Annotated in this window: 58 protein-coding genes and 1 riboswitch (2 of these 59 cut by a window edge); of the genes, 20 read left to right on the top strand and 38 right to left on the bottom strand. The window is 68.0% G+C overall.

All coding sequences use genetic code 11. The annotated features are described in order from the left end of the window. Nucleotides 1-2,254, top strand: the 3' portion of a protein-coding gene (locus tag ACFTSF_RS38630) for an FtsX-like permease family protein (protein WP_380160224.1). It extends 278 nt beyond the left edge of the window; only the last 2,254 of its 2,532 coding nucleotides appear in the window; the start codon falls outside the window, past its left edge; its stop codon occupies nucleotides 2,252-2,254. A gap of 15 nt (nucleotides 2,255-2,269) precedes the next feature. On the opposite strand, the gene ACFTSF_RS38625 is transcribed toward ACFTSF_RS38630, so the two are convergent. Further along, nucleotides 2,270-2,779: an SseB family protein gene (locus ACFTSF_RS38625; RefSeq protein ID WP_380160222.1), complete on the bottom strand. Its 510-nt coding sequence runs from the start codon at nucleotides 2,777-2,779 to the stop codon at nucleotides 2,270-2,272. Between the two features lie 88 nt (nucleotides 2,780-2,867). Here ACFTSF_RS38625 and ACFTSF_RS38620 point away from each other — a divergent pair, with 88 nt between their 5' ends. Both ACFTSF_RS38620 and ACFTSF_RS38615 read left to right on the top strand, forming a co-directional pair. Continuing rightward, on the top strand, nucleotides 2,868-3,356 hold the full coding sequence (locus ACFTSF_RS38620; RefSeq protein ID WP_380160220.1) for a hypothetical protein: 489 nt from the start codon (nucleotides 2,868-2,870) through the stop codon (nucleotides 3,354-3,356). After that, complete coding sequence (locus ACFTSF_RS38615) at nucleotides 3,343-3,993, top strand: uridine kinase (RefSeq protein WP_380160218.1); 651 nt, start codon at nucleotides 3,343-3,345, stop codon at nucleotides 3,991-3,993. Before ACFTSF_RS38620 ends, ACFTSF_RS38615 begins: the two co-directional genes overlap by 14 nt. Here the strand turns inward: ACFTSF_RS38615 and ACFTSF_RS38610 are convergent. The 4 genes from ACFTSF_RS38610 to ACFTSF_RS38595 are packed head-to-tail and all read right to left on the bottom strand — an operon-like array spanning nucleotide 3,972 to nucleotide 6,646. After that, complete coding sequence (locus ACFTSF_RS38610; RefSeq protein ID WP_380160217.1) at nucleotides 3,972-4,427, bottom strand: group II truncated hemoglobin; 456 nt, start codon at nucleotides 4,425-4,427, stop codon at nucleotides 3,972-3,974. The two genes, ACFTSF_RS38615 and ACFTSF_RS38610, sit on opposite strands and share 22 nt — an antisense overlap. Before the next feature lie 43 nt (nucleotides 4,428-4,470). Continuing rightward, a complete protein-coding gene (locus tag ACFTSF_RS38605; RefSeq protein ID WP_380160215.1) occupies nucleotides 4,471-5,067 on the bottom strand; it encodes a maleylpyruvate isomerase family mycothiol-dependent enzyme in 597 nt (198 codons plus the stop codon). Next, entirely contained in the window at nucleotides 5,064-6,296 is a 1,233-nt protein-coding gene (locus ACFTSF_RS38600; protein ID WP_380160214.1) for an RNA polymerase sigma factor, read from the bottom strand. Before ACFTSF_RS38600 ends, ACFTSF_RS38605 begins: the two co-directional genes overlap by 4 nt. After that, nucleotides 6,293-6,646, bottom strand: coding sequence for a YciI family protein (locus ACFTSF_RS38595; protein WP_380160212.1), 354 nt, complete (start codon nucleotides 6,644-6,646; stop codon nucleotides 6,293-6,295). Before ACFTSF_RS38595 ends, ACFTSF_RS38600 begins: the two co-directional genes overlap by 4 nt. A 187-nt stretch (nucleotides 6,647-6,833) precedes the next feature. On the opposite strand from ACFTSF_RS38595, the gene ACFTSF_RS38590 reads away from it, so the two are divergent. Then, on the top strand, nucleotides 6,834-7,721 hold the full coding sequence (locus tag ACFTSF_RS38590; protein ID WP_380160210.1) for an aldose 1-epimerase family protein: 888 nt from the start codon (nucleotides 6,834-6,836) through the stop codon (nucleotides 7,719-7,721). On the opposite strand, the gene ACFTSF_RS38585 is transcribed toward ACFTSF_RS38590, so the two are convergent. Genes ACFTSF_RS38585 through ACFTSF_RS38565 form a run of 5 tightly spaced genes read right to left on the bottom strand, consistent with a single transcriptional unit; the run spans nucleotide 7,699 to nucleotide 10,453 of the window. After that, nucleotides 7,699-8,163, bottom strand: a complete 465-nt coding sequence (locus tag ACFTSF_RS38585) for a PH domain-containing protein (protein ID WP_380160208.1) — start codon at nucleotides 8,161-8,163, stop codon at nucleotides 7,699-7,701. The genes ACFTSF_RS38590 and ACFTSF_RS38585 overlap by 23 nt on opposite strands. Before the next feature lies 1 nt (nucleotide 8,164). Further along, nucleotides 8,165-9,013 carry an ATP phosphoribosyltransferase gene (gene hisG, locus ACFTSF_RS38580; protein ID WP_344165939.1) on the bottom strand — a complete coding sequence of 283 codons (849 nt, stop codon included), beginning with the start codon at nucleotides 9,011-9,013 and terminating at the stop codon, nucleotides 8,165-8,167. A 48-nt stretch (nucleotides 9,014-9,061) separates the two neighbouring features. Further along, nucleotides 9,062-9,325, bottom strand: coding sequence for a phosphoribosyl-ATP diphosphatase (locus ACFTSF_RS38575; protein WP_344165941.1), 264 nt, complete (start codon nucleotides 9,323-9,325; stop codon nucleotides 9,062-9,064). 40 nt (nucleotides 9,326-9,365) lie between these two features. Then, nucleotides 9,366-9,821 carry an anthrone oxygenase family protein gene (locus ACFTSF_RS38570; RefSeq protein WP_380160206.1) on the bottom strand — a complete coding sequence of 152 codons (456 nt, stop codon included), beginning with the start codon at nucleotides 9,819-9,821 and terminating at the stop codon, nucleotides 9,366-9,368. Continuing rightward, the gene (locus ACFTSF_RS38565; RefSeq protein WP_380160204.1) at nucleotides 9,821-10,453 is read right to left on the bottom strand and encodes an NAD(P)-dependent oxidoreductase; all 633 of its coding nucleotides are present in this window, start codon (nucleotides 10,451-10,453) and stop codon (nucleotides 9,821-9,823) included. Before ACFTSF_RS38565 ends, ACFTSF_RS38570 begins: the two co-directional genes overlap by 1 nt. A gap of 66 nt (nucleotides 10,454-10,519) precedes the next feature. On the opposite strand from ACFTSF_RS38565, the gene ACFTSF_RS38560 reads away from it, so the two are divergent. Next, nucleotides 10,520-11,005, top strand: a complete 486-nt coding sequence (locus ACFTSF_RS38560; protein WP_380160202.1) for a MarR family transcriptional regulator — start codon at nucleotides 10,520-10,522, stop codon at nucleotides 11,003-11,005. Here the strand turns inward: ACFTSF_RS38560 and ACFTSF_RS38555 are convergent. After that, a complete protein-coding gene (locus ACFTSF_RS38555; RefSeq protein ID WP_380160200.1) occupies nucleotides 10,993-11,961 on the bottom strand; it encodes a helix-turn-helix transcriptional regulator in 969 nt (322 codons plus the stop codon). The two genes, ACFTSF_RS38560 and ACFTSF_RS38555, sit on opposite strands and share 13 nt — an antisense overlap. 63 nt (nucleotides 11,962-12,024) lie before the next feature. On the opposite strand from ACFTSF_RS38555, the gene ACFTSF_RS38550 reads away from it, so the two are divergent. Then, a complete protein-coding gene (locus tag ACFTSF_RS38550; RefSeq protein ID WP_380160198.1) occupies nucleotides 12,025-12,990 on the top strand; it encodes a hypothetical protein in 966 nt (321 codons plus the stop codon). Here ACFTSF_RS38550 and ACFTSF_RS38545 read toward each other — a convergent pair. Further along, a complete protein-coding gene (locus ACFTSF_RS38545; protein ID WP_380160196.1) occupies nucleotides 12,980-13,687 on the bottom strand; it encodes an SDR family NAD(P)-dependent oxidoreductase in 708 nt (235 codons plus the stop codon). The genes ACFTSF_RS38550 and ACFTSF_RS38545 overlap by 11 nt on opposite strands. Nucleotides 13,688-13,742: 55 nt before the next feature. On the opposite strand from ACFTSF_RS38545, the gene ACFTSF_RS38540 reads away from it, so the two are divergent. Continuing rightward, nucleotides 13,743-14,306 carry a MarR family winged helix-turn-helix transcriptional regulator gene (locus ACFTSF_RS38540; RefSeq protein WP_380160194.1) on the top strand — a complete coding sequence of 188 codons (564 nt, stop codon included), beginning with the start codon at nucleotides 13,743-13,745 and terminating at the stop codon, nucleotides 14,304-14,306. A gap of 80 nt (nucleotides 14,307-14,386) precedes the next feature. Here ACFTSF_RS38540 and ribH read toward each other — a convergent pair whose 3' ends face one another. The 7 genes from ribH to ACFTSF_RS38505 form a co-directional block, all read right to left on the bottom strand. After that, on the bottom strand, nucleotides 14,387-14,857 hold the full coding sequence (ribH, locus tag ACFTSF_RS38535) for a 6,7-dimethyl-8-ribityllumazine synthase (RefSeq protein ID WP_344165955.1): 471 nt from the start codon (nucleotides 14,855-14,857) through the stop codon (nucleotides 14,387-14,389). Then, entirely contained in the window at nucleotides 14,857-16,083 is a 1,227-nt protein-coding gene (locus ACFTSF_RS38530) for a bifunctional 3,4-dihydroxy-2-butanone-4-phosphate synthase/GTP cyclohydrolase II (RefSeq protein WP_380160191.1), read from the bottom strand. Before ACFTSF_RS38530 ends, ribH begins: the two co-directional genes overlap by 1 nt. Next, a complete protein-coding gene (gene pnuC / locus ACFTSF_RS38525; protein ID WP_380160189.1) occupies nucleotides 16,084-16,758 on the bottom strand; it encodes a nicotinamide riboside transporter PnuC in 675 nt (224 codons plus the stop codon). It lies immediately after the preceding gene. Then, complete coding sequence (locus ACFTSF_RS38520) at nucleotides 16,755-17,363, bottom strand: riboflavin synthase (protein WP_380160187.1); 609 nt, start codon at nucleotides 17,361-17,363, stop codon at nucleotides 16,755-16,757. Before ACFTSF_RS38520 ends, pnuC begins: the two co-directional genes overlap by 4 nt. Beyond that, nucleotides 17,364-18,359, bottom strand: coding sequence for a bifunctional diaminohydroxyphosphoribosylaminopyrimidine deaminase/5-amino-6-(5-phosphoribosylamino)uracil reductase RibD (gene ribD / locus ACFTSF_RS38515; RefSeq protein ID WP_380160286.1), 996 nt, complete (start codon nucleotides 18,357-18,359; stop codon nucleotides 17,364-17,366). It lies immediately after the preceding gene. Nucleotides 18,360-18,537: 178 nt separating this feature from the next. Continuing rightward, nucleotides 18,538-18,671, bottom strand: a riboswitch (FMN riboswitch). 85 nt (nucleotides 18,672-18,756) lie between these two features. Next, nucleotides 18,757-19,080, bottom strand: a complete 324-nt coding sequence (locus ACFTSF_RS38510) for a type II toxin-antitoxin system PemK/MazF family toxin (RefSeq protein WP_380160185.1) — start codon at nucleotides 19,078-19,080, stop codon at nucleotides 18,757-18,759. Next, entirely contained in the window at nucleotides 19,077-19,382 is a 306-nt protein-coding gene (locus tag ACFTSF_RS38505) for a hypothetical protein (RefSeq protein ID WP_380160183.1), read from the bottom strand. Before ACFTSF_RS38505 ends, ACFTSF_RS38510 begins: the two co-directional genes overlap by 4 nt. A 203-nt stretch (nucleotides 19,383-19,585) precedes the next feature. On the opposite strand from ACFTSF_RS38505, the gene ACFTSF_RS38500 reads away from it, so the two are divergent. From ACFTSF_RS38500 to ACFTSF_RS38480, 5 genes are all read left to right on the top strand, one after another. Continuing rightward, nucleotides 19,586-20,440, top strand: a complete 855-nt coding sequence (locus tag ACFTSF_RS38500; RefSeq protein ID WP_380160181.1) for an ABC transporter substrate-binding protein — start codon at nucleotides 19,586-19,588, stop codon at nucleotides 20,438-20,440. After that, on the top strand, nucleotides 20,440-21,192 hold the full coding sequence (locus ACFTSF_RS38495) for an amino acid ABC transporter permease (protein WP_344165967.1): 753 nt from the start codon (nucleotides 20,440-20,442) through the stop codon (nucleotides 21,190-21,192). The genes ACFTSF_RS38500 and ACFTSF_RS38495 overlap by 1 nt, the downstream gene beginning before the upstream one ends. Further along, nucleotides 21,176-21,919: an amino acid ABC transporter ATP-binding protein gene (locus ACFTSF_RS38490; protein ID WP_380160179.1), complete on the top strand. Its 744-nt coding sequence runs from the start codon at nucleotides 21,176-21,178 to the stop codon at nucleotides 21,917-21,919. Before ACFTSF_RS38495 ends, ACFTSF_RS38490 begins: the two co-directional genes overlap by 17 nt. A gap of 2 nt (nucleotides 21,920-21,921) precedes the next feature. Next, nucleotides 21,922-22,722, top strand: a complete 801-nt coding sequence (locus ACFTSF_RS38485; protein ID WP_380160177.1) for a class I SAM-dependent methyltransferase — start codon at nucleotides 21,922-21,924, stop codon at nucleotides 22,720-22,722. Between the two features lie 112 nt (nucleotides 22,723-22,834). Continuing rightward, nucleotides 22,835-23,560 (top strand): polysaccharide deacetylase family protein, encoded by a 726-nt coding sequence (locus ACFTSF_RS38480; protein ID WP_380160175.1) that lies wholly within the window; start codon nucleotides 22,835-22,837, stop codon nucleotides 23,558-23,560. Here ACFTSF_RS38480 and ACFTSF_RS38475 read toward each other — a convergent pair. Further along, nucleotides 23,557-24,348, bottom strand: coding sequence for an HAD-IIA family hydrolase (locus ACFTSF_RS38475; RefSeq protein WP_344165975.1), 792 nt, complete (start codon nucleotides 24,346-24,348; stop codon nucleotides 23,557-23,559). The genes ACFTSF_RS38480 and ACFTSF_RS38475 overlap by 4 nt on opposite strands. 42 nt (nucleotides 24,349-24,390) lie before the next feature. Here ACFTSF_RS38475 and ACFTSF_RS38470 point away from each other — a divergent pair, with 42 nt between their 5' ends. Then, on the top strand, nucleotides 24,391-25,605 hold the full coding sequence (locus ACFTSF_RS38470; protein WP_380160173.1) for an MFS transporter: 1,215 nt from the start codon (nucleotides 24,391-24,393) through the stop codon (nucleotides 25,603-25,605). Here ACFTSF_RS38470 and rpe read toward each other — a convergent pair. Then, nucleotides 25,573-26,235: a ribulose-phosphate 3-epimerase gene (rpe, locus tag ACFTSF_RS38465; RefSeq protein ID WP_380160172.1), complete on the bottom strand. Its 663-nt coding sequence runs from the start codon at nucleotides 26,233-26,235 to the stop codon at nucleotides 25,573-25,575. The two genes, ACFTSF_RS38470 and rpe, sit on opposite strands and share 33 nt — an antisense overlap. A gap of 73 nt (nucleotides 26,236-26,308) precedes the next feature. Here rpe and ACFTSF_RS38460 point away from each other — a divergent pair, with 73 nt between their 5' ends. Continuing rightward, nucleotides 26,309-26,998 carry a class I SAM-dependent methyltransferase gene (locus ACFTSF_RS38460; RefSeq protein WP_380160170.1) on the top strand — a complete coding sequence of 230 codons (690 nt, stop codon included), beginning with the start codon at nucleotides 26,309-26,311 and terminating at the stop codon, nucleotides 26,996-26,998. On the opposite strand, the gene ACFTSF_RS38455 is transcribed toward ACFTSF_RS38460, so the two are convergent. The 6 genes from ACFTSF_RS38455 to ACFTSF_RS38430 all read right to left on the bottom strand — a co-directional run bounded on the left by ACFTSF_RS38455 (nucleotide 26,986) and on the right by ACFTSF_RS38430 (nucleotide 32,645). Then, on the bottom strand, nucleotides 26,986-27,738 hold the full coding sequence (locus ACFTSF_RS38455; protein ID WP_380160168.1) for a cobalt-precorrin-6A reductase: 753 nt from the start codon (nucleotides 27,736-27,738) through the stop codon (nucleotides 26,986-26,988). The two genes, ACFTSF_RS38460 and ACFTSF_RS38455, sit on opposite strands and share 13 nt — an antisense overlap. After that, a complete protein-coding gene (gene cobM / locus ACFTSF_RS38450) occupies nucleotides 27,735-28,475 on the bottom strand; it encodes a precorrin-4 C(11)-methyltransferase (RefSeq protein ID WP_380160166.1) in 741 nt (246 codons plus the stop codon). Before cobM ends, ACFTSF_RS38455 begins: the two co-directional genes overlap by 4 nt. Beyond that, nucleotides 28,472-29,692 carry a precorrin-6y C5,15-methyltransferase (decarboxylating) subunit CbiE gene (gene cbiE, locus ACFTSF_RS38445; RefSeq protein WP_380160164.1) on the bottom strand — a complete coding sequence of 407 codons (1,221 nt, stop codon included), beginning with the start codon at nucleotides 29,690-29,692 and terminating at the stop codon, nucleotides 28,472-28,474. Before cbiE ends, cobM begins: the two co-directional genes overlap by 4 nt. Continuing rightward, complete coding sequence (locus ACFTSF_RS38440) at nucleotides 29,682-30,065, bottom strand: TIGR03618 family F420-dependent PPOX class oxidoreductase (RefSeq protein ID WP_380160162.1); 384 nt, start codon at nucleotides 30,063-30,065, stop codon at nucleotides 29,682-29,684. Before ACFTSF_RS38440 ends, cbiE begins: the two co-directional genes overlap by 11 nt. 85 nt (nucleotides 30,066-30,150) lie before the next feature. Then, entirely contained in the window at nucleotides 30,151-31,749 is a 1,599-nt protein-coding gene (locus ACFTSF_RS38435; RefSeq protein WP_380160161.1) for an ABC transporter permease, read from the bottom strand. Then, nucleotides 31,746-32,645 (bottom strand): ATP-binding cassette domain-containing protein, encoded by a 900-nt coding sequence (locus ACFTSF_RS38430; protein ID WP_380160159.1) that lies wholly within the window; start codon nucleotides 32,643-32,645, stop codon nucleotides 31,746-31,748. The genes ACFTSF_RS38435 and ACFTSF_RS38430 overlap by 4 nt, the downstream gene beginning before the upstream one ends. 73 nt (nucleotides 32,646-32,718) lie before the next feature. On the opposite strand from ACFTSF_RS38430, the gene ACFTSF_RS38425 reads away from it, so the two are divergent. Beyond that, nucleotides 32,719-33,240: a GbsR/MarR family transcriptional regulator gene (locus tag ACFTSF_RS38425; RefSeq protein ID WP_380160157.1), complete on the top strand. Its 522-nt coding sequence runs from the start codon at nucleotides 32,719-32,721 to the stop codon at nucleotides 33,238-33,240. Between the two features lie 42 nt (nucleotides 33,241-33,282). Here the strand turns inward: ACFTSF_RS38425 and ACFTSF_RS38420 are convergent, their stop codons facing one another. Next, nucleotides 33,283-35,151, bottom strand: a complete 1,869-nt coding sequence (locus ACFTSF_RS38420; protein ID WP_380160156.1) for an alpha/beta hydrolase — start codon at nucleotides 35,149-35,151, stop codon at nucleotides 33,283-33,285. A 118-nt stretch (nucleotides 35,152-35,269) separates the two neighbouring features. Beyond that, a complete protein-coding gene (locus tag ACFTSF_RS38415; RefSeq protein WP_380160155.1) occupies nucleotides 35,270-35,917 on the bottom strand; it encodes an NBR1-Ig-like domain-containing protein in 648 nt (215 codons plus the stop codon). A 159-nt stretch (nucleotides 35,918-36,076) separates the two neighbouring features. On the opposite strand from ACFTSF_RS38415, the gene ACFTSF_RS38410 reads away from it, so the two are divergent. Both ACFTSF_RS38410 and ACFTSF_RS38405 read left to right on the top strand, forming a co-directional pair. Continuing rightward, the gene (locus tag ACFTSF_RS38410; protein ID WP_380160153.1) at nucleotides 36,077-36,772 is read left to right on the top strand and encodes a CHAP domain-containing protein; all 696 of its coding nucleotides are present in this window, start codon (nucleotides 36,077-36,079) and stop codon (nucleotides 36,770-36,772) included. Between the two features lie 193 nt (nucleotides 36,773-36,965). Then, nucleotides 36,966-40,880: a glycosyl hydrolase family 18 protein gene (locus tag ACFTSF_RS38405; protein ID WP_380160151.1), complete on the top strand. Its 3,915-nt coding sequence runs from the start codon at nucleotides 36,966-36,968 to the stop codon at nucleotides 40,878-40,880. Here ACFTSF_RS38405 and ACFTSF_RS38400 read toward each other — a convergent pair. Next, nucleotides 40,873-41,592, bottom strand: a complete 720-nt coding sequence (locus tag ACFTSF_RS38400) for an alpha/beta fold hydrolase (protein ID WP_380160149.1) — start codon at nucleotides 41,590-41,592, stop codon at nucleotides 40,873-40,875. The genes ACFTSF_RS38405 and ACFTSF_RS38400 overlap by 8 nt on opposite strands. A 28-nt stretch (nucleotides 41,593-41,620) precedes the next feature. Further along, nucleotides 41,621-42,667, bottom strand: coding sequence for a LacI family DNA-binding transcriptional regulator (locus ACFTSF_RS38395; protein WP_380160147.1), 1,047 nt, complete (start codon nucleotides 42,665-42,667; stop codon nucleotides 41,621-41,623). 119 nt (nucleotides 42,668-42,786) lie between these two features. Here ACFTSF_RS38395 and ACFTSF_RS38390 point away from each other — a divergent pair, with 119 nt between their 5' ends. From ACFTSF_RS38390 to ACFTSF_RS38380, 3 genes are read left to right on the top strand one after another with little or no spacing between them, the layout of a single operon-like run. Then, a complete protein-coding gene (locus ACFTSF_RS38390) occupies nucleotides 42,787-43,728 on the top strand; it encodes a carbohydrate ABC transporter permease (RefSeq protein ID WP_380160145.1) in 942 nt (313 codons plus the stop codon). After that, a complete protein-coding gene (locus ACFTSF_RS38385; RefSeq protein WP_344166013.1) occupies nucleotides 43,709-44,578 on the top strand; it encodes a carbohydrate ABC transporter permease in 870 nt (289 codons plus the stop codon). The genes ACFTSF_RS38390 and ACFTSF_RS38385 overlap by 20 nt, the downstream gene beginning before the upstream one ends. A 10-nt stretch (nucleotides 44,579-44,588) precedes the next feature. Then, entirely contained in the window at nucleotides 44,589-45,878 is a 1,290-nt protein-coding gene (locus tag ACFTSF_RS38380) for a sugar ABC transporter substrate-binding protein (protein WP_344166015.1), read from the top strand. 858 nt (nucleotides 45,879-46,736) lie between these two features. Here the strand turns inward: ACFTSF_RS38380 and egtD are convergent. The 7 genes from egtD to ACFTSF_RS38345 all read right to left on the bottom strand — a co-directional run. Continuing rightward, entirely contained in the window at nucleotides 46,737-47,702 is a 966-nt protein-coding gene (gene egtD / locus ACFTSF_RS38375; RefSeq protein ID WP_380160142.1) for an L-histidine N(alpha)-methyltransferase, read from the bottom strand. Beyond that, entirely contained in the window at nucleotides 47,699-48,595 is an 897-nt protein-coding gene (locus ACFTSF_RS38370) for an ergothioneine biosynthesis protein EgtC (RefSeq protein ID WP_380160141.1), read from the bottom strand. Before ACFTSF_RS38370 ends, egtD begins: the two co-directional genes overlap by 4 nt. After that, entirely contained in the window at nucleotides 48,595-49,929 is a 1,335-nt protein-coding gene (gene egtB, locus ACFTSF_RS38365) for an ergothioneine biosynthesis protein EgtB (RefSeq protein WP_380160139.1), read from the bottom strand. Before egtB ends, ACFTSF_RS38370 begins: the two co-directional genes overlap by 1 nt. Then, the gene (locus ACFTSF_RS38360; RefSeq protein WP_380160137.1) at nucleotides 49,926-51,152 is read right to left on the bottom strand and encodes a glutamate-cysteine ligase family protein; all 1,227 of its coding nucleotides are present in this window, start codon (nucleotides 51,150-51,152) and stop codon (nucleotides 49,926-49,928) included. Before ACFTSF_RS38360 ends, egtB begins: the two co-directional genes overlap by 4 nt. Before the next feature lie 118 nt (nucleotides 51,153-51,270). Further along, a complete protein-coding gene (locus ACFTSF_RS38355; RefSeq protein ID WP_380160135.1) occupies nucleotides 51,271-52,191 on the bottom strand; it encodes a TIGR03619 family F420-dependent LLM class oxidoreductase in 921 nt (306 codons plus the stop codon). An 85-nt stretch (nucleotides 52,192-52,276) separates the two neighbouring features. Next, the gene (locus ACFTSF_RS38350) at nucleotides 52,277-52,903 is read right to left on the bottom strand and encodes a TetR/AcrR family transcriptional regulator (RefSeq protein WP_380160134.1); all 627 of its coding nucleotides are present in this window, start codon (nucleotides 52,901-52,903) and stop codon (nucleotides 52,277-52,279) included. Between the two features lie 13 nt (nucleotides 52,904-52,916). Beyond that, nucleotides 52,917-54,239: the 3' end of a glycoside hydrolase domain-containing protein gene (locus ACFTSF_RS38345; RefSeq protein ID WP_380160132.1), read on the bottom strand. 2,304 nt of this gene lie beyond the right edge of the window; 1,323 of the gene's 3,627 nt are visible here — the last part of the coding sequence; its start codon lies off the right edge, out of view; the stop codon is at nucleotides 52,917-52,919.

Here is a 54,239-nt window from a genome sequence, read left to right as displayed (position 1 = left end):
AGTCGCGAAGGTGATCGCGGACCGCTCCTTCCCCGCCGTGGTCACGCACGCAGGCACCGGATCCCGCGGTCCGGGCGGGTCGGGCGGGGAGGGAGGAGCGAATGGCGCAAGCGGGTCGGGCGGTGCGGATGGCGCTGCCGCGGGTGAGGTGTTGATTGGGCATGGGTGGACTTCTGCGGCGCTCACGCCGTACCGGCTGACTGCGGGTCGCGCGCCTCAGCCGGGACAGGTGGTGCTTGACGAGCGGCTGGCTGGATCCGCCGAGCCTGGCGACCGGGTGAGCGTAACTGTGCGCGGTACGCCGCGGGAGTACACGGTGGCTGGGGTTGCGGTGGCTGAGCGACAGGTCGACGTACCGTCGGTGTTTTTTGCGGACTCGGAGGCTGAGCAACTGTCGCCCGCGCCTGATGCGGTTGGGGTGTGGCCGGCGGTGGAGGGGCTCACACTTCCTGCGGGGGCGAAGGCTTACAGCGGTGACGATCGGGGGGTGGCGGAGTATCGGGGGATTGCTACGAGTTTGCCGTTGATCATCATGGCCGGCGTTTTCGGGGGGATGGTGGCGGTGGTGATGGCGCTGGTGGTTTCGGCGACTATCGGGTTGTCGGTTCGGCAGCGGCGGCGGGAGTTGGCGTTGTTGCGGGCTAGCGGGGCGACGCCTCGGCAGGGGGGGAAGATGGTGGTCGCCGAGACGATGGTGGTTGGCGTGCTCGGGCTGGTGATTGGGTTGCTGTGCGGGCGGTTCGCCGGGCGGTGGATCTTCGGGTTGCTGGCTGATGGCGGGATCGTGCCTTCGCAACTGCGGTTCGACCAGGGGCCGCTGCCGTTCGCGGGTGCCGCGCTGCTGACCTTCGTCGTACTGCGGGTCACTGTCGGACTCGCCGCCGGCAAGGCCGCGCAGATCCGTCCGATCCAGGCGCTCGCGGAGGCCGCCGTACCGGCTGTCGCGCTCGGCCGGGTGCGGATCCTGCTCGGCCTGATCTTCGCCGGGGTGACCGTGTCGATCGCGGTGTCCACCCTCTTCATGAGCCCCACGAACGCCGCAGCGATCGGCGGGCCGGCCGGTCTGACCGGATCGATCGCGGTGGCGATCCTCGCGCCGTTGGTGATCCAGCGCGCGCTGGTACCGCGGTTAGCTACTGCACTAGAGAAGCGCGGTACCAGCGGGGTCCTCGCGGTGATCAACCTCCGGGTCCGGGCCGTGCAGTTCGCGGCGATCCTGATCCCGATCACCATCGCCACGACCATTGCCCTCGGCAACATCTACGCCCAGACCACCCAGCAGAAGGCGGCCGTCGAGGCCGCGACTGGCAACCTCGCCGCGGATGTCGTCATCACCAGCTCGACCGGCGGCATCCCGGCTCCGCTGACCGAGTACGCCAAAACGTTGCCCGGCGTCACCGCGGTTTCCGAACTCGTCCGCAGCAAGGGCTGGATCGAAGCGCCGTACGACGACTCGCACACGAGCGACGCCTGGCCGCTGCTCGGTCTGAGCGGGCCCGTGTACGAGGGAAAGGTCACCAAGGGTTCGCTCGACGATCTGCGCGGTTCGACGATCGCGCTGCCACCCGGTACGGCGAAGAAGCTCAAGGTGGATGTGGGTTCGGAGCTCGGCGTCCGGCTCGGGGACAACGCGCTGGTCAAGGTGAAGGTGGTCGCGCTGGCCGAGGGCCCGTCGGGCTACGAACCACTCCTGCTACCTGCCGACCTGCTAGCCGCGCACACCACGACCGGCCTGCCGAGCATGCTGCTGATCAAGACCTCGGACAAGAAGGCCGTCGACGTGGCGAAGAAGTGGCCCGGGGCAACGGTCGGCGGCCGGGAGCTGCTGGGTGACGGGTACGACGCCGGTCTCGGAGTCGACGCGTATATCGCCTACCTGCTGGCCGGGATCGCGGTCGCGTACACGGCGATCGCCTCGGTCAACACGATCGCCGTCGCCGTACTGGATCGGCGCCGGGAGTTCGGCCTCCAGCGCCTGACCGGGTCAACCCGCCGACAGGTATCGCGAATGCTCATGCTGGAAGGCCTCGTGATCGCCGGCCTCGGGCTGGTGATCGGGCTGATCGCGGCTGCCTTCACCGTGCTCCCGATCGCGGTCGCGAGCCGCGGCTGGCCGATCCCCGCCGGTCCGCCCTGGATCCTGCTCGCCTGGGTGGCCGTCGTACTGCTCCTGGTCCTCCCGACCACCGCCATCACCGGCCGGATCGCCATGCGCCCCAAGCCCATGGACGCCCTAGCCTCCCCCGTCGGCTGAACGCGATCTGAGTGCCTAGCCAGCCAAATGAGGGCCCGCGGGCTCTATCCAGCCGTGGGTGCCGTCTTCGAGGCGGACTACCTGGAGGCCGGCGGCTAGGCGGCGTACGTCGTCTTCTTCGATCACGCCGGGGGCCGGGCCGGCGATGTCGAGGACGATTGCGGCGGCGCCTTCCTGGATGGCGGCGGTGGCTACCAACTGGGTTTGGGCGGGCATCGGGCGGGCCTCGGGGCTCCAGCGGGCGAGGCTCTCGGTACCGGTGAACGCCAGTAGCGCGTTCCGGCCGTCCTGGCCTTGCAGCAGGGCGACTGCCATGTCCGACGTCTTGTCGTGCGCCAGGCCCTTCTCGTCGTACTCGACCTCGCCGAGCATCGCGACCACGGGTACCAGCAGCCGCGCCCGGGTCAGCGCCGCCAGCATCGCCCCGTGATCCCCGGCCGCGAGAGCCGCCGCCAGTCCGGCGTCCGCCGTACCGTCGTCGTTGTCGAAGCCTGTGAATGCCAAACGCCGTTCTGCTGGTTGCACGCGCCTATTGTCCCCGGAGCGCGGTTTCAGGGTGGCGTCAGGGCTCTTCCCCCCTTGGATCGCGGGCTGACTGTGCGAGCCTGGGTATGTGCCTGACTTCAACGATTTGACGCTGCTGCCGTTCTGCGTGGGCCTCACGTTGCTCGGCCTGATCGGCTCGTGGGTCGCCTGGCGGCGGCGCGGGCTCGCGGCCGGGACGCGCGGAGTGGCCTGGTCATTGCTGCCGGTTTCGCTCTATCTGACCGGGCTGCTCGAGCTGGTCTGGGACGTGGTTCGGTCGGCGGTCAGTTGGGTCACCCATCTGATCTTCTCGCCGACCGTGTGGGCCGGTGTCGCGCTGTTCGGCGTCTCGGTGGTGCTGTACGTCGTCTCCGGCGTCGCCCGCGGCCGCAGCCCGAAGGAGCCCAAGCAGCCCAAACCCAAGGCCAAGCCCGCCGGTGAACTGACCAGCACCGGACCGGCCCCCGCGTCGGCTGCCCCTGCCAAAGCTGCTCCTCCCAAGACCAAGGGTGGGCAGCAGGATTCGTCGGACTTCGACGAGATCGAGGACATCCTGAAGCGCCATGGAATCAACTGAGACCCCCCTGACCCTGGACTCCCTGCTCGACCACGTCCAGGCCGCGCCCCCGCGGCTGGGCCGGACCCGGCTGATCTCCGTCGACGGCCCGGCCGGCTCCGGCAAGTCCACCCTCGCCGCCCGCTTCGAGGCCCGCGCCAACAACCGCGGCCTGAACACGTTCGTCATCCACATGGACGACCTGTACGACGGCTGGGCCGGCGCCGAACGCGGATTCGCCCTCCTCCGCGACCACGTCCTGCAGCGACTGTCCGACGGCCGCGAAGGCCGCTACCGCCGCTACGACTGGAACACCGGCGCGTACGCCGAGCTCCACGTCGTACCGGTCACCGTCGACCTCCTCGTCGTCGAAGGCGTCACCTCCTGCGACCGCGACGCCGACGGCTGGCAGTCCCTCCGCCTCTGGATCGAAACCACCAACGAGGTCCGCCTCGACCGCGGCATCGAACGCGACGGCGAAGCCCTCCGCGACCACTGGCTCGAATGGATGCGCTGGGAACGCGACCACTTCGCCACCCAGTCCACCCGAGACCGGGCCCACGTGGTCGTCGATGGCAACCCGGACGTTCCGCACGACCCGACCGTCGAGCTCGTCGCCAAGTCGGTAGCCCTACCTCACGACTCAGCCGCCTCCTGAGGCCCGTCCCACGACCACCGTGGGATGCTCATTCCCTCCGGCACTTGCTCTTTCGAGCCGTGGTACCGAGCCATCGACACCGACGTCGCCCAGGCGAAGTAGTCGTGCAGGACCGATTTCAACGGGTCGGTCAGTCCAACGTCGTTCAGAGCCTCGTCGAAGCACGCGATCGCGCGCCGATCCATCTCCAGGTGCTCGCCGTTGCCGCTGTGCATGAACACCACTGTCGTCTCGTCGCCGTACACCCCCGTGTACGCCGTCGGCCCGCCCAGCGCCTCGGCCCAGTACGCCGCCAACCGCTGAGTGTGGTCCGGGTGGAACCCGTGGCTGAACGCGTGGCTCACCACCTCGTCGGCGAGGACCCGCTCATGCCACGCGTGTGCGAGGCGGACCATCCCATCCATTCCACTCGCGGCGTCGTACAGGGTCTCCATGGTTGTTCAGGCTGGCACTCGGTGTACCGGCTGACAAGGTGGGCTAGTTGATGGTCTGGTTGGCGCGGGCTTCGCGTCCGGTGGCTAGGAGGAGCAGGTCTTGGACGGGGGCGCGTAGTTCGGTGGGGCCGTGGCCGGCTGACCAGGTGGTGTCGGTTGCGGTTAGGCGGGTGTGGCGGAAGCGTTTGCGGGCTCCGTAGAACGGGCTCTTCAGGACGTGGTCGAGGGCGGCTTGGGCGAGGTCGAGGGGCATCTGGCGGTCGCGGCCGAGGGGGATCGCGATGTCCTGGCCGTGGACGAGGGCGTCGGTGAGGGTGTCGAGGGGCTTCGAGCCGGGTGAGCGCTTGGTCGAGGCTGCGGTTTCGCGGAACTGAGCAATTAGCTCAGCCGGCGTGAACGCCGCCGCCCGCGAGACGGCTGCGTCGGCTTCCATGCGCTCCCAGTTGCCGCGGGCACGGATCGCTCCGCGCAGTACGTCGGACAGCGTGGTGCGGGTGGAGAGCGTGAGATGCGCGACGACGTCGTGGACAGTCCACGCGGGGCAGAGCGAGGTCACCGCCCAGTCCGCGTCGGTCAGGGTGTCGAGGAAGTTGGCCAAGTCGAGGCGCTCAGCCTCGATGCGGTGCTGGATGTCGTTCATGAGGTCTCCGTGAGGTCGGCCAGGCGGGCGCTGATGTGGTGGCGCTCGGGGTCGGAGCCGGCGAGTTTGAGTGCCTGTTGGTAGGCGGCGACTGCCTCGGTGCGGCGGTTCAGGCGGTGGAGGAGGTCGGCTCGGGCTAGGGCGTAGGGGTGGTAGTCGCGGAGGCGGGGTTCGTTCGCGAGGGAGTCGAGGAGGGTTAGGGCGGCCTCGGGGCCGTCGCGGAAGGCTATTGCGGCGGCGCGGTTGAGGGCGATTACCGGTGAGGGGTCCAGTGCGGACAGGACGTCGTACAGTGCGACGATTTGCGGCCAGTCGGTGGCGGCGAAGCTCGCCGCCTCGTCGTGTACGGCGGCGATGGCGGCTTGTACGGCGTATGGTCCGGCCGGGCCGCCGGTCAGCGCGCTGACGACCAGGGCGCGGCCCTCGGTGATTTGGTCGTGGTCCCAGCGGGTGCGGTCCTGGTGTTCGAGGAGGACGACCTCGCCTTCGGGGCCGGTGCGGGCGTCGCGGCGGGCGTGGACGAGGAGCATCAGCGCGAGCAGGCCGGCGACTTCGCGCTCGGTCGGGAGCAGTTTGTGCAGGATGCGGGCGAGCCGGATCGCTTCCTCGGCGAGGTCGAGCCGCTGCAGGTACGGTCCCGAGCTGGCCGCGTATCCCTCGGTGAAGACGGAGTAGATCACCTGCAGTACGCCGGGCAACCGCTCCGGCAACTCATCAGCTGAAGGCACCCGGAACGGGATCCGGGCGTCGCGGATCCGCGACTTGGCTCGGACGATTCGCTTCGCCATCGTGGCCGCTGGGACGAGGAACGCTCGCGCGACTTCCGGCGTACTGAGTCCTGCCAGGCAGCGAAGGGTCAGCGCGCCGCGGTCCTCAGGGGCGAGCGCGGGGTGCGCGCAGGTGAAGAACAGTTCCAGCCGGTCGTCCGGGAACTCGCCGCCAGCCCGCGGCGGTTCGGCTCGGTCGGCATCCACCTTCAGGATCGCGAGTTTGGCGGCGTACACCTGGTCCCGGCGCAGCCGGTCGACTGCCTTGCGCCGGGCGGTCGTCATCAGCCAGCCGCCCGGGTTCGGCGGTACGCCGTCGACCGGCCAGCGGACGAGTGCCGTCTCGATCGCCTCGGCCGCGACCTCCTCGGCCAGGTCGAGGTCGCCGAACCGCCGGGCCAACGCGGCCAGCAACCGGCCGCGCTCCTCCCGGAAGACTGCCTCGACCTGGTCCATCGTCATGCGCCCGGGAACTCCGCGACCGGCCGGACGACGACCGAACCGCCGGCGTGCGAGCCCGGGCACTTGGCGGCCCAGTCGAGTGCGACATCCAGGTCGGGTACGTCGATCACGTAGAACCCGCCGAGCACCTCACGGGTCTCGGCGAACGGCCCGTCGGTCACGGTCCGCTTGCCGTCGTTGGCCACCTGCACCCGGGTCTGGGTGACCAGGTCCGCCAGCGACTCCGACGCCACGACCACCCCGGCATCGGTGATCTCCTTGTCGAACCGCATCCAGTCCTCCGGTTCGCATCCGACCGCTCCACCGGTCAGGTCGAGTTCACCAGCGTTGATCAGCAGCAAGTACTTCACAGCGTTACCTCCTGTTGGCGTGTCTACAGCATCACCACGAACGGGTCAGCCCCAAATGGACAGGCCTTCCGAAGAACAGGACGTATAGGTATGAGATGGGCGCTCGCGCGGCGGCTCCCCGCTGGCGGCGGGGTCTACGTAGACGACTACATCCTGTCGTTGCGACGACATGAGCGAGGATGAACCCATGAGCGTTCTGCCGAGCGGTGAGCAATGGACGATCGAGGGCGGTGGGTACGCCGGGACTGTGGTGAGTGTGGGTGGTGGGCTGCGCGGGCTCACGTTCGAGGGGCGTGAGCTGCTGCTCGGGTTCGGGGAGGACGAGGCGGCGCATGCGGGGATCGGGCAGCATCTGTTCCCGTGGCCGAACCGGGTCACCGACGGGAAGTATTCGTTCGCCGGGGTCGACCAACAGCTGTACCTGACCGAGCCGGCCCGGCGGAACGCGATCCACGGCCTGACCCGGTGGGCGAACTGGATCCGCCTCGACGACGGCAGCGACCCGTCGTACCTGGAGACCGGTCATCGACTGCACGGCCAGCCTGGATACCCGCATCAGCTCGAACTCCGCCTGCAGTACCGCCTGGACGACGGCCTGACCGTCACCGCGACAGCCGTGAACGTCGGCACCACGGCGGCACCCTATGGGTACGGCGCGCACCCGTATCTGAGCGTGGGTCGGCCGATCGACGAGTGCGTGCTGGAGTTCAACGCCGAGCACTGGCTGAAGACCTCGCCAGAACAACTCTCGCCGATCGGCCTGGCGCCAGTGACCGGATCGCCGTACGACTTCTCGACCGGCCGCCGGGTCCTCGGGCAACTCGACATCGACAACGCCTTCACCGGACTGGGCGACGCATGGTCCGTCACCCTGTCGGATCCCGACTCAACAGCCCGAGCGACCCTCAGCGCGGACACCCCGTGGATGCAGCTCTACACCGGCAACGCCATCGGCCGTACGGCGCTCGCCGTGGAACCGATGACGTGTCCGCCGGACGCGTTCGTGACCGGGCAGGACCTGGTGGTCCTGGAACCCGGTCAGTCACACGAGACTAGTTTTCGGGTGTCTGCTTAGGCCCAGCGCCGTGTGCACGGGCAACGGCCGCCAACTCCTTGGCGGCCTTGCTCGCCCGACCACCTTCAGCAGCCTGAATCGCCAGCACACCAATCCGGTTGCCCTCGGCATCGAACAGCTGCAACCAGGCGTCACCCGAACGGAACCGCAGCGCACTGACGTCCGACCAGGGCAGCGTGTACGACTTGAACACGTTGCGAATCTGCAGCCGGTCGGCGTACGCCGTGACCCGAACCGTGGCCATCCGGTAGAGCAGCAACAGAATCGCGCCGAAGAACGCCAGCAGCGTCAACCGCTGGAACCAGCTGAACGTCTCCCGGGTGCCGTCGTCGAACTGGGTCCAGATCACCCCGAAGAGCGCGATCAGCGAGAACCCCATCACCGACGCCATGATCGCGATGCTCCGCGGATGGAACATGAACAAGCGGTCGGTACTGGTCATCTCAGATGCGGCACGCGTGAATGTCTGTGGTGAGGATGGCACGGGCTCCCACCTCCCACAGTTGGTCCATGATGCGCTGCGCCTCGGCCCGCTGCACCATCACCCGTACGGCGACCCAGCCCGCCCGGTGGAGCGGTGAGACCGTCGGCGACTCCAGACCGGCCGCGACCGCGGTCGCCGCGTCGATCTGCTCGGCCGGGATGTCGTAGTCCATCATCACGTAGTTCCGCGCGATCAGGACGCCCTCGAGCCGCCGTACCAGCTGCTGCAGGCCGTTCGGTGGATTGTCGACACCGTGGCGCTTGATGAGGACCGCCTCGGACTGCAGGATCGGTTCGCCGAAGATCTCGAGCCCCGCCTGGCGGAGCGTCGTACCGGTCTCGACGACGTCGGCGATCACGTCGGCCACGCCGAGTGCGACGGCCGACTCGACCGCGCCGTCCAGGCGGACGACGGAGGCGTCGACCCCGTTCTCGGCGAGGTGGTCGGACAGGACTCCGGCGTACGACGTGGCGATCCGCTTGCCGGCCAGGTCCTTCACCGAGGACGCGGTCCCGGGCGGGGCGGCGAAGCGGAAGGTGGAGCTGCCGAAGCCGAGCCCGAGGATCACGTCGGCGTCGGCGTGCGAGTCGAGCACCAGGTCACGGCCGGAGATGCCGACGTCCAGGGTGCCTTCGCCGACGTACACGGCGATGTCGCGCGGGCGGAGGTAGTAGAACTCCACCTCGTTCGCGACGTCGGTCAGGGAGAGGTCTTTGGTGGTCCGGCGCTGTTTGTAGCCGGCCTCGGTGAGGATCTCGATCGCGGACTCGCTCAACGAGCCCTTGTTCGGTACTGCGACGCGCAGCATGGCACTGCCCAATCTGTCGAAACTGAACCGGTGGGTCTGCGGGACTCCCTACAGATGTCGGTAAACGTCTTCGAGCTTCAGATCGAGCGCGATCATCATGACCTGCGCGTGGTACAGCAGCTGGGACAGCTCTTCGGCGGCCCGCTCCTGGCCTTCGTGCTCGGCGGCCATCCAGGATTCGGCGGCCTCCTCGACCAGCTTCTTGCCGATCGTGTGCACGCCGGCATCCAGCTCCGCCACCGTCCCGGATCCCTCCGGACGCGTGCGTGCCTTGTCGCCCAGCTCGGCAAACAGTTCCTCAAAGGTCTTCATCGCGTGCCCAGCCTAGATGCCCGGGCCAGGAACCTGCCGCTCAGGTCCGCCTGGCGGGACCCACCGCGGCTCCGGCCAGGGCCCCGAAGGCCGCCAGCGCGGCGATCGTGCGGACCAGATGGGCCGCCTGCCACCGGTCGCGGATCGCGGCCCAGTCCGCGGGCGGATTCTGCACGACCCAGTCGGCCTGGTCGGCGTTGATCGGCAGGTTGACCGCGATGGAGGTGGCGAGAACCACCACCAGCAGGACCAGGGCGACGAGCGGCACCAGGCGTCGGCCGCGCGCTCGCATGAGCAGAATCGCGGTGGTGAGCAGCGCGGGGATCAGCGTGGCCGTGGCGAGCGTGTCGAGGGCATCCAGCTCCACGTGCCGGACTTGGGTGTAGACGTCGCCGCCGTACTGGCGCAGCGAGTTTTCGAGCACCAGGACGCCGAGGAGGAAGCCGGCGAAGGCGCCGGTGAACACCAGACTGGCGGCGCGAACGAACCTGTCCATCAGTACGCCACCCCAACAGCCTGGTCGATCATCGCCGGGTTGGCGACCGCCGCGAGCATCAGGTGCGCCACGTCGGCCCGGCCGATCAGGTAGCCGGCGGGGACCGTGGGGCCGAGGCTCGTGCGGTAGCGGCCGGTGACAGCCTTGTTGGTCAGCTTGGGCGGCCGGACGATCGTCCAGTCGGTGTCGCTGCGGGTGATGTCTGCTTCCATCACCCGCAGGTCGGCGTACACGTCGGCCGCGATCGCCCTAATCATCGGCAGCAGCAGACGGCGGTTCAGGAAACTCTCGTCCGGCGGTGGCGGTCCGATCGGCGCCGCACTCACCGCGACGAACCGCCGTACGCCGGTCTTCGCCATCGCGGCAAGGATCGACCGCGTGCTCCCGGAGGCCACCGGCCCCGACTTGGTACCGCGGGGTCCGACCCCGGAGATCACCGCGTCCCGGCCGTCGACCGCGTCGAGCAGCGGTCCCGCCTCGGTCAGCCCCGCGACACGCACGATCTGGGGCCCTTTCACGTCGTACGACGAGGAGGTCCGCACGACCGCGGTCACCTCGTGGCCTGCCGCGAGCGCCTGCTGGACGACGTGACCGCCGACCCCGCCGGTCGCTCCGAACACTGTGATCCTCATCCGTACCCCTTCTGGGTTATGGTTTCCAGGTCATCTGTAACTCATATAGTACGGAACTCATAATTTATGGAACAGACATCATCAGGTGACGCGCGTCACCGGCGGCGGACCGGCAACGACATCAAGGCCGGCCTCCGCGACCTGCGGATCCAGCTCGCGCTGCTCAACCACCAGGTCGGCGGCCGGCTGGCGCTGAAGGACGTCGACCTCGACTGCCTGGACGTGTTGTCCCGCAGCGGCCCGCTCACCCCGAGCACGCTGGCCCGGCGGGCCGGGCTGCACCCGGCCACGCTGACCGGGATCCTGGACCGGCTCGAGCGGTCCGGGTGGATCGTCCGCGACCGCGCCGCGACCGACCGGCGGAGCGTGACGATCCGGCTGCTCCCCGATCGCGGAGTCGAGGTCTTCCGGCTGTACCAGCCGATGCTCGGCGCGATGGACGACGTACTGGCCGGCTACACCGAGGACGAACTCGAGCTGATCGCCGGATTCGTCCAGCGGAGCGTCGAGGCCGGGCGAACCGCCGTCAGCTCGTTCGATCAGGACTCGTAGAGGTCCAGCAGGATCCGGGCGAGCGCGGCCAGCTCGGCGCGCAGCTCCGGTGGCTCGAGGACCTCGAGCGACTTGCCGAAGCGCGCGAACGACGCGGCCGCGTTGCCGATGGACTCGATCGGCACGGTCACGACCACGCTGCCATCCGGGTCCGGAGTCGCGGCCGCGACAGCAGCGACGAGTGGTGGGAACGACACGTCGTACATGCGGCCGGCCAGGCTGGCAGAGACCCGTACGACGGCCTGGGCGGTGAACCGTGCCTGGTCGAAGTACAGCAGGTGGTCCTGCCAGAACTGCGGCAGGTCGAAGTCGCCGGTCCGGGTGAACTGCTCGTCGGTCGGCGTGAGTTCGAGGATGTTGGAGACGCGGTACGTGCGCATCCCGGTTTCGGTGGCAGCGACGACGTACCAGCTGCCGCTCTTGAGGACGAGACCATGCGGTTCGAGGACTCGGTCGACCTCGCGGGGCGCGGACCAGCGGCGGTAGCGGACCTTGATCCGGCGGTCGTGCAGTACGGCGTCAGCCACGGCGGACAGGTGCGGTGAGGTCTCAGCGTCGGCGTACCAGGCCGGCATGTCGAGGTGGAAGCGGTTCTTGAGCCGTCCGGCCCGGTCACGCTGGTCCGGGGCCAGTGCGGCGAGCAGCTTGAGCTCGGCCGCGTTGGTCTGGGCGGTTAGCCCCAGTGCGGCGGCTGGACCCGGCATACCGACCAGAAAGAGCGCAGCGGCCTCCTGCTCGGTCAGACCGGTCAGGCGGGTGCGGTAGCCCTCGACCAGGCGATAACCGCCGGCCCGGCCCTGGTCGGCGTACACGGGGACTCCGGCGGCGGCTAGCGCCTCAACGTCGCGGTAGATGGTCCGCAGCGACACTTCCAGCTCGTCGGCCAGCTCGCGCGCGGTCAGCTGCCTGCGGGTCTGCAGCAACAGCAGGATCGACAACAGCCGGCTCGAACGCATGTCTTCGACAGTATCTTGAAACACTGCCATGCGCTGTCAGGTTTTGGCGGCAGGCTGGTCCTTATGACGACATGGACCAAGGTGACCGGTGACTTCGACTTCCTGAACGGCGACTTCGACGTCCGGCACCGGACCCGCGACAAGGTGTTCGCGGACTGCAACGAGTGGACGACCTTCGAGGGGACGACCACCGCGACGACGTACTTCGACGGGGCGATCTCCATCGACGAGATGCGCTTCCCGTCCAAAGGCAGCTACGGGCTCTCGGTGCGGCTGTTCGATCCGGTGGCGCGCGAGTGGAACATCTGGTGGGTGAGCTCGACCACCATGAAGCTCTACCCACCCGTGACCGGCACGTGGTCGGCCGACGGCACCTCGTGCCGGTTGATCGGCGACGACGAGGTCGACGGGCAGCCGATCCTGTGCAGCTACGAGTGGTCGGACATCACCGAGACGACCGCCCACTGGGAGCAGGCGTACTCCAACGACGGCGGTACGACGTGGGAGACCAACTGGGAGATGGACTTCACCCGCCGTACGACGCCTGCCCCGGCGCTCGACGTACCGAAGCTGACCGACGACTTCGACTTCCTGGTCGGCCGTTGGCAGATGGCCAATCGCCGTCGCCGCCCTGCTCTCGGCGAGCCGCACGAGTGGTACGAAATCGAGTCCGAGATGCAGGTGACGACGTACTTCGACGGGGCGATCAGCTTCGACGAAGGGTGGTTCCCGACCGAGGGGTTCCGCGGTGCGACGCTGCGGATCTACAACCCTCTGGCGCAGACGTGGTCGATCCACTGGATCAACAGCTTGCGCGGCCAGTTGGAGACCCCGGTGATCGGCTCCTTCGGCGACGACGGGCTCGGCATCTTCGAAGGGCCGGACGTCTGGGAGGGGCGCCCGATCGACGTCCGCTTCACCTGGACGCCCGGTACCGACAAGTCTGCCTGGCAACAGGACTTCTCCGAGGACGGCGGTACGACGTGGGTCACCAACTGGTTCATGGAGCACACCAGGATCAGCGAGTAATCAAGGCACCGCCGTTCACGTGCAGGACCTGGCCGGTGATGTGGCGGCCGGCCGGGGATGCGAGGAAATGAATGGTGGACGCGATGTCGCCGACCTCTCCCTCGCGCTTGGTGAACGTTGCCTCTAGCAACGTTTGGCGGCGCTCGGCGGTCAGTCGGCCCTGGAAGAACTCGGTCTCCGCGGTGAATCCCGGCGCAACGACGTTCGAGGTGATGCCGCGAGGGCCGAGCTCGGCCGCCACATCGGCGTTCCACATCGCGAGTGCCGCCTTGGAAGCGCCGTACGAACCAGCGCCCCGCGCACCGGCGATCGAGCCCAGATGGACGACGGCAGTGGTGAGCCGCGGCGCTAGTGCGGCGGTCGTCAGTACGGCGCTGATCAGGTTGGCCTCGAGGTTGGCCAGCCAGTTCTCCTTCAGTTGCTGGAGATTGTCTTCCGACCGGCCGAAGTTGGTGTTGCCGCCGGCATTGTTGACCAGTACGTCGACGCTGTCGGGCAACGTGGCGAGCAATTGCTCGACCTGCGCCGGGTCGGTCGCGTCGCACACCACCGGCCGGGCGCCGATCTCGGCGGCAGTCTTGGCCAGCGTCTCGGCCCGGCGGCCGGTGATCACCACCTCGTCACCGTCGGCCCGGAACAACTCTGCCGTCGCACGGCCGATTCCGGTCGCTCCCCCGGTCACCACGATCGTTCGCATCGCTCTATCCTCACGTTTAGACCTAAATGTTTAGCTCTAAACGTAGCATGGCCGAGTGACCGACACCTACCCGCTCGACGGCCCCAGCCCCTACCCCGCCGCGGAAATCGCCCGCGCCTGGGAACGCGAGCGCCCCGGCACCCCCACCGACTCCATCGAGATCGTCACGCCCCTGTGGCGCCTGGCCAAACTCTTCGCCGACGACCGCCGCCGCGTCCTCGCCGACCTCGGCATCGACCCGGCCACCCTCGACCTCCTCAGCGTCCTCCGCCGAGCAGGCGCCCCCTACGAACTCACCACCCGCGAACTGGCCCGCCGTACCCTCGTCACCGCCGGCGCCATCTCCCAACGCGTCACCCGAGCCGAAGACACCGGCCTGGTCACCCGCCACCCCGCCCCCGACGGCACCCGAGCCGTAGTCGTCACCCTCACCCCCGCCGGCCACGCCCTCATCGAACGCAGCGTCGACCAAGTCCTCACCCGCGAATCCGAACTAGTCGCCTCCCTAACCCCCGACGCCCGAACCCACCTAGCCACCGCCCTCCAACACCTCCTGGACGACGTCACCCGCCGCACCTCGAGCACCCCTCAACCACCCTCAGCCCGCCCACGTGGTTGACCCGTGCTCAAGGTCGCGCAAGCACGGCACCTTGAGCACCCGTCGACCAGGTGTTGCGGGCGAGAATGGTTGGTTCGTGCTCAAAGTGTGCGGACGGCTACCAGGGTGGAGAGGGCTGCTTGGGTGGCTTCGTAGCCTTTGTCCTCGCGGCTGTCGGGGAGGCCGGCTCGGTCCAACGCTTGGGGGTCGTTGTCGCAGGTTAGGACGCCGAAGCCGATCGGTACGCCGGTGGTGACGCCGACCTGCATGAGACCGTCGGTGGTTGCCTGGCAGACGTATTCGAAATGCGGGGTGTCACCGCGGATGACCACGCCCAAAGCGATCACCGCGTCGTACCCCGCCTTGGCCGCGTGCAGCGACGCGACGGGGAGCTCGAAGGAGCCGGGGACGCGGATGACCTTGTGGTCGGTCACGCCTGAGTCATCCAAAGCGCGCAGAGCGCCGGCGACCAGTGAGTCGGTGACCTTGGGATGCCACAAAGCGGCGACGATCGCGACGCGGGCTCCTTCGGCGCGAGGGGCTTCGATCGTTGGTGCTCCACTGCCCGACATCAGACAGCTCCTTTTTCGTCGGTGGGAAGGTGATGGCCCATGCGGTCGCGCTTGGTGCGCAGGTAGCGCAGGTTGTGTTCGGTGGGGTCGATGGAGATGCTGCGCCGCTCGACGACGTCGATCCCGTAGCCCTGGACGCCGGACACCTTGTCCGGGTTGTTCGTCAGCAGTCGCACCTCGCTCACGCCGAGGTCCGCCAGGATCTGCGCACCGGCGGCGTAGTCGCGAGCGTCAGCAGGCAGTCCGAGATCCAGGTTCGCCTCGACCGTGTCGCGGCCGGCGTCTTGCAGTTCGTAGGCCTGCAGCTTGTGCAGCAGTCCGATCCCCCGGCCTTCGTGACCGCGGAGGTAGACCACCACACCACCTTCGGCCGCGACCTGCCGCATCGCCTCGTCGAGCTGCGGACCGCAGTCACACCGCAACGACCCGAAGACGTCACCCGTCAAGCACTCCGAGTGCAAGCGAACCAGCACCGGCCCGTCCTTCAGATCGCCCCGAACCAGCGCCAGCTGCTCCGAACCGTCCACCGTGTTTCGGTAGCCGTGGGCAACAAAATCGCCGTACCGGCTTGGGAGGGTCGTCGTCGCGACGCGCTCGATCTGGATCTCGGTACGGCGCCGGTACCAGATCAGGTCGTCGATCGAGACCAGCACCAGCCCGTGCTCATCGGCGAACGTCCGCAGATCCTGGCCGCGCTTCATGGTGCCGTCATCGTTCACCAGCTCGGAAATCACCGCCGCCGGATTCAACCCGGCCATCCGCGCGAGGTCGACCGAAGCCTCGGTGTGACCAGGCCGAACCAGTACGCCGCCCTCTCGCGCCCGCAGCGGGAAGACGTGGCCCGGCTGCACGACGTCGTACGACTCCGACGCCGAATCCGCCAGCACCTTGATCGTCCGGGCCCGGTCGGCCGCCGAGATCCCGGTGCTGATGCCGTCCCGCGCATCGACCGAGATCGTGTACGCCGTCCGCATCCGCTCGCGGTTGTGCGGCGTCATCAGCGGGATGCCGAGCCGGTCCAGCTCAGCGCCTTCCATCGGCACGCACACCACACCCGAGCTGTACCGGATCAGGAACGCCAGCAACTCCGGTGTCGCCTTCGAGGCGGCGAAGATCAGGTCGCCCTCGTTCTCCCGGTCCTCGTCGTCGACGACCACGACCGGCCGTCCGGCCCGGATCTCCTCGATCGCATGCTCGATCGTGTCCAGCTTCAGCACGTCACCCATTTAGCCCACCACCACTGCTTCCGGCGGGTTGACCCGCTCACGATTCTGAATCTTCCACCACGACGCGAAGCCCACGACGCAGAACAATCCGTAGATCACGTACATCCAGGCCGACGGATAGAACTCCGCCTGGATCAGCAGCGGTACGCCGACCGCGTCGACCGCGATCCAGATCAGCCAGAACTCGACGAACCCGCGTGCCATCCCGTACGTCGCCAGGATCGACCCGGTGAGGATCCATGCGTCCCACTGCGGACCCCAGGAACCCAGCGCCCGCAGGACGAAGAAGCTGATGGCGTAGAGCGCCGCACCGATGCCGAGCAGCTCGAGCCGCTCGCGGCCGGTCGCCCAGCGCGGTCGCACCGCCACCGCAGCACCGTGGTGACGGGTCTGGTACCACTGGTACCACCCGTACACGCTGAGGATGAAGAAGAACACCTGCCGCCCGGCCTGACCCCAGAGGTCCTTGTCCTCGGGCGAACCGAAGATGCCGCCGACGAACACGGTGAACAGCAGCACGTTGCCGACGATGCCCACCGGCCAGGCCGCGACCAGCCGGCGCATGCCGAGCAGGGCGCTGGCCAGACCGAAGACGTTGCCGACGATCTCGCGGACCCGCAACTGCGAATCACCGATCGTCACGTGCGCGTGCAGCAACCAGTCGATCACGTTCATCGGGCTCCTCCGGCGGTGAGCAGGCGCTCGACGTACTTGGCGATCACATCGACCTCGAGGTTGACGGTGTCGCCGACCTTGTTGGCGCCGAGCACGGTCAGCTCGAGCGTGGTCGGGATCAGGCTGATTCCGAACGTACCGGTCGCGTCGTCGACATCGGTGACGGTCAGCGAGACCCCGTCGACCGTGATCGAGCCCTTCTCGGCGATGTACTTGAGGATCTCCGGACCGGCCGCGATCCGGACGTCCTCCCAGTGCTCGGACGGGGTCCGGCTCGCGATCGTGCCGACGCCGTCCACGTGACCCTGCACGATGTGACCGCCGAGCCGGGCGTGGGCGGTGACCGCGCGCTCCAGGTTGACCCGCGAGCCCTTCTCGACCGCGCCCAGGCTGGTCCGCTTCAGCGTCTCGCGCATCACGTCGGCGGTGAACAGACCGTCGCCGTACTCGACCACTGTCAGGCAGCAGCCGTTGACCGCGATCGAGTCGCCGTGCCCGGCGTCCGCGGTCACCTTGGGGCCGCGGATGGTGAGCCGGGCCGCGTCGCCGTCGAGCAGATCGAGCGCCTCGACGGTGCCGAGTTCCTCGATGATTCCGGTGAACATCTAGTTCCCTCCCAGAGGTGCCAGCGTGAGCCGGACGTCGTCGCCGAGACGCGTCACGTCCGTCAGGTTGAACCGCCGCAGGTGGTCGATCGATTCCGCGCCGAGGTCGCCGATCGCGGCGAACCCGGAGCCGAGGACGGCCGGGGCGACGTACGCGACGATCTGATCGACCAGACCGGCGCGGAGGAACGCGGCGGCCAGCGTCGGGCCGCCTTCGAGCCAGAGGTGCCGGATCTGGCGGTCATCCAACTGCCGCAGCACCTCGGCGGGGTCATGGGTGGGCAGCAGTAGCGTCTGCGCCCGGTCGTTGCGGACCTTCGCCGTCGCCGGGATCTCCCGATCGCCGACCACCACGCGCAGCGGCTGCCGCGGCGCGGGAACGTCCGCGGAGTCCCGAACCGTGAGCTCGGGATCGTCGGACAGCACGGTCTGCGTCCCGACCGCGATCGCGTCGCACTCGGCCCGATGACGATGTACGTCGGCCCGCGCGGCCGGCCCGGTGATCCATTTGCTGGTCCGATCCGGAGCGGCCGAACGGCCGTCCAGCGTGGTCGCGAACTTCCAGGTCACGAACGGCCGCCCGGTCCGCACGCTGTGCAGCCAGATGTGGTTGCCGGCCTCGGCCTCGTCCTGCAGCAGCCCCTGCTCGACCTGGATGTTCTTGCTGCGCAGCTTGTCGCCGCCACCGGACGCCTGCCGGTTCGGATCCGGAACGGCGTACACCACGCGGGCGACACCGGCCTCGATCAGCGCATCGGCACACGGCCCGGTCCGACCGGTGTGATTACACGGTTCCAACGTCACGTACGCCGTACCGCCGCGGGCCCGCGGTCCCGCCATTCGCAGCGCCTCGACCTCGGCATGCGGGCCCCCGGCAACGGCGTGGAAGCCTTCACCGGCCGGAGTGCCGTCGGCGGCCGTGATCACGCAGCCGACCACCGGATTCGGGTGGGTGCTGCCGATACCGCGGGCGGCCAGCTCGATCGCGCGCCGCATCCAGGCGACGTCGATCGGCGATGCGTTCGACCCTGCGTTCGTCACTTACGTCCCTCGTCGTCACGGACGCACACCGGGGCCGTTGACGACCGACGTACAGCTCTCCGGGCGGCCGCTCGTCGTCACCGCAGGCCTCAGCCCAAGGGACGTCTCGCGAACGTCGGAGCTCTCCCGCCGATCGCGTGCTGCCTCCCATCCGGACTTTCACCGTCGGTCCCGGAATTCCACCAGGTCAACCGGCTGCCAACCTCAGCAGCCGGGTCGCGGACTGTCACCGCCGGCTCGGAATTTCACCGACCCCGGAGCACGCGAGTGGGTTCACTCGTGACTCCAGTATGCACTGGCCGGCAACCCTCACCAGGACCCAGGTCACATGCTGATCGCCGCACCCCACCAGTCAGTCGGACATCCCCAGGGCCGCCGCCAGGCCGGAATTGATCGCGCGCATCGCAGCCGGCGACAGGCCACCGACAACGCCGTCGACCTCGTCCGCGTAGAGCTCCACGATGTCGTCGCAGACCGCGCGACCGACGAAGGCCTCCGGATGAACCAGCTCGACGATACTGGGGATCTGCGGCTTGGCAGTCGTCGTCAGACGCACCGCGAGGACCTGTTGAAGATACTGATTGCGGCGATTGTTCGAGACGACGACGAACAACTTCGGCTCATCGAGATCGAGATCCGCCCGGACCACCTGACCGCGCAGCAGCGGCCAGCTCACTCGTCCGCCCACGACGGGCGGCGGCGCCGGGCCACCGCCTGGCGCTCCTCGTGGACGACTTCGCGCGCGATCCGCGAATATCCGTCGGCTTCGACCAGGTCCGCAACGGCCTTCAGGCCGGCCTCGAGAACAGTTTGCAACAGGACCGCCTCACTGGTCTTCTCGCTGATGTGCACCTGCGTGAGCTCGGCCAGCGCAGCACGGTGAGCCACCGAGCCACGCAGCACGGCGAGGTCGCGCAGGTCGCGCTCGGACAACGGCAGCGACTTTCTCGTCGCGGGTGATCGGTCGACAGTCTCCATGCAGCACAGTGTGCATCATCCTGCGCAGCACTTCAAGTCGCAGAGACTGCCTCAGATGCACGGATATACCACGAGTCCGGTGGACATTGCGGCGGCGTCTCAGTGGGTGTCGCGATGGAATGACGAGCCGGAAGGTGGTGTTGGCTTCGGTCGAGCGGGGTGGTTCGCCCTGCGGACCAGTTGACTGTTCTAAGGAGACACCCGTGCGCGCCTTCAGCGCTCCATTCCGCCGGATCGCCGCTGCCGGAGCCGTTGTCACGCTGGCCTTGTCGATGGTTGCCTGCGGCAGCGATGACGACAAGGCCGCCGGTGGACCGGATCTCGGCCTGCTCAAGGCCGGCACGCTGCGGATCGGGACGCTCACCGACGCACCGCCGAACGTGTACGTCAAGGACGGCAAGTTCACCGGGTTCGACAACGACCTGATCACCGCGGTCGCGGCCAAGCTGAACCTGAAGCCGGAGTTCGTCGGTACCGACTTCTCCGCGCTGCTCTCGCAGGTGAACGGCGGTCAGTTCGACCTCGGCAGCTCGTCGATCACGATCACCGAGGCGCGGAAGAAGACGGTTGCCTTCAGCAATGGCTACGACTTCGGCTACCTCGGGCTGAACACCACCAAGACCTCGGGGATCACGAAGTTCGACCAGCTCGCCGGGAAGCGCGTGGTCGTTGTCCAGGGCACCGTTCAGGACGACTACGCGACGCAGAAGAACCTCGACCCGGTCCGCGTGCCGAACTACAACGCCGCGGTCGGACAGCTCAAGGCCGGTACGGCGGATGCGTGGATCTCCCCGGCCGAGATCGGCGAGAAGATGGCCAAGGAGCAGGGTGGCGGCGTGGTCATCCTGGCGGCGAAGGAGCTGAGCTCCGCACCGACGGCGTACGCGGTGGCCAAGAGCAACGACAAGCTGCGTGAGGCTGTGAACAAGGCGCTCGACGAGGTCATTGCCGACGGCACCTGGACCAAGCTGGTCGAGCAGTACTACCCGGGCCGCGCCGTACCGGAGACCTTCAAGCCGGGTAGCGGCACGGTCAAGTTCACGGCTCCCAAAGCCTGATGGACATCTGGTCCACTCTGAACGAAACCTTCCTCGACTGGGAGTCGATGAAGGCAGCCCTGCCCGAGATGCTCAAGGTAGGACTGGTCAACACCCTGATTCTGGCGGCCGCCTCGGTCGTGCTGGGCACTGTGCTCGGCATGATCGTGGCGGTCTTCGCCCTGTCCAGCAAGCGCTGGCTGCGCTGGCCCGCCAAGATCTACACCGACATCTTCCGTGGCCTGCCGGCGATCCTGACCATCCTGCTGATCGGTCAGGGCCTGTCCCCGATCACCCGGCATTGGTGGGGCCCGAACCCTTATCCGCTGGGGATTCTGGCGTTGTCGCTGATCGCGTCGGCGTACATCGGCGAGATCTTCCGGTCCGGCATCCAGAGTGTCGAGAAGGGTCAGCTGGAGGCCGCGCGGGCGCTCGGCTTCAGCTACACCAACGGCATGCGGCTGGTCGTGATCCCGCAAGGTATCCGCCGGGTGCTGCCCGCGCTCGTCAACCAGTTCATCGCACTGGTCAAGGAGTCCAGTCTGGTGTACTTCCTCGGCCTGCTCGCCAGTCAGCGCGAGCTGTTCCGGATCGGGCAGGACTCCGCGGCGACCGACGGCAACCTGTCGCCGCTGCTGCTGGCCGGCATCTTCTACCTGGTGATCACGGTCCCGCTGACCCACCTCGTGAACTACATCGACAAACGGTTGCGTGAAGGCCGCCCCGCCGACACCACCACCTTGGAGGAGCCCGCGTATGCCGACCACCGTTGAGCTCGCCGCGAGCCTGCAGGTCCGCGGGGTCGAGCTCGCGTTCGGGACGAACAAGGTGCTGCGGGGCGTCGATCTCGACGTACCAGCAGGCCGTACGGCGTGCGTGATCGGGCCGTCGGGTTCCGGCAAGTCGACGCTGTTGCGGACGATCAACCGCCTGATCGAGCCGGACGCGGGTGACGTCCTGCTCGGTGGGGAGTCCGTGCTGCCCGGGAACCCGGATGTCCTGCGGCGGCGGATCGGGATGGTGTTCCAGCACTTCAACCTGTTCCCGCACAAGAGCGTGATCGACAACATCACGCTGCCGCTGCGCAAGATCAAGAAGCTGGATCTGGAGCAGGCCCGGGCTGCGGCTTCGGAGCAGCTCGACCTCGTTGGGCTGTCGGAGAAGGCGGAGGCTCGCCCCGGCAACCTGTCCGGCGGCCAGCAGCAGCGGGTCGCGATCGCGCGGGCACTGGCGATGAAGCCCGAGGTGATGCTCTTCGACGAGGCCACCTCGGCACTCGACCCGGAGCTCGTCAAGGGCGTGCTCGGGCTGATGGCCGATCTGGCTCAGTCCGGGATGACCATGGTCGTCGTCACGCACGAGATGGGGTTCGCTCGCTCGGTTGCCGACCAGGTCGCGTTCATGGATCGCGGGGTCGTCGTGGAGTCCGGCGTACCGGATCAGATCTTCACCGCCGCGGAGTCGCCACGCCTGCAACAGTTCCTGTCCCAGGTGTTGTGACGATGGACCACGTCCCGCCTGAGGTCGCCCGTGCGGTCGCGCGGTACGCCTACGAGGACGACGACTTCGCCCGCCGGTACGACGCCGCGCGGCCGCGACCGCCCGCCGTACTGGTCGAGTTGCTGTCGCGCCTCGCGGGGACGGTCTTGCGGGTGGTCGACCTCGGTGCGGGCACGGGGTTGTCCACGCGCCTGTGGTCGTCGCACGCGGACGAAGTGGTCGGAGTCGAGCCCAGCTCGGCGATGCGGGCCGAGGCGGCCCGGCGGACGACCGCTGCGAACGTCACGTACGTCGCAGGGGCCGGTAGCTCGACCGGGTTGCCGGATGGTTGGGCTGACCTGGTGACCGCGGCTCAGGCGCTGCAGTGGATGGACCCGGACTCGACGTACGCCGAGATCGCGCGGATCCTGCGGCCGGGTGGCGTGCTGGCGGCGTACCAGTACAACACCGTGGTCACGGGCAGCTGGGAGGCGGACGCGGCGTTCCGACGGGTCCGCGAGCTGGTACGACGTCGCCGTACCGAACTGATGTTGGACGCCGAGCGGCGGCTGTGGCCGGTCACTCCGGAGGCGTTTCTGGGGTCCGGAGTGTTCCGGCACGTCGCGCGGACGGCGCTGCACAGTGTCGAGGAGGGCAACGGTGCACGGCTGGTCGAGTTCGCCCTGAGCGAGGGGTCGCTGCAGACGCTGCTGCCGCACGTGAGCGAGGCGGACATCGCGCTGGACGAGCTCCGCGCCGCTGCGGCCGGCCTGCCGACCGGACCGTGGTACCTGGGGTACGAGCTGGTCTACGGCGTGCGCTAGCCGTCCGATATGCGGGGTAGTTGACGGGGCAGCGGCGCGTGGCGGGTGCGTTTCGGGGCCGCGCGGGTGAGGGTGGCCGGGTGGAGTGAGGCCCACCAGCCCTGGGGGACGCATGGAGACTCGACTGACGCGGACCGGTCAGCGGTTGACCGGTCTGGCGATGCTGGTCGCCGTGAGTGCGGTGATCGGGACGATCGTGGTGGTCGCGGCCCGTCCGCACACGCAGGCGGCACCGCCTCCTGCTGCGCCGGTTGCCCCGGTGACGACTCCGTTGCCGACCAAGTACGTCGTACTGACGTTCGATGACGGACCTGATCCGGCGTACACGCCTAAGGTGCTGGAGGTGCTGGCGAAGTACGACGTGAAAGCGACGTTCTTCGAGGTGGGGAAGAACGTGGCGCGGCATCCGGAGCTGACCAAGCGGATCCACGCGGCCGGGCACACCATCCAGAACCACACCTGGAACCACGCTGACCTCCGGCATCAGACTGCGGCCGGGTTCCGGAAGCAGGTGGGTGACACGGACCAGGCGATCCGGTCTGCGGCTGGAGTCACGCCGACCTGTCTGCGGCCGCCGTACGGCGGGGTGAGTACGACGGTGCGGCAGCGAGCTAAGGCGCTTGGCAAGGAGCTGGTGCTCTGGACGATCGACTCGCGGGACTGGTCGAAGCCGGGCCCTGCGGTGATCGAGAAGCGCGTGCTGGGTGGTGTGAAGAGCGGATCGGTGATTCTGATGCACGACGGCGGCGGGAACCGTAGTCAGACGATCGCAGCGCTGCCGGGGATCCTGGAGAAGCTCAAGGCGCAGGGGTACGGGTTCCGCACGCTCTCCTGCTAGCTCAGTGCGTCGACCAGTGGGACGACGTCTGCGATCGACTCGACGATCCGGGTGGGGCGGTACGGGAAGCGGTCGACCTCATGCTCACCGGTCGACCCGGACAGCACGAGCACACTGCGCAGACCGGCCTCGAGACCACTGATGATGTCGGTGTCCATCCGGTCGCCGATCATGACTGCGGTCTCCGAGTGCGCCTCGATCCGATTCAGGGCGCTGCGCATCATCAGCGGGTTCGGCTTGCCGACGAAGTACGGCGCGACGCCGGTCGCGCGGGTGATGAGCGCCGCCACCGACCCGGTCGCCGGTAGCGGACCCTCCTGGGACGGGCCGGTCGGGTCCGGGTTGGTGGCCAGGAACCGTGCACCGTCCGAAATCAGCCGAATCGCCCGGGTGATCGCCTCGAACGAATACGTCCGGGTCTCCCCCAGTACGACGTAGTCCGGCGCCCGCTCGGTCAGCACGTACCCGATCTCGTGCAGGGCCGTGGTCAACCCCGCCTCGCCGATCACGTACGCCGTACCGCCCGGGCGCTGGTCGTCGAGGAACTGCGCCGTGGCCAGGGCGCTGGTCCAGATCGCGTCCTCGGGGATGTCGATGCCCGCGGCAAGCAATCTGGCCCGGAGATCACGTGGGGTGAAGATCGAGTTGTTCGTCAGCACCAGGAACTTCTTGCCCGAGCGCTGCAACGTCGCGATGAACTCGGCCGCGCCGGGAATCGCGCGCTCCTCGTGCACCAGAACGCCGTCCATGTCGGTGAGCCAACTCTCGACGGGCTTGTGCTCGGTCATTGGGCCATCGTAATTGTCGGTGGCGGCAGACAGAATGCGGGCATGGAGCTTTCCGGGTATCGCGAGCTGTGGCGGACGCCGGGCGTGATGGGGTTGCTGGCCTCGTCGCTGCTGGCGCGGTTGCCCGTGCTCGCGACCATGGTGCCGGTCGCATTCCTGGCCAAGGACCTGAGCGGATCGTTCCGCTGGTCCGGGGTGGTCGCGGCCGCGTACTCGATCGGGATGGCGATCGCCGGGCCTTTATGGGCGCGTACGGCGGACCGGCGTGGCGCGCGCGGAGTGCTGCTGGTGACCGGTGTGTCGTGGAGCGTGGTGCTGTTCGTTCTGGCCGCGCTTCCCGATGGGCTTTACCGCGTGATGCCTGCCTTGACGTTCCTGGCCGGCGGGCTCGTTCCGCCGGTGATGCAGACCTTGCGGGCCGCGTGGCCGCGAGTGGTTCAGGGGCCGGCGCTGCGGACGGCGTACTCGATGGATGCGACGGCTCAGGAGTTGCTGTTCATCGTCGGCCCGATGCTCGGGGCAACAGCTGTGAGCGTGGCCAGCCCGCGGCTCGGCGTGCTGCTGGCTGCGCTGATGTCGGCGCTCTTCATCTGGTGGTATGCGCTCCGACAACCCAAGCCGCTCCCCCGCGACGCGGACGGTCCACCGCCACTGACGGCACGTCAGTTGATCCTGCATCGCCATCGCCTGCCATTGCTCGCGTCCTTCGGGCTCTGGATCATGGCGTTCAGCGGGATCTCGCTCGGGATCGTCGCGTTCGCGGACGAACACGGTCAACGGCTGATCGCCGGGATCATGGAGGCCGTCTGGGCTTTCGGCAGCCTGGTCGGCGGTGCGGTGGCAGGTGCGCTGCCGGGCCGACGTACGTCGTACTTGTGGCGCAGAGCTGTCCTGGTCACGGCCGGGATGCTGCTGTGCGTGTTCGCGACTTCGTCACCGGTGGCGTTGGGCGTTGCACTGGCTGTGTCCGGCGTGACGCTGGCACCTGCGATCGGAGCGCTGTACGAGCGTCTCGGTGCGCTGACGCCGGACACCGTGCGGACTGAGGTGTTCGGCTGGATGGGTAGCGCAGCGATGGGCGGTGCCGCGATCGGGTCTGCGGTTGCCGGTGCGGTCGTGGAGAGCTTCGGCGTGCGCTACGTCTGGCTGGTCGCCACCGGGCTCGCCGCGCTGTCGTCGGTGCTGCTGCTCAGGATCCCGCCGGAGCAGCCGGCCGCGGACCTGTCAGCCGGCGGCCTGCTCGGCGAGGGAACGTAGGTTCTCGACCATCGCGTTCGGGTCGTCCGCGGCGTACACGGCCGAACCGGCCACGAACACGTCGGCACCGGCCTCCGCACACCGCTCGATCGTCTCGGCCGAAACGCCACCGTCGATCTCGATCCACAGGTCGAGGCCGTGCTTGACCAGCAACTCTTTGGTGCGGCGGATCTTCGGTATGCACACGTCCAGGAACTTCTGCCCACCGAACCCGGGCTCCACCGTCATGATCAGGATCATGTCCAGCTCGGCGAGCAGGTCCTCGTACGGCTCGATCGGCGTCGCCGGCTTGAGCGCCATCGCCGCCCGCGCCCCCTTGGCCCGGATCTCCCGCGCCGTCCGGATCGGCGCCCGGCACGCCTCGACATGGAAGGTGACACTGGACGCGCCCGCCTCGACGTACCCCGGCGCCCACCGGTCCGGGTCCTCGATCATCAGGTGCAGATCCAGCGGCGTGTCCGTCGCCTTGGCCAGCGACTCCACCACCGGCATCCCCAACGTCAGGTTCGGCACGAAGTGGTTGTCCATCACATCGACATGCAGCCAGTCCGCATTCGAGACCGCCTTGGCCTCCTCCGCAAGCCTGGAGAAGTCGGCCGCGAGGATGCTAGGTGCGATCTGAATGCCCATGCGCTCAATCTATCCAGCCATCTGCTGATAGCCGAACCAGGAACGCCGTTCACCCAGCGGCCGTTGAGCGAACATGGTCAACCTCACAAGCGCCTACGACGACCTGGCCGACGCCTACCACGCAGCCGTCGGCCCCGACCTGGACGATCCAACCTTCGACACACTGGTCGGCGACGTGCGCGGTCAGCGCATTGCCGCAGTCGCCTGTGGGCAGGGCCGTGACGCACGCCGCCTGGCCGATCTCGGCGCCGAGGTGGTCGGCATCGACGCCTCCGCGTCACTGCTTGCACACGCCCGCCGGTTGTCGCTGCCTGGGATCGAGTACCTCCACGACGACGCACACGAACTCCGCAGCGTCCCCGACGCCTCGTTCGACGCGGCGGTCTGTCACCTGGCCTTGATGGACATCCCAGAGCTCGAGCCGACGATTCGGTCGAGCGCGCGGATCCTCAAGCCTGGCGGATGGTTCGCCGCATCGATCACCCATCCTTGTTACAAGACCCCCGCCGACGGTGAGTTGATCGACCACGTCGACGGCTCGACCCGCCGCATCATCGGCCGGTACTTCGACGAGGGGCCTTACAACAGCGCCACACGGCTGGAGGTCCTGCCGCGGGTCGTCTATCACCGGACGCTGTCGACGTACGTCAACACGTTGGCTGCTGCGGGACTGCCCATCGTGCACATGGTGGAGCCGGTCGGCGAGCGCCCGGTCTGGCAGGCGGTGCCCGGTCTGCTCTACTTCCGCTGTCAGAAGGCTTGAACCCAGCTGACCGCGGCTCCCACTGTGTCGACCACAGGCACGCCGAGTGGTGCGGCGGGGCGGCGGATCAGCACCACGGGGAGCTGCAGTTCGCGGGCCGCGGTGAGCTTCGCCTCGGTCTGCGGACCACCGCTGTCCTTCGTGACCAGTACGTCGATCCGGTGCTCGCGGAGTAGGCGCAGTTCGCCGGCGACGTCGTACGGGCCGCGGTCGAGCAGGAGCGTGCACCAGGTCGGCCAAGGCTCGGGCGGGTCCACGCAGCGCGCGAGCGTCCGGAGGCCGGTGTCCGCGAAGGCGTCCAGCCCCTGACGTCCAATCGTGAGAAACACCCGCTCGGCCGCGCCGGATCCAGCAGCGGGTTGGCAGCCCGCGCGCAGCAGCGCCGCCGCGTCCGCCGCCGTGTCAGCCCAGTGCCAGTCGTCTCCCGGCCCCGCCGTCCAGCCGGGCCTCCTGAGGATCAGCAGCAGTACGCCGACCTCCCGCGTCGCCTGTAGTGCGTGCTCGGTCATCGTCGCGGCGAACGGATGCGTCGCGTCGATCACCGCATCGACGCGGTTCTCCCGAAGCCACCGGGTCAGCCCGTCGACCCCGCCGAAGCCGCCAACGCGGACTGCGCCGTCCGGCAACCGCAGGTCCTTGGTGCGGCCGGCGAGCGACGAGGTGACGGCGACACCTTCGGCCGTTAGCAGTGTTGCCAGCTCACGGGCTTCGCCGGTACCGCCGAGCAGCAGGACCTTCATCGCTCACGCGTCGTCGAGTACAGGTGGCTGTCCCGGAACTCCGTTGCCGCCAGCACCTTCCCCACCACGATGACCGCCGTACGGCGAATGCCCGCAGCCTGCACCTGCTGCGCAATGTCGGCCAGCGTCCCCCGCAGCACCTCTTCGTCCTCTCGCGACGCCTTGGCGACCACTGCGACCGGACAGTCCGCGCCATAGTGCGGCAGAAGCTCTTCGACCACGCGATCGATCTGCTGCACGGCCAGATGCAGCACCATGGTCGCGCCACTCGCGCCGAGCGTGGCGAGGTCCTCACCTGCCGGCATAGCCGAGGCACGACCGCCAATGCGGGTCAGGATCACCGTCTGACCGACCTCCGGCACGGTCAGCTCCCGGTTGAGCGTCGCAGCGGCCGCGGCATACGCCGGTACGCCGGGTGTGACGTCGTACGGGATGCCAAGCGCGTCAAGCCGACGCATCTGCTCAGCCATCGCGCTGAACACCGACGGGTCCCCGGAATGCAGCCGGGCCACGTCCAGACCAGCGGTGTGCGCGGCTGACAGTTCCGCGACGATCTGGTCCAGATCGAGGTTCGCGGTGTCCACCTTGCGCGCGCCGACCGGGCAGTGGTCGAGGAGCTCAACCGGTACCAGCGCACCGGCGTACAGGCAGACTGGCGACGCAGCGATCAGGTCCCGCCCGCGAACCGTGATCAGATCCGCAGCGCCCGGCCCGGCACCGATGAAGTGCACCGTCACTTGACCACGTTCCAAATCGTCACCGGCATCGCAGGACGCCACCCGGTCATCCCACCGACCTTGGACGCCCGCTGCACCTCGAGCCGCACCAGGTCACCGCCAAGCTCCTTGTACCACTGGGCAATCAGCACCTCGGTCTCCAGCGTCACGCCGTTCACCACCAACCGCCCCCCCGGCCGCAACGCCGCCCAACAAGCCTCGATCATGCCCGGCGCGGTAGCTCCCCCACCCACGAACACCGCATCCGGCCCATCCGCCCCACCGGCCGCTCCGCCGCCCCCGAGCCCACCTGCCTCGCTCAGCACGCCGGGGGCCGCGCCGTGCACCACGGTCACGTTCGCCCCGAGCGCGGCAACGTTCCGCTCGATCCGCCGTACCCGCTCCTCGTCCCGCTCGAACGCGATCGCCCGGCAGGTCGGGTGATGGCGCGCCCACTCGATCGCGATGCTGCCCGCTCCCCCACCGACATCCCACAGCAGCTGCCCCGGCACCGGCTCGAGCCGCGACAGCGTCACCGCCCGCACCTCACGCTTCGTCAGCTGCCCATCACTCTCGTACGCCGCATCCGGCAACCCAGGCGCCGTCGACAACACCGGTCCGTCCGCACAGTGCACCGCGACCACGTTGAGCGGGTCCACCTCACCAGTCCACGCAGCAGCCGTCGTACTGGTGACCCGCTCACCCGGTCCGCCCAACTGCTCGAGCACAGTGAACTCACTAGCCCCATAGCCCCGAGCCACCAGCAGCGCAGCCACCTCCCCCGGCGTCTGCGACCCCCAGCTCAGAACCACCAGCCGCCGCCCCGGCTGCACCTGCGGATGCACCCGCTCAGTCGGATGCCCCACCAGGCTGACCACCTGCACCTGCTCCTGCGCCCACCCCAACCGCGCACACGCCAGCGAAACACTCGACGGATGCGGAATCACCCGCACAGCACTTGCCCCCAGCAACCGAACGAGCGTCGTACCGATCCCGTGAAACGTCGGATCCCCACTGGCCAGCACACAAACCCGCCGCCCCCGGTACTCCGCCAGCAACCCCGGCAACGCCTCCGACAACGGCGACGGCCAAACCCGCCGCTCCGCCGTACCCTCCGGAACCAGCCCAAGCTGCCGCGCACTCCCCATCAGCACCTCAGCCTTGGCGATCACCTCCTGAGCAGCCGTCGACAACCCGTCCCACCCATCGGCCCCGACCCCGACCACCTCAACCACCATTACCAAGCACCTTCGTCACAGTGATCTCGATAACCACCCGCTGCGGATTCACCCGCGGCTCCTTGTACCGCCGCGCATACCGCCGCTCCGCATCCCGCACCCGCTCCGGCGCGTCCACCACCACAGCACGCCCCTCCAACGTGCTCCACCGCCGCCCATCCACCTGCGTCACCGCCACCGCAGCACTCCCCAACCGCCGAATCACCCGAGCCTTGTACGACGACCCGGAGCAGATCACCCGAGCCACCCCCGCCTCAGCGTCCACCGTCACCCCCACCGGCGTCGCATGCACAGACCCGTCCCCCCGCACCGTGCTCAGCACCCCCAGATGCCGCTCACTCCAAAACTCCACCAACCGCTCAGTCCACAACACCCAGCGATCGTAAACAGCCTGCCCCGCCCGGCAGGTGGCCGGGCGGGGCAGGAGGGCGCTGGACCCCTCAGCCAGCGCGGTCTGGTTAGCCGATGTCTCGGCGGCGGAAGGTGGATTGGGCGGCGAGGAGGAGGGCTGCGGCTATGGCGACTAGGGCTAGGACTGGGGTGGTGGTGAAGGTGCCGCCGGGGAGGCGGGGGGTGTGGCCGTAGGGGCTTAGGTTGATGAGGGATTGGGGGAGGTTGAAGACGGCGCCGAACTGGCCTAGGAGGAGGAAGAGGCCGTAGAGGGCCCAGGCGGCGGTGATGAGTTTGGGGGCGATGCCGAAGAGGGCTACTACCAGGGCTGTGACCAGCCAGATGGCTGGGAGTTGGACGGCTGCCGCGGCGAGCATGCGGGGGACCTGGTGGCCTACGTTGCCTAGGGAGGCGCCGCTGGAGAGGCCGGAGCCTAGGCCGGCTATGAGGATGAGGGCTGCGGTGCCTAGTAGGGCCATCAGGACGTGGCTGGCCAGCCAGCGGGTGCGGGTTACGCCGGTGGCTAGGAGGGGTTCGGCTCTTAGGGCTGTTTCTTCGGAGCGGAGGCGGAGGGCGGCTTGGATGCCGTAGGCGGAGGCCAGGAGGCCGACCATGCCCATTTCGGTGGAGAGGAAGGCGTCGGTGATGGCTTGGACGCCGCCTAGTTTCTGGACCATTTCGCGGGCGCTGGGGCTGCTGACGAAGCCGTCGACGTTGCTGGCGATGTTGCCGACCAGGAGGCCTAGGAGGAGGAAGGCGAAACCCCAGCCGTACAAGGAACCTCGGTGCAGTCGCCAGGCCAGGGCTAGTGGTGAGCGCAGCGATGGAGCCGCGACGGCTGGGCCTGGGCGTGGGCGGACCAGCCCGGCGCCGACGTCGCGTCGACGGATCAGGGCGAGCGCACCGGCGACCAGGAGGGCCAGGAAGACCAGTGGGAGGAGTACGACGACGTAGCGGTCGCCGGCGTACGCGCGGATCTGCTGGGACCAGCCGATCGGGGACAGCCAGGAGACCCACTCGGATTTGCCGTCGGCCGACGAGTCGCCGATTGCGCGGAGGACGTAGGAGACGCCTAGGGCGATGGCGGTGAAGCCGTTGGCGGTGCGGGCGCCTTCGCTCAGTTGGGCGACCAGGGCGCCTACTCCGGCGAAGGACAGGCCTGCTGATGCCCAGACGAGTCCGAACGCGAATGAGCCGGCTGCCGGCAGGCCGACGCCGATGAGGGCCAGTGCGGTCAGGAAGCCCAGCAGTACGACGGTTCCGGCGGATACGAGCAGTGCCGCGGCCAGAGCGGCGTACCGGCCGAGGACTCCGGCGCTGAGCAGTTCCAGGCGACCGGACTCCTCTTCTGAGCGCGTGTGTCGGACTACGAGGATGGATGCGAGCAGCGCGACCAGGACGGCGCCGAATGCGGTCAGCTTGAACAGCGAGATCTCCCCGAGCGAGGTCTCGTCGAAGATGCGACCGTAGAGCGACACGAGAGCAGGGGACGCGTTCGACGTCCTGGCTGCCTCGATGCGGGACTGGGGGTCGGTGTAGAGGTCCATGGTGGCTTGGGCCGACCCGGCGGCCATTGCGACGAACACCACGATCCAGGTTGGGATCAGGACCCGGTCACGCCGCAGCGCGAGCCGGACCAGAGTCCCTGTACCTACGAAGTCCTTCATGAGACGGCCACCGGCTCTTCCTCGTAGTGGCGCAGGAACAGCTCTTCCAGGGTCGGCGGCTGCGCGACCAGGCTCTTGATACCGCTGGCGGCGAGTTGCCGCATCACTCCGTCGAGCAGAGCGGTGTCGACCTCGCAGTGGACCCGGTTGCCTTCGACATCGAGGGAGTGCACGCCAGGCAGCGACGCCAGGCCGTTGGGCGACGACGCCAGTTCCGCCTGGATCGACGTACGGGTCAGGTGACGCAGATCGGCCAGGGTGCCGGTTTCGACCACCTTGCCGCGGCGGATAATGCTGATCCGGTCACACAGCGCCTCGACCTCGGAGAGGATGTGGCTGGACAGCAGGACGGTGCGGTCGCGCTGCCGCTCCTCCTCGATGCACTGCCGGAACGCCTCCTCCATCAGGGGGTCCAGTCCGGACGTCGGCTCGTCCAGGATGAGCAGTTCGACGTCGGATGCGAGTGCCGCGACCAGTGCGACCTTCTGACGGTTGCCCTTGGAGTAGGTGCGGCCCTTCTTGGTCGGGTCCAGGTCGAAGCGGCGCAGCAGGTCGTCGCGCTTCTTCGGGTCCAGTCCGCCGCGCAGCCGGCCCAGCAGGTCGATCACCTCGCCGCCGGTCAGGTTCGGCCAGAGATTGACGTCACCGGGGACGTAGGCCAGCCGGCGGTGCAGCTGGGCCGCGTCGTGCCACGGGTCGCCGCCGAGCAGCGACACGTCGCCCTCGTCCCCGCGCAGCAGTCCGAGCAGGACCCGGATGGTGGTGGACTTCCCGGCGCCGTTCGGGCCCAGGAATCCGTGCACCTCGCCGGTGGCGACCTCAAGGTCGAGACCGTCGAGAGCGTGTGTCGCGCCGTACGACTTGTGTAGTCCGGAGACCACGATGGCTGATGTCATGTTTCACAAGGTACACTTCTTTCAGAAGTTTGTGAATCTTCCGAATCGGATGACGAGAAGGGATGATGGGCCGGTGAGCGCACAACGAGACGAAGAGGCCGTCCGCCGGTACGCCGAACAGTTCGGCAACCTGCTCGCCGACACCGGCTGGCCGCGGATGGCCGGCCGGGTCTTCGCCGCCATCCTGACCAGCGTGGACGGCCGCCTGACCTCGGCCGAGCTCTCCGAGCAACTGCAGGCCAGCCCGGCCGCCGTCTCCGGCGCGGTCAACTACCTGCTTCAACTGCAGCTGGCCAGCCGCGAGCGCGAGCCCGGCAGCCGCCGCGACGTGTACGTCATCCAGGGCGACTCCTGGTACCAGACGATGATGACCGAGAACCAGGCCCTCACCCGCTGGTCCACCTCGCTGCGCCAAGTTCTCGACGCCTCCGGCGAAGGCACGCCCGCACACCACCGCGTCCGCATCACCCTCGCGTTCTTCGAGTTCCTCACCGGCGAGGTCAAAGGCCTCTCCGACCGCTGGGTCCTCCGCCGCGCCGAACTCGACGCCGAGCTCGCCGCTGAGCTCGCCGCTGAGCTCGCCGAGGAGAAATGAGCGAGGGCCCGACGCCGCAGCGCCGGGCCCTTCCAATAGCAACTACCGGAGCGCGCCGGCAGCGATGGTGTCCAGGGCCTGCTGGAGGAGGGGGTTTACCTTCTGGGAGCCGGACTTGGAGCGCGGGAGGTGGACGGAGTTGCCGTTGACGGGACCGTTGACCGGGTAGACCGACAGTTCGGCCGGCAGCGGCGTCGTACCGCAGACCTTGTCGCGGGCGGGCAGTTCGCCGGTGAACACGAACGTGTCGCCGATGGCTTCGGCGCAGGCGGACGCAGAACCGACGTACTGGCCGTGCTGGCCCTCATCGTCGATGGCGACGAAGCGGGTTGCCTTCGACGTGTCCTGGTGGGTGCGGGCGGCGCCCTCGTACGACGTCGCCGGGTCGAGCTCACCCTGGACCATCAGGAGCCGCGGCGAGCCCTTGAGGTCCAGCTTGCGGTCCTGCGGCTTGTACTTCCAGAACGCGCACATCGGTACGCCGTTCATGTAGCCGAAGAAGCTGTACTTCCGCGCCATCCGGTCGGCCTCGGCCAGGTAGAACTTCGGATCGGTGTTCCAGGCAGTGTCGTTGCAGCGAACCGTCGTACCGATGGCACCGAGGTTGACCACGGCGTCACTGGACGGCGACTTCACCGCAGCCTCCCGGGCATCCGCCAGAATCGAGCGAGCCGAGTCGGTGCTGACAGCAGCCGCTGCGGCAGCCGATGCGGGCGCAGTCACGCCGTACCGGGCGCGGATCGCGGCAATGGTGTCGAAGGCCTGCAGTTCGGGCGCGAGCCGGGCCCACGCCTTGTCCACGTGCCGCAGCTCGACCTTGCCGGAAGCCGACGGGTCCTTGGTGTACTCGTCGTGGACCAGGATGTCGGCGGTGCCACGGATGAAGCGGACGTTGCCGTAGATGACGCTGTAGATCTTGCCGTCCAGGTCGTCACCCCGCACCTCGGACGTGCCGGCCTTGACCAGCTTGACCAGGTCCGCGCGGATCCGGTCGTACGACGCGGTGACCTGCCGGGGCGTGGATCCGAGGCCCTGGATCTGGTCGGCGTGCCGGGCGATCCACGGGAAGAGCTGGGTGTCGCGGCGGCGCTGGCCGGAGAACGGGTCGAAATTCACGTTGTCCCACTGGGTGTGGGTCCAGTCCATGTTCGAGTCGATCACGAACCGGCCGACGCGGTGCGGGTAGGTGTCGGCGTACCAGCCGCCGAGCCAGGTGCCGTAGCTGTAGCCGATGAAGTTCAGCTGGCGGGCCTTGAACAGCGCACGCAGGAAGTCCATGTCATAGACGGTCTGCTGGCTGCTGACGAACTGACCGAACTCAGTGGCCGCACAGGCCTCGGCCTGCAACGCCGCCTCGGCCACCTCAACCTGGTGGGTGAGCTTGGTGCGCTCCTTGTAGTCCGGAGTCGTCGGCAACGCCGCCAGCTTCTCGGTCGTGGTCAGACACTGCAACGGCGTACTGGCTCCGAACCCACGCGGGTCGAAGCCGAGCTGGTCGAAGTCGGTGAACAGCTGGGTCTTCTCAGCAGCCAGTGCGGCCGACAGGCTGAGGCCCGCGCCACCCGGTCCGCCGGGATTCGTGGTCATCAGACCCTTCGACGTACCAGTGGCCTTGCTGTAGGCAATGGCGACCTGTACGTCGGGATGCGCGTCCGGGTGCGCCCAGTCCATCGGCACATTCACCTTGGCGCAGTTCGTAGTCGGCGCCTGCGGGTACAAACGCTTGACGGCGGCATCGAATGAGCAGACCGACCAGGTGATCGGCTGGTCCAGGTACCGCTGCGGAATGGACGGCACCGGCGGGTCCACCGGACCCCTGGCCGGGCGTGCCGCCGTGGCCGAGCTGACGGCCAGCTGTGGCACGAAAAGCGCCACTGCCAAGGCCATTGCGATCTTGCGAGGTTTCAGCACTGCGCTACTCCTGTAGTCCGGGCGGGGGTTGCAGGAAAGCAGCAACGTATGCCGGACCCAGGTGCGATGACCAGGTACTAAAGCCAGTACAAGGGCATTCCCTACTGTGCTCTTTGGGCTATTCGGGGTCGTAGACGGTAAAGATGGTGCAGTACATCGGTGGCGACTCCAGACCGGGGTAGTACAACCGCCCGGCATCGTCAGTGATTTTGAAGTACGCCGTGGACGCACCGACCTGAGACGGCGCCTGCAACTGCATCGTCACGACCACCACCTCCCCCGGCGCGGCATCCGGCACGCGCTCACGCGCCGGCGACCGCAGCCAGCCCGGTGCGCCCGGAGCGCCCTGCCGGGTCAGCCACCGGTCGTGCCATGGCCGCTCACCGCTGTTCCGGATCTGCCACGTCTTCTCGAAGGTCTCGTCCCGGAGCACCTGGGTCCCGTCCGGCACCGTCTCCCCCGCCAGCTCCGCCCGGTCCTCCGCATGGTGGTCAGCCGGCACGGACCCGCCCAGTGACACCGGCTGAATCTGCCTGCGCATGTCTCGCAGGGACATGTCCCGACCAGCCCGTACGGCGGCGTCCAGCTCCATCAACTGGTTGACGAGCGCCTGGCCCGCGCCGAACGAGGCGTCGTACCACTCGATCAACTCGCGACTGGGTTTGGTGTGCCCACGCTCCACCCGGGACAGGTGGCCCTTGTCCCAGCCGGACATCACCGCGGCACGCGTCAACGGCACACCGGCAGCCTCTCGGAGCTCCCGCATCCGGCAACCGATCACAAAGCGAGCCTGCGCTGGCCTCACATTGCACTCCCCAGTAGCGCCCCAGTCGGCAGACGTTGCCCACTGCGACAACACCGTAACCCTCTGATTGTCTGAAAGTCAGCGACTTCTCGCAGTACATCGAGCGAAAAGGACAAACCCATGCGTACCCGCCTCTTACGCATCACTGCCCGCTTGTCCGCCCTCAGCCTGCTCAGCGCCGGTGCGCTCCTCGGCACGGGGGTCCTGCCCGCCCACGCCGCCACCGGGACCGTAGTCACCGACAGTGGCGCCGGAGTGACGATCCGGTCCGGTAACGCCACCAACTTCGGCTCGGTCGGCACCCAGCCGAACGGCACCGTCCAGATCGACTGCCAGCTCTACGGCGAGCCGGTGACCGGCAAGTTCGGCCGCAGCCTGATCTGGGACCACATCCCCGGCAAGGGCTTCATCTCCGACTCCTACGTGAACACCGGCAGCACCGGCCTGGTCGCACCGCTCTGCACGACCAATCCGCGCGCCGACAACGCCATCGCCTGGTACGCCGCTCGCAACGGCTCGACCGCGTTCCAGGGGTACTGCGAGATGGCGGCGGAGAACTCGTACGGGAAGACCGGCATCTGGGCCTCGGCCATGGCGGACTGGAACGACGCTGTCGCCCGTGGCGTCGCCCACCGCGGTGACCTCAACCCGCCGAAGGGTGCGTTGATCTTCTGGGACCTGGCCGCGCCGTACGGGCACGTCGGTGTCGCCCGCGGCGACGGCTACTTCTGGGCCACCAGCGTGAACGGCAAGATCGGTCTGGCGAAGCTCCCGTACTTCAACAACTACCTCGGCTGGGCCTGGCCGAACTTCTGAGCAGGCCGCCGGAGGTCCCTGGACGCGTACCGCCCCCGCGTCCAGGGACCTTCTAACGTTCGAAACTCTCCGGAATCGTGAAGTCACTCACGGATAGCGCTTACTTCGATGGCAACGTTCCCAAAGCTTCGGTACGGTGCGTGCAAACGCTCTCATAAGGGCGTTCTCCCGCCCCGATCCGAAGGACTTCCTGATGAGCACACCACGCTCTCGCTTGTTCTATCGTTGTAAACCAGCCGTTCTCCTGATCGCCATCGTGACCGCGGTGGCCGTCCTGCTCTCGAGTACCGGCCTGCAGCCCGCAGTCGCGAAGCCGCTCGCCGAGGACAAGGTCGTCACCCACAACTTCGAGAACCCGGCGCTGGCCGCGGAATACGTTCGGCAGTTCGACGAAATCAAGGCCAAGGGCCAGAAGCTCAGCCAGGCCCTCGAGGAGCGGACCAAGGGTCACCTCCAGGACGTCCTGCCGAACCTGAAGTACATCGACTTCGACGCCGAGACCAAGGTCGAGGGCACCGTCGCGACGATCGTCATCAAGGCCCCCGAGGTCGAGGTGGACGCGACCTGGTGGCAGGGCGCACTGATCGTCGCGGGCTCCATCCTGATCGGCTTCGGCGCCGGCGCGGCCTGCCTGTACGCCGGTGGTCCGGCGACCGTGTGCGCCGGCGTCGGCGGGTTCATCGGCGAGTTCGTCAACGGCGCGCTGACCCAATGGGCCGACGACAAGCTCGGTGACGCCAACGAGTGGGCGAACACGATGGCGAAGTCGATCGCGGCCGGTCTGATGACGTTCGCGATCGCCTGGGCCGGGACGCCCGAGATGCTCGCCTGGTACAAGGCGACCAGCGCCTCACTCGTGCGGTTCGTCCGGACTGTCGAAGCCTTCTTCGGCGGCACGACCGCCGGTGACACGCTGGCCGGCATGCTCGACACGCTCGAGCGCTACCTGCCCAGCTACCTCCGGTCGGCGAGCTCCGCGAACGGCACCTGCCGCGAGACCGGCGGTGCCGCGGAGCCCGGCGGCGGCTGGTCGCCGCTCGGCCAGGTCGTGGGCAGCGCGAACGGTACGCAGACCCGTTTCATGGATCTCGACGGTGACCGCGACGTCGATCGCGTCCTGGCCGGGAACGGCAAGATGTTCACCTGGCTGAACGCCGGCTGCGGTGACGACGGCAAGCGGATCTGGCTGCCGTACGGCGACAAGTCGCCCGCGGGCGCCCGGCAGCCGGCGTACTTCGGTGACCTCGACAAGGATGGCAAGGACGACCTGATCAACATCCTGTCGGCCGAGGACTCGGGCACCGGCGTCGCGGCCATGAAGGTGTGGCGCAACGAGACCAGCGGCAAGGACGTGCGCTGGGCCGCCCCGGTCATCGTCGCGAACAACCTCGGGTACGTCGGCATCCCGGTCTTCGCGGATCTCGACGGCGACGGTGATGACGAGATCATCATCCCGGACCGGATGAACTTCCTGACGGCCTGGGAGAACAAGGGCAACGGCGGTCTCCCGAAGCCGGGCGACTGGAGCAAGATCGAGGGTTTCACGCACCCGGCCGAAGGTCCGGTCGGCTCAGTCTCGTACCCGGACATCAACGGGGACGGCAAGGCCGACGTGGTGGTCGTCAAGTACATGACCGGCGAGGTCGTCGCCTGGCAGAACCTCGGCAGCGGCTGGGGTCAAACCAAGACCAAAGCAGCTGCCGACGCCGGCTGGAAGTCGCTCGGCACGATCCGCTCGGGCGACGCCTTCGGCGGAACCCTCGGCGACTTCGGTGACCTCGACGCCGACCACGTCTCGGACTTCCTGCTCTACAACTCGACCTCGAAGGGTGTCGACGGCTGGGCCCTGCCCGGTGGCGCGACGACCGCGAACGGCGGTGTCGGCGACCCGATGGAGCAGCACCCCGGTGGCGACGACGGCGGGACACGTCCGGGCGCGTCCGGCGACTGCCGCCCCGACGGACTGGCAACCACGCCGGGCGTGGCGACGCCGTACTGCAAGATCTATCAGAGCGACGGTCGCGAGTGGCTCGGTCAGGGCCGCGACCGCCGAGTCGTTGCCTACTTCAACGGGGGCCGCACCGGTAAGGACGGTACGCCGCACTACCTGGTGAAGAACATCCCGTGGTCGAAGGTCACGCACCTCAACTATGCGTTCGCTTCCGTGCAGAACAACCACATTGCTGTTGACGACGCGGCGATCAGGATGGAGTGGCCCGGCAAGGTCGGCGCCGAGATGGACCCGTCGCTGCCGTACATGGGTCACTTCAACCTGCTCACGAAGTACAAGCGCCTGCACCCGCGGGTGAAGACGCTGATCTCGGTCGGCGGCTGGGCCGGTTCGGGTGGGTTCTACGCGATGACCACGAACGCCGACGGCTCGGTCAATCAGGCCGGAATCGACACGTTCGCAGCCTCGGCCGTGAACTTCTTGCGCACTTACGGATTCGACGGTGTCGACATCGACTTCGAATACCCGACCGTCCTCGACGACACCGGCAACCCGAACGACTGGAGTACGGCGAATCCGCGTCGCAAGGGCCTGCCCACGGCGTACACGGCTCTGATGAAGACCCTGCGCGACTCGCTCAACCGGGCGTCGGTCGCGGACAACAAGTACTACCAACTCACCTCGGCATCCTCGGCCTCCGGCTACCTGGTGCGCGGTATGGCGAACCAGACCGCGCTGGACTACCAGGACTTCACGAACCTGATGTCGTACGACTACCACGGCACCTGGAACGACGTCGTCGGTCCGAACGCCGCGCTGTTCGACGACCACAAGGACCCGGAGCTGGCCGAGCAGTACGCGACTCCGGAGTACGGCGGGATCGGCTACTTCAACACCGATTGGGCGATGAAGTACATGCGCGGCGCATTGCAGGCCGGCCGTGTCAACATCGGAATCCCTTACTACACACGCGGTTGGAAGAACGTCACCGGCGGCACCAACGGTATGTGGGGTCAGTCGGCCAAGCCCGGCGGCTGCGAGCCGGGTACCGGCATCAAGCGCCCGTGTGGTGACGGCGCGGTCGGCATCGACAACATCTGGCACGACAACACCGCCAACGGGGGCGAGTTGGGTTCGGGTACGAACCCCTTGTGGCACACGAAGAACCTGGAGAAGAACATCCTCCCCAGGTACGCGCCGAGCGTCGGTCTCGATCCGGCCGACCCCGCGGACAAGCTGTCGGGCACCTACACCCGGCACTGGGACAACACGACCAAGACGTCGTGGCTGTGGAACAGCGACAAGAAGGTGTATTTGTCGACTGAGGACGAACAGGGCATCGACGCAGTCACCGACCTGGTGAAGTCCACCGGCGCCGGCGGCGTGATGATGTGGGAGCTCGGCGGTGACTACGCCTGCCCGGAGGTTGTCGACGCGCAGCGCCCGTGCGGTATGGGCTACACCCTGACGACCCGGATCAACGAGAAGCTGGGCAATTCAGGGGCCTATGACAACAATCTGCGCAGCGGGAGCAGCGGTGCGGCACCGACGGTGACCACGAACATCAGCGTGGACATGGTCAACTACCCGACCACGACCGCCAACCTGTGGCCGCTGCAGCCGACCGTCCGGATCACCAACAACACCGGGCGCACGCTCGGCGGTGGCAAGGACACCAAGCTGTCGTTCGACATCCCGGCCTCGACGTCCCCGCTGGTCAAGGACGTCAACTGGCAGACCGGTGATCAGGGCGGGCAGTGGAAACTCACCGCCGGGTCCACGTTCCACCGGATCAGTACGACGCTCGACTACTGCCAGATCATTCCGGCCGGGAAGAGTCTCGATCTCCCGATTATCTACTTCCTCCCGATCACCGGCCCGGTGAACACCAGCCTGTCGATCGGAGGAACGGCGTACGCGCCGGTGACCGACAACCTCAAGGGACTCGGTACGGCGACTCCCCCGGCCGGCGGCTGTAACGCCGGGAACTGGGACTCGGCCAAGATCTACGACCCGGCCACGCAGACCGTGGAGCAGGTCACCGTGAAGTACAACGGCAAGATCTGGAAGGCCAAGTGGCAGACCCAGAACAGTGCTCCGGGGACCGGGGCCGACCCGGATCACGAGCCCTGGAAGCTGATCGGGGTCGCTAGCTAACCTCCATCCGATCCAGCCAGTCGGCGACCAGCGCGTGATAGAGCGCTGGTCGCCGTACTGGTAGGTCGTGGTCTTCCTGATCCAGTACGGCGTACGTCGCGCGCGGGTAGTCATCGAGCAGACCCCACGCGTCGGCGTACCCGGTCATCGTGTCCTGCCGCCCGGTCACGATCACCGTCGGCCGCTCGAACCGCAGGGAGGGATCCTCCCGCAGCCCGTAGGACGCCGGGTCGGCCTGGATCCGGCCGAGGAACTCCAGGTCGGCCGAGAGCTCGGCCGGATCGTAGTAGTCGTCCTGCTTGGCCTGCCAGTACGGCGTCTTCCGTAGATACTCATCTGTCGGAAGGGTGCGGAGCCTGCGGTCGACGATGACACCGGGCACGCGCAGCAGCAGCCCGAGCACCCGGGACGGGTCGCGCCGGATCAACCCGCGCGCATGCAGCCCGCCCGCCGAGGTGCCCGCAACGGCGTACGGCTCGTCACCGACAGCTTCGGCGATGGTCGCCGCGATCGCATCGAGCATTCCGTCCTGGTCGGTGATGTTCGGATCACCTGGGCGGTGGTTGGTGCCGGGTGGGTCTACGTAGATGCGCCGCCACCCCTCGCGATCGGCGAAGACCGGCTCATGGATGTCTCGGGCCTCACCGTTGTCGCCGCCCCAGCAGGGCAGGAAGATGATCGGGCGACCGCTACCGAAGGACTCGTAGTACATGAGACGACGGTAGCCGCGTCCGCTCGGCTCAGCGTGCTTTTCTCTTCGCAGCAGACGGCGGCCGCTCCCCCGAACCGCGCTGGATCAACGCGCACGGCAGGACGATGCGCTGAGGTGGCCGACGATCCGTCCCCGCGGCTCGGTCCAGCAACAGCCGCGCCGCGCTGCGGCCGAGCTCGGCGATGTCGGAGGCGACCACGGTGACCGGAGTCGGCAACATATCCGCGAGCCGGAAGTCGTCGAAGCCGACCACCGCGGGCTCGCGACCGAGCTCACCGAGCGCCCGCAGGACACCTTCGGTGAGGAAGTTGGTCGACGCGAAGATCGCGGTCGGCGGATCGGGCCGCAGCATCAGCTCGCGGGTCGCCTTCTCCGCGGACTCGGCATTGCCCTCGGGCAACTGAACGACCAGCGACTCGTCGACGTCCAGCCCGGCAGTCCGATGCGCCCGCCGGAATCCGCGCAGCCGCCGGCCGGTTGTGTAGTACGACGGCGCCAGCAGGATCGCGATCCGCTCGTGCCCCTGCGACAACAGGTGCTCGGTGGCCAGCCGCCCGCCACCCTCGTTGTCGACCATCACGATGTCGGCCTCGATCCCGGTCGCCGGCCGGTCCACGAACACGACCGGGACACCGGCACCCGCCAGGAACGCGTGGTCACCCTGGTCCGGCACGATCATCAGCCCGGCGACCTGGCGGCTGACCAGCTCCCGGATCGCCCGCTTCTCCCCCTCCGGATCCTCGTCGACACTACCCAGTACGACGGCGAACCCGGACTGCCCGGCCACCTCGAGCGAGGCCTTGGCGATCGTCGCGTAGAACGGGTTCGTCAGGTCGCCGAGTACGAGCGCGAGGCTCGACGACTTCTTCCCCGGCCGCAGAGCCCGGGCGACCTCGTTGCGCTGGAAGCCCAGCTGGTCGATCGCGGTCCGGACCCGCTGGGCGGTCTCGTCGCGGACGCCGTGGCCGCCGTTCACCACCCGCGACACCGTGCCCAGCCCGACCCCCGCCCGCCGGGCCACGTCGATCATCGTCGGCCGAGCGGCCTCGGGAGTGTTTGGAAACGTTTCGGGCACGGGGTTGACTTCCTTTTGGCGGCACGGCATCGTCCACCCCACAGTAAAACTTGGAAACGTTACCGTCCAGCATGTCAGAGTGCCGTCGAGCCAGGAGATCGGATGAATCGAGACCACGGATGACGTTCCAACGTGGCAACAGCCGCGGTCGCGGTGGGCTGAGCCGAAGCGCCGGTTCCGACACAATCGCGGCGTACCTGTTCATCGCACCGGCGATCATCGGGTTCACGGTCTTCGTCGGCTACCCGCTGATCCGCTCCTTCTATCTCGCACTGACGAAGTACAACGGCCTGACCGACCCGGTCTTCGTCGGCCTCGGCAACTTCCGCCGCCTCTTCACGACCGACCCGGCCTTCTGGCCGGCCCTGCGCGCGACCGGGTACCTGGTGGTCCTGTACGTGCCGCTCTCACTGATCCTCGGACTCGCGCTGGCGATGTTCTGCAACCAGCGCTTCCGTGGTGTCAGCCTGCTCCGGACGCTGGCCTATCTGCCGGTCGTCCTGCCCGCAGTCGCCACCATCACGCTGTGGAAGTTCATCCTGAACCCCCAGGTCGGCCTGCTGAACACGGTCCTCGACCGCCTCGGCCTGCCGACCAGCCTGTGGCTGCAGAGCCCGACGATGGCGATGCCCTCGGTAGTGCTGATGATGCTGTGGGGCGTCGGCGGCACGATGATCATCTTCCTGGCCGCTCTCCAGGCCGTCCCGACCGAGCTCTACGAAGCCGCCAAGGTCGACGGCGCCGGGCCGTGGTCGGCGTTCCTCCGGATCACCATTCCGACGATCAGCCCGATCATCCTGCTGCAGGTGATCCTGCAGACCACCGCGGCGCTGCAGACCTTCAACCAGCCCAAGATCCTGACGAACGGCGGCCCCGGCTTCAGCACCAGCGTGCTGATGCTGTCGATCTACAACAACGGCTTCCCCAACCTCGGCCGCGTCCCCCAACTCGGCTACGCCTCGGCGCAGGTCTGGGTGCTCTTCTTCATCATCATCGCCGTCATCGCCCTGGCCGCGAAGTTCACCTCCCTTTGGACCTACAGTGACAACACTCCCGACTGACCGCCGGCCGCGTCGTCTGATTGGTACGACGGCCTGGTACGTGACCGCGCTGTTCGTCGCCGCCGTGATGATCGTGCCGCTGCTGTGGATGATCACCATCGGCCTGAAGAGCGGGTCGGCGGTCTTCGAGATCCCACCGCGGTTGCTGCCGCGCGAGTGGACCTGGCGGAACTTCATCGACGGCCCGCAGGCGATCCACTTTCCCCGGCTGTTGCTCAACTCAACGATCATCACCGCGCTCAGCGTGCTCGGTGGCGTGATGACCGCGATGATGGCCGGCTACGCGCTGGCCCGGTTGCGCTTCCCTGGCCGCAAGGTCTGGTTCTACCTGTTTGTCGGCAGCATGCTGTTGCCCGGTGTGGTCGGTCTGATCCCGCTCTTCCAGCTGTACAAGAGCATCGGCTGGTACGACACCTGGCTGCCACTGATCGTGCCGGCCTTCTTGGGCGGGAACCCGCTGTTCATCTTCCTCGCCCGGCAGTACTTCCTGGCCATCCCCTACTCGATCGACGAGGCCGCCAAGATCGACGGCGCCGGACACCTGCGGATCTTCACCCAGGTGATGCTGCCGCTGACCCGGCCGGCCTGGATCACGATGGCGATCCTCGCCTTCCAGGCCTCCTGGAACGACTACCTGAACCCGCTGGTCTACCTCTACTCCTCCGGCAAGTGGCCACTGTCGGTCGGCATGGCCGCATTCATCTCGCCGTTCGCCGGCAAGACGCCGGACTGGAGCTACTACATGGCCACCAACCTGCTCTACATGCTGCCGCCGCTGGTGCTCTTCTTCGTTGCGCAGCGCTACTTCATCCAGGGCCTCGGCTCGCTCGGCAGCACCACCCAGAAATGAGGGACAACCTGTGAACACCAAGCTCATCGGTGCGGCCGCGCTGGCCTGCGCCGGCTTGCTGACGTTGTCGGCCTGCAGCGGTTCGGACTCCGGATCGAGCGACGGACCGGTCACCGTCACCGTGATGACGTGGGAGTCGACCCAGACCAACGCCGTGATCAAGAAGGCGCTGGCTTCCTTCGCCGACCCGAACATCAAGGTCGAACTGCTCGACACCCCAAGCGGACAGTACGGCGACAAACTGTCGTCGCTGACCCAGGCGAAGAAACTGCCGGACCTGTTCTGGTGCGGTAACGACACCGAGCAGCAGTACACCCAGCAAGGCCTGCTGGTCGACTGGACCAGCAAACTCGGCGGCGACTTCGGCGCGGACAAGTTCGTCGGCTCCGCGATCGAGAACTGGAAAACCGCCGACGGCCAAATGGGCGGCCTGCCGTCGCTGATGAACACCTACGGCGTCTGGTACAACGCCGACGCCTTCACCGCGGCCGGCCTGACCATCCCCAAGGACGGCTGGACCTGGGACGAGATGTACACCGCCGCGACAAAGCTCACCGGCAAGAACGGAGCGAAATACGGGCTCGTCGCCGACCAGCTCACCGGACCGGACGGTCCCTTCACGATGAGCATGTACGCCGTGTCCGCGGGCGGCGCGCCGTTCACCGACAACGTCAACCACCCGACCAAGGCCGAAGCCGACGCCAAGTACACCGAAGGCGTCCAGAAGCTGACCGACGCCGTCAAGAACGGCTCAGTCGCACCGCCCGGGTACGACGCCTCGAACGCCCAATCCCTGTTCGCCGCCGGCAAGATCCCGATGATGTTCGGCGGCCAGTGGCTGGCCGCCGGCTTCCAGGTCGACAAGCCGAAGGTGAAATACGGCTTCGCCCCGTTCCCCCAGGTGACGACACCGGCCACCCTGTACGACTCGGTCGGCATCTGCACCCCGCAGTACACGAAGGACCAGGACGCCACCTTCAAGGTCCTCCAATACATCAACACCAAAGTCTGGGACGCCGTCCTCCCGGAATCCCCGGTAGCTCCCCCGGCCTACACCCCCGCCCAAGCCGGCTACTTCGACGCCCTAACCAAGGCTCAACAAACCACCGTCGTCGACACCGTCAAGGCCGACCTGGCCGCCGAGAAAACCGTAGGCGTCCGCTTCACCACCCAGTGGGCCCAACAGGTAGGCGACCTCACCACCGCCGAATACCAACCCATCCTCAGCGGCAAGAAACCCATCACCAACCTCCCCACCTACATCGAAAAAATCAACACCCTCATCAAGTCCGGCGGCTAACCCATTTGCCTGCCTAGCCACTCCCCTTGGGGGTCCCGCACCCTGGTCACGAGTGCAGAACCCCCAATTAGCCTGCCCACCCACCAAAATCCGCCCCAGCAGCCGCCCAACCCGTCGCGGCTGGACCAGCCGCACGCCATTCCCCCTCCCACCACCTAGTCGTTCAACCCTCCCCACGAGCCGGTACGACGTTGTGCACGGCTCAGCCACCTGCGCGATCGAGCGGTGGTCGATGGGTGCGGTTGTCGGGCGACCTTGAGCACGGTTCGACCGTTTCGGCGGGTGCCGGATGGTTGGTGGATGCTCAAGGTGATCGCCAGCCCGCGATCTCGGGCACCGGCGGATATCTGGCGCGTTGATCGGAACATTTTCGGCGCCACGACCCGAAAGCGTTCCGACTAACGCAAGACTCGAGCATCACGCACCTCAGCCACAGCCCGTCAGCCCCAGACAACGCGAGCCGCGGTAGCCGACCTCGCCATCCGGCCCAGCCACCCGCATGGCCGGCCCTCTTGCTTTGTCGGCCGCCTTTGGTGGTCGAGTCGGGGTACAGGCCCGAAAGAACTCGGCCGGTGACGTCCGCTGTGGCTGACCGCCGCCTCCGGCCGACCCAAAAGAAAGCGTGGCCGAGCTCCGCGGTGGCTGAGGCGGATGGCGAGGCCGGTGATCGCGCTCCCCGTCGCCTGGGGTTGCCGGGCTGTGGCCGCTGTGCGGGAGGCGGCCTGCTGGCACCTGGCCGCCCCCGCCTCACCGCCCCGCACCACCCCGCACTGCCCCCGCCTCACCGAGCCGCACTGTCCCGCCCCTCTCGCTTGGTGGGTTCACCCACTAAATGGGGAACGGGCAGGCGGGGTGGGGTTAGGCGGCTTGCCAGAGGGATAGGGCGAAGCGGGCTTGGGGGTCGGTCCACCAGGCGGCGGGGGTGAAGTTGGCGGCGGTCAGTTCGGTGGTTACTCGTTCGGGGCGGAACTTGGCGGAGATCTCGGTGTGGAGTTCTTCGCCTTGGGCGAAGTCGATTTCCAGGTGGACTTCGGGGATCAGGACGCGTTGTGGACTGGTGGCGCGGAGGCGCATTTCGATCCACTCGTTGTCGGGGTCCCAGCGGGCTACGTGTTCGAAGGCGTCTACGTCGAAGTCGGCGCCTAGTTGGCGGTTGATGACGCGGAGGACGTTGCGGTTGAACTCCGCGGTCACGCCCTGGGCGTCGTCGTACGCGGCGACGAGGGTGGCGGGGTCCTTGACCAGGTCGGTGCCGAGGAGGAGCCACTCGCCTGGTTCGAGGACGTCGCGGATCGAGCGGTAGAAGGTGGCGCGTTCGGCGGGAAGCAGGTTGCCGATCGTGCCGCCGAGGAAGGCGACCAGGCGGGGTGGGTCGCCGGGGAGTTTGTCGAGGTGGGCGGTGAAGTCACCGACCACGCCGTGTACGTCGATCGTCGGGTAGTCGGCGTTGATCGCGTCCGACGCCTCGCGCAGCGCCGACTCGGAGACGTCGAGTGGGACGAAGGTGGTCAGCGTGCCGTGGTCGCGGAGGCCGTCGAGCAGGAGGCGGGTCTTCTCCGACGAGCCCGATCCGAGCTCGACGAGGGTGTGGGCCTTGGTGAGTCGCGCGATCTCGCCGCTGCGGGCTTGCAGGATCTCGCGCTCGGCGCGGGTCGGGTAATACTCGGGGAGGCGGGTGATCTCTTCGAACAGTTCGCTGCCGCGCGCGTCGTAGAACCATTTCGGCGGCAGCCATTTCGCATCGGCGGTCAGTCCGGCGCGGACATCCTCGCGAAGGGTACGAGCGGCATAGTCCGGCGTGAGATGGACGTCGATCTGGGTCACTGCGGTCCTTCCATCGGGGTGATGCTCAGCGTGGTAGCGGTGGCCACGAGCAAGGATCGGTCGGGGACCTCGTCCCAGTGCCCGATCCCGAACGGTTCCGAACTGACGGTGGTCGAGTCGGGAGTCCGGCGTACCCAGAGCGAATGTGTCCACGTGGTGGCGACAACCTGCGCGCCGTCGGTCAGCAATACGTTCAGCCGCGATCCCGGTGCCGCCGCCTCCACGTCGTGTACGACGGATGCCACGGCCTCGGCGGGGTCTTCCCCGCTGGCGAGTCGGTGCGTGATCAGCGCGAACAGGAGCGCGGAGTCCACCGGAGCACCAAGTGTCAGCAGCTCCGCGACCGGCAACTGCTCAGCCAGCTTCACCGTCGACTCCGGCCACCCCGGGATGCGGCCGTTGTGGCTGAACAACCAGTTGCCACTCCGGAACGGCGCCACCGCCGACTCGTCGTGCGGCATCCGATCCGTCCCGTTCCGTACGGCCGCGATGACCGCACCCGAGGTGATCCCCGCGGCGAGATCGCGAAGGTTGTCATCCGCCCAGATCGGCACGTTCCGCCGATAACGGAGTGGAGAGGAGGAGTCCGGCCGGGCGGGGAGCTCGGAGACGGGGATCGCAGGCGCGGGGGTCCCGGGGGCGGCGGTCGTGGTGGCGGCGGTCGCGGGCACGGGGATCGCGGGGGTGGACGACGCGGGGGTGGAGGACGGGGAGCCGGGGAGTGGTTGCGTCGGGTCCGGGTACCAGGCTAGGCCGAAGCCGTCGGCGTTCACGGTGCCGCCGCCGCGCATGTCGTGCGGGGCCCAGGATTGTTCGTAGAGGGAGTGTTGTGGGTCCAGGACCAGGGCGGCGAGGGGCACCGGTGGGCCTAGGTAGGCGAGGTGGCGGCACATCAGAGTTCTTCCGGGCGGGGGTCGCGGGCGCAGCGGAAGCCGGCGAAGATCTGGCGGCGGATGGGGTAGTCCCAGTTGCGGAAGGTGCTGCGGGCAACTACTTCGTCGGTGGCGAAGGAGCCGCCGCGGAGGATCTTGTAGTCGGGGCCGAAGAAGACCAGCGAGTATTCGTCGTACGGGAAGGCGCGGAAGCCCGGGTACGGCGTGAAGTCGCTCGAGGTCCACTCCCAGAGGTCGCCGATGAGTTGCTCGACGCCCAAAGGCGACGCACCGGCTGGGTAGGCGCCGACCGGGGCTGGGCCGAGGTGGCGCTGGCCCAGGTTCGCGTGGTGCGGGCTTGGGGTTTCGTCACCCCACGGGAAGCGTCGCGTGCGGCCGGTTGCGGGGTCGAAGCGGGCCGCGAACTCCCACTCCTCTTCGGTCGGCAGCCGCTTGCCGGCCCACTTCGCGTAGGCCTCGGCCTCGTAGAAGCAGACATGCATCACGGGCTCATCGAGCGGCAGCGTCGACCGCTTGCCGAAGCGCAACTGCAACCAGTCGCCGTCCACGAGCTCCCAGAAGCGCGGTCCGGTCAGCGAGGCCTTCTGGACGTGGGCCCAGCCGGTCTCGGACCACCACTGCGGATCCTGATACCCACCACCGGTCACGAACCGCAGGTAGTCCCCATTGCTCACCGGCACGGTGTCGATCACGTACGGCGCCACCCGGACCGCATGAGCCGGGCGCTCGTTGTCCAGCGCCCACGGCTCGACGGACGTCCCCATCTCGAAGACGCCGCCGGGCACCAGCACCTCGGGAGCGGGCAAACGGCGGCCAGCCGGCGGCGGTGGCGCATCAAGGACCGGTACGCCGCGCCGCAACTGGTGTGTCGCCAGCATCGTCTCGTCGTGCTGCTGCTCGTGCTGCACGATCATTCCGAACGCGAACCCGTTGTCGACCAGCTCACGACCGCCGTCGAACTTCACGTGGTCGAGCACATCGAGCACCTTGTCCCGCACCTCTTCGACATAGGCCCGCGTCTCCACCGGCCCCAGCAACGGCAGGGTCGGCCGATCCGCGCGCGGATGCATGAAGGCGTCGTACAGCTCGTCGATGTCCTGGCGCAGCGGTTCGCGACCGCCGACATCCCGGACCAGCCAGAGCTCTTCCTGGTTGCCGATGTGTGCGTAGTCCCAGATCAGTGGCGACATCAGCTTCGAGTGCTGTTTGACCAGGTCCTCGACGTCGACCGCATCGGCCAGCTGAGCAGTCCGCCGCCGCGACCGCTCCAGCTGCTCCCCCACAAACGCCCGCAGGCCCTCTTCAGTCAGATCGGAGAGTTGGTGCCGGCTCATGATGCGCGCCTTCCGTGGGTGTCGTCGACGAGGTGCTGCAGCCGGGTTGCGACTTCAGCACGAAGCTCTGGGGTGACGCCGGTGCGGTCCAGCAGACCGATGCCCAGGTCAACGACCTCGGCGGCGGCCTGCGCAACCGGCTTGTCGTTGAGGCCCTCTCGGGCTGCTGGGAACCAGCGCCCGGCACCGGGCTCGGCCGCTGCCAGCACCTGGTCGATGCGGGCCGGGTCGGACATCAGCGCGCTGATCAGCAGGGTCGGGGCGATCCACCCGTCTCCCGGCTGGGTGTCGAGGTAGCGAACCTCCAGGTAGCCACGCGGCCGCACCGGCGGGAACAGCGTGGACAGGTGGTACTCAAGGTCGTCGTACGTCGGTCTGTCGCCGGCCAGCCGGCCATCGGCCCAGTCGCCGAAGGTGAGACCGTCCGGTGCGTCCCAACTGTCACCGCGCCGCAGGCACAACACCGGCGCCTCCATGGCAGTCCGGGCCCAGGCCGCAGCCGGGTCTCCGTCCAGCGGCGGTGGCTCGGTGAACGGCGCACAGGTCCCGAACGTCGCCTCGGTGCGCGCGGACGCCCAGCCGGTATCGGATCCAGCCCGGTGCCGCGAGTTCGCAAACAGTGCGACCAGGGTCGGCCCGAGGTCGTGCAGTGCGCGCCAGCGCAGTGCGGTCTGGTCCGCCTCACCGGCATCGAGGCAGACCTGCAGTCCCGCCGTACTGCACATCATCCGTGGACCGTGTGGGCCGAGCCGCTCGAAGGCGTGCTCCATCGCCGCGTAGCGCGGGACGGTGAGAATGCGGCGCGGACTGCGGAACGCGTCCAGGCCGTGCTCGCCGAGGACCAGGCCGTCGGACTGCAACAACGCGGCCAGCTCGGCCGCGTCGGCGGCGGTGTCGTCGACCAACTGCTGGATCGACGCAGAGGCGGGACCGGAGATCTCCACCTGGCCACCCGGCTCCACAGTGACCAGAGCACCCCGGCCCAGTGGCAGCTGTTGGCTGCCGGGGACCAGGGTGGCGGGCGCATGCACGCCCAGTGCTTTGCTCAGCCGACCGGCATCGAGCGGCCGTCGCGGGTCATCCGCGTGATGAACGGTCCACTCCAGCTCGACGCCGTGCAGCTGCGGAGGGCCGTGCTTGAAACAGACCATCGCGACGTATCCCTCCGCCTCGGCCCGGGAGCCGATCGGGGTCGTCGCCGGAGCACCACCGGACGAGGCCACGTCAGCGACCGTAGCTCTCGTGGCGGGCCCGGACAACCAAGTCCGGATTACTCGTCGATGACGCCTGCAGTCCGTAAGTCATGCCCGCCATCCTGCAGGCCGCCACCGACAATTTCCCTTACAGGACTAGAAATTCCTGGTGGAAGCGCTTCAATAGGTCGCTGTACTCCTCGATGTCACGAGCCACCGCAGGCAGTGTCAGCACCGCCTCGTCGACCCCCACCGAAGCCAGCTCCGCGAGATCGCCCATGATCTGCTCAACACTGCCTTGGTACGGCGCTCGCTCCGCCGGCGCGACTCGGGCCAATTCCCCACCGAGCGCGACGACCGCGATCGCGCGAACCGACTCCGGATCCCGCCCGTACTCGTCGGCCTGCTTCCGCAACTCGGCCAGCGTCGTACCGATCTGAGCCGGCGGAAGCATCACCGGCAACCACCCGTCCGCCCGCCGAGCCACCCGGCTGAGCGCCCGAGACCCCCAACCACCGAGGTAGACGGGGATCTTCACATCCGGCTTCGGACCGGTTTCAGCAGGCCACAGCGTGTAGCGCTCGTTCTCGAAGGAAACCGGGTCCGGACCCCACACCGCGTCAGCCACGTCGAGGAACTCGTCCAGCGCGGCACCACGCTCCGCGATCGGCCGCGGCGCCGCGACGGCGAATTCGTCGACCGACCAGCCCGTGCCGAGCCCCGCGACCACTCGCCCACCGCTGGCGGCGCCAATCCCGGCCAGTGAACGAGCGAGCCGGTAGGGCACGTGCAGCGGCGGCACGATGACGGCCGAACCGAGCCGGACCCGCGTGGTCACAGCGGCCGCCAGGCTCATCGCGACCAGCGGATCGAGGACCCCGCGGTACCCGTCCGGCCAGGCGCCGTACGCGCCGAACCCGTGGACACCGGTCTGGTCCTGCGGATAGAGGATCCGCTCGAACACCCAGACGCTGTCGTACCCGGTCTCCTCGGCCTCTCGGGCAGCCCGGGTCAGGGCGGTCTGCGGATCGAATTTCCAGTCCTGCGGCAGCGTGACGCCAAGTTTCACGACATCTCCTCATTGATCACAAGTCATTGATTGACAATCAACGAAAAGCTTACGCGAATCCGCCGGTAAGCCAAGCGACCGGTGATCAGAGCAGCGCGAGCGCGGGACGTGCGTCGAGCGACGGGTCCAGGGCCTGGGCGCTGCGGAGGGCGCCGGCCAGGAGTGCGAGGAAGGCCTCCGTCATGGCGTCCACGGTGAACGTCCGGCCGCTCCGGAGCCACTCGGCGGCCAGTCCCTCAGCCGCGTCCGCGAAGGCGGCCAGCGCGACGGTGACAGCCGCGTTGTCGGCCGGCAGGTTCAGCCAGCCGGCCACGACGGAGATCGAGTACTCCCGGCGAGCAGCAAACGCGTCGTCGCGACCAGAGGCGAGGACAAGGTTGAGGGCAGTGTCCGGGTTCGCAGCCACGAACGTGAGGAACCGGTGGAAGCGTTGCCGGAGCCGGTCGCCGACAGCCTCCACCGCCAGGTCGGCGTCGTCGGCTGTCCGCATCTGCCCATAGACCGCGTCGACCGCGGCCACGTACGCACCCTGCTTGCCCTGGAAGTGGTGCGACACCAGTCCGTGCGCCACTCCGGCCGCGCGGGCGATGCCGCCGACCGTGACCTCGTCGTACGGCCGCTGTGAGAACTCCGCCACGGCGGCCGCGAGCAGCTTCTGTTTCGTCTGCTCGGCGGCCGCCTGGCGGGCTGTCAGCCGGTTGTCAGTGGACACGGCTCGCAGGCTACTACGGGTACTTCACGCTCCCGCCCCAGTCGTTGTAGTGCCATCCGTTGTTCGGGTCACCCGGGATCCACCACCAGTGCGCCAGCGTGTTCGACTTGCTCTGCGCGAAGTACTGGTGCTGGTTGCCGTACTCGAAGGCGACCGGGTCGGAGTACACCTCGCCGCCGCGGTCCTCCCACTGCACAGTGCCGAGGCCCTGGTCCCACCACCAGTGGTAGAGGGTGTTGTTCGGGCCACGCGCCACCACATGCTGCTGGGTAGCCGTCTTGAACGACGATGGCGCACCAACGAACTTGCCCGGCGCACCGCCCCACTTCACGCGGTTCAGACCGCTACCGGCGTCCCAGAACCAGTGGTACAGCTGGCCGTCGGCCGCCTGGGTGTACACGTGCTGCTGTCCGTTCCAGACGAACGTCGTCGGGTCGGAGTACGCCTCACCACCCCAGTCGTCGAAGTGCGGCTCGAACTCACCAGTCACCCACCACCAGTGGTACAGGTGGTTGTTGGCACCGCGTGCGACCACATGCAGCTGGTTACCCCACACGTACGTCGACGGTGTGCCGACGATCGGCCCTGGCGCACCGGCCCACCTGTCGAGGCGCAGCTGCCCATCGGCTGGGTCCCACCACCAGTGCTGCAGATCGGCCGACGACGACCGCGCGAAGATGTGCTGCTGCCCGGACCAGACGACCGCTGTGGGGTCGCTGGCCGCGTCACCGCCCCAGTCCGCGTAGTGCGGCGCCGACTCGCCGTCGATCCACCACCAGTGCTGCAGCTTCCCGTTCAGACCGCGAGCCACCGCGTGCTGCTGGTTGTTCCAGGCGTACCCGCTGGTCTTCCCCGAGATCGGACCGCCGCCGAGATCGTCGCGCTTGAGACCTGCCGTGGGACTCCAGTCGAAGCGCCCCATCGTCGCGGTAGCCGTCGGCGCGAAGATCACCTCGTGGTCGCCGTACTTGTACGCCGCCGAGCCCGGAATCACGTCACCCGGCTGACCGGCGCCGTACGCCTCGATCTCGTCGACGAAAACACCGCTCTGGTACTTGTTGTTCATCTTCTTGTCCAAGGACACCCGGATGAAGCGTGCATTCGCCGGTGCGAACCCGAGGTCGTACCAGACACTCGAGGCCCCGTTGACGAAACTCAGCCGGCCCCGCTCGGTGTAGTTCGTCCCGTCGCCACTGGTCTCGACAGTGATCATGTCCGGCCGGTAGTCCGGGTACTCCTGGTACGCATGGAACCGCACGGTGCCGACAACCTGCGAGTAGCCCAGGTCGATGGTGACTGTCGGCCGGATCGCACTGCCGATCGTCGACAGCTCGTA

The sequence above is a fragment of the Kribbella sp. NPDC056951 genome (genome assembly GCF_042674205.1).
Lineage (GTDB): Bacteria > Actinomycetota > Actinomycetes > Propionibacteriales > Kribbellaceae > Kribbella > Kribbella yunnanensis.
This window is presented reverse-complemented; position numbering and strand designations above follow the sequence as displayed.

Coding starts and splice junctions, on each gene's coding strand:
- ribH (WP_344165955.1), bottom strand. CDS start 14,857: ATGTCGGGCAGTGGAGCACCAACGATCGAAGCCCCTCGCGCCGAAGGA.
- ACFTSF_RS38400 (WP_380160149.1), bottom strand. CDS start 41,592: ATGTACTACGAGTCCTTCGGTAGCGGTCGCCCGATCATCTTCCTGCCC.
- ACFTSF_RS38605 (WP_380160215.1), bottom strand. CDS start 5,067: ATGAACGACATCCAGCACCGCATCGAGGCTGAGCGCCTCGACTTGGCC.
- ACFTSF_RS38495 (WP_344165967.1), top strand. CDS start 20,440: ATGGACATCTGGTCCACTCTGAACGAAACCTTCCTCGACTGGGAGTCG.
- cbiE (WP_380160164.1), bottom strand. CDS start 29,692: ATGGTGGTTGAGGTGGTCGGGGTCGGGGCCGATGGGTGGGACGGGTTG.
- ACFTSF_RS38410 (WP_380160153.1), top strand. CDS start 36,077: ATGCGTACCCGCCTCTTACGCATCACTGCCCGCTTGTCCGCCCTCAGC.
- ACFTSF_RS38610 (WP_380160217.1), bottom strand. CDS start 4,427: ATGGAGACCCTGTACGACGCCGCGAGTGGAATGGATGGGATGGTCCGC.
- ACFTSF_RS38545 (WP_380160196.1), bottom strand. CDS start 13,687: ATGCGAACGATCGTGGTGACCGGGGGAGCGACCGGAATCGGCCGTGCG.
- ACFTSF_RS38550 (WP_380160198.1), top strand. CDS start 12,025: ATGACGACATGGACCAAGGTGACCGGTGACTTCGACTTCCTGAACGGC.
- ACFTSF_RS38470 (WP_380160173.1), top strand. CDS start 24,391: ATGGAGCTTTCCGGGTATCGCGAGCTGTGGCGGACGCCGGGCGTGATG.
- ACFTSF_RS38575 (WP_344165941.1), bottom strand. CDS start 9,325: ATGAAGACCTTTGAGGAACTGTTTGCCGAGCTGGGCGACAAGGCACGC.
- ACFTSF_RS38590 (WP_380160210.1), top strand. CDS start 6,834: ATGAGCGTTCTGCCGAGCGGTGAGCAATGGACGATCGAGGGCGGTGGG.
- ACFTSF_RS38390 (WP_380160145.1), top strand. CDS start 42,787: ATGACGTTCCAACGTGGCAACAGCCGCGGTCGCGGTGGGCTGAGCCGA.
- ACFTSF_RS38370 (WP_380160141.1), bottom strand. CDS start 48,595: ATGTGCCGCCACCTCGCCTACCTAGGCCCACCGGTGCCCCTCGCCGCC.
- ACFTSF_RS38615 (WP_380160218.1), top strand. CDS start 3,343: ATGGAATCAACTGAGACCCCCCTGACCCTGGACTCCCTGCTCGACCAC.
- rpe (WP_380160172.1), bottom strand. CDS start 26,235: ATGGGCATTCAGATCGCACCTAGCATCCTCGCGGCCGACTTCTCCAGG.
- pnuC (WP_380160189.1), bottom strand. CDS start 16,758: ATGAACGTGATCGACTGGTTGCTGCACGCGCACGTGACGATCGGTGAT.
- ACFTSF_RS38505 (WP_380160183.1), bottom strand. CDS start 19,382: ATGGAGACTGTCGACCGATCACCCGCGACGAGAAAGTCGCTGCCGTTG.
- ACFTSF_RS38480 (WP_380160175.1), top strand. CDS start 22,835: ATGGAGACTCGACTGACGCGGACCGGTCAGCGGTTGACCGGTCTGGCG.
- ACFTSF_RS38560 (WP_380160202.1), top strand. CDS start 10,520: ATGGAACAGACATCATCAGGTGACGCGCGTCACCGGCGGCGGACCGGC.
- ACFTSF_RS38490 (WP_380160179.1), top strand. CDS start 21,176: ATGCCGACCACCGTTGAGCTCGCCGCGAGCCTGCAGGTCCGCGGGGTC.
- ACFTSF_RS38555 (WP_380160200.1), bottom strand. CDS start 11,961: ATGCGTTCGAGCCGGCTGTTGTCGATCCTGCTGTTGCTGCAGACCCGC.
- ribD (WP_380160286.1), bottom strand. CDS start 18,359: ATGCGGCGCGCGATCGAGCTGGCCGCCCGCGGTATCGGCAGCACCCAC.
- ACFTSF_RS38435 (WP_380160161.1), bottom strand. CDS start 31,749: ATGAAGGACTTCGTAGGTACAGGGACTCTGGTCCGGCTCGCGCTGCGG.
- ACFTSF_RS38485 (WP_380160177.1), top strand. CDS start 21,922: ATGGACCACGTCCCGCCTGAGGTCGCCCGTGCGGTCGCGCGGTACGCC.
- ACFTSF_RS38455 (WP_380160168.1), bottom strand. CDS start 27,738: ATGAAGGTCCTGCTGCTCGGCGGTACCGGCGAAGCCCGTGAGCTGGCA.
- ACFTSF_RS38475 (WP_344165975.1), bottom strand. CDS start 24,348: ATGACCGAGCACAAGCCCGTCGAGAGTTGGCTCACCGACATGGACGGC.
- ACFTSF_RS38405 (WP_380160151.1), top strand. CDS start 36,966: ATGAGCACACCACGCTCTCGCTTGTTCTATCGTTGTAAACCAGCCGTT.
- hisG (WP_344165939.1), bottom strand. CDS start 9,013: ATGCTGCGCGTCGCAGTACCGAACAAGGGCTCGTTGAGCGAGTCCGCG.
- ACFTSF_RS38530 (WP_380160191.1), bottom strand. CDS start 16,083: ATGGGTGACGTGCTGAAGCTGGACACGATCGAGCATGCGATCGAGGAG.
- ACFTSF_RS38430 (WP_380160159.1), bottom strand. CDS start 32,645: ATGACATCAGCCATCGTGGTCTCCGGACTACACAAGTCGTACGGCGCG.
- ACFTSF_RS38460 (WP_380160170.1), top strand. CDS start 26,309: ATGGTCAACCTCACAAGCGCCTACGACGACCTGGCCGACGCCTACCAC.
- ACFTSF_RS38520 (WP_380160187.1), bottom strand. CDS start 17,363: ATGTTCACCGGAATCATCGAGGAACTCGGCACCGTCGAGGCGCTCGAT.
- ACFTSF_RS38600 (WP_380160214.1), bottom strand. CDS start 6,296: ATGACGATGGACCAGGTCGAGGCAGTCTTCCGGGAGGAGCGCGGCCGG.
- egtB (WP_380160139.1), bottom strand. CDS start 49,929: ATGAGCCGGCACCAACTCTCCGATCTGACTGAAGAGGGCCTGCGGGCG.
- ACFTSF_RS38415 (WP_380160155.1), bottom strand. CDS start 35,917: ATGCGGGAGCTCCGAGAGGCTGCCGGTGTGCCGTTGACGCGTGCCGCG.
- ACFTSF_RS38570 (WP_380160206.1), bottom strand. CDS start 9,821: ATGGACAGGTTCGTTCGCGCCGCCAGTCTGGTGTTCACCGGCGCCTTC.
- ACFTSF_RS38565 (WP_380160204.1), bottom strand. CDS start 10,453: ATGAGGATCACAGTGTTCGGAGCGACCGGCGGGGTCGGCGGTCACGTC.
- ACFTSF_RS38585 (WP_380160208.1), bottom strand. CDS start 8,163: ATGACCAGTACCGACCGCTTGTTCATGTTCCATCCGCGGAGCATCGCG.